Below are 56389 nucleotides of genomic sequence, written 5' to 3' on the forward strand. Positions count from 1 at the left end.
AGCATCCGCGGTCTCGCCCGGCTCCGCGTCGCCGCCCACGCTGGCGCCGGCCCGGGCCTCGCCCAGCGCCCGGTGCAGGCTGGAGAACAGGAAGTCGTGGACCATGCGCCCGTCGCGGAAGCGCACCTCGTGCTTGGTCGGGTGCACGTTGACGTCGACCACCGTCGGGTCGACCTCGAGATACAGCACGAACACCGGATGGCGGCCGTGGAACAGCACGTCGCGGTAGGCCTGGCGGATGGCGTGGGCCACCAACCGGTCGCGCACCACCCGGCCGTTGACGAAGAAGTACTGCTGGTCGGCCTGGGCCCGGGAATGGGTCGGCAGCCCGACCCAGCCCCACAGGCGCAACCCGCCGGTCTCGAGGTCCAGGTGCAGGGCGTTCTCCAGGAAGCCCTTGCCGAGCAGCGCCTGAAGGCGCCGCTCGTGGCCCACCAGGTCGCCGCCGGGGCGCAGCTGGTGGAGGGTCTTCTGGTTGTGGCGCAGCACCCAGCCGACATCGAGCCGCGACAGCGCCTGGCGGCGGAAGGCCTCCTCGACGTGGCCGAACTCGGTCTTCTCGGTGCGCAGGAACTTGCGCCGCGCCGGGGTGTTGAAGAACAGGTCGCGCACCGTCACCGAGGTGCCGCGCGGATGCGGCGAGGGCGTGACCCGCGGCTCCATGCGCCGGCCCTCGACCACCACCCGCCAGCCGCCGGTGGGATCGTCCTGGGTATTGGAGACCAGTTCGAGCCGCGACACCGAGCTGATCGAGGCCAGCGCCTCGCCACGGAAGCCGAGGCTGGCCACGCCCTCGAGGTCCTCGAGGGAGGCGATCTTGCTGGTGGCATGGCGCGACAGCGCCAGCGGCAGGTCGTCCTCGTCGATGCCGCCGCCGTCGTCGCGCACCCGGATCAGCCGGGCGCCGCCGGACTCCAGCTCCACCTCGACGCGGCTCGCGCCGGCGTCGATGGCGTTCTCGACCAGCTCCTTGACCACCGAGGACGGACGCTCGACCACCTCGCCGGCGGCGATCTGGTTGGCCAGCCGGGGATCGAGGATCCGGATATGTGAGTTATCGCTCATAACGCTCCCGTGACCCGCTCACGAACGGGGAATCCGCAGCACCTGCCCGACGCGGATCACGTCGCCGTTCAGGGCGTTGGCCTGGCGCAGCTGCGCCACCGGCACGCCATGGCGGGCGGCGATCTCGGAGAGGGTATCGCCGGGCTGGATGCGATATTCGTTGCCGCCGGTGTCGCGCCCCTGGTCGCGCTGCCAGGCCAGCAGGCTGGCCGGCGGCGGATTGCGCTGGAAGTGCGCCCGGACGCCGCCGAACACCGCGTCCATCATCCGCTCCTGATAGCCCGACTGCTGCAGCCGGCGCTCCTCGTCGGGGTTGGAGATGAAACCGGTCTCGACCAGCAGCGAGGGAATGTCCGGCGACTTGAGCACCACGAAGCCGGCCTGCTCCACCCGCGGCTTGTGCAGATCGTTGATCCGGCCCAGCCGGTCGAGCACCTGTCCGCCGATGGTCAGCGAATCGTTCAGGGTCGCGGTCATGGTCAGGTCGAGCAGCACGCCGCGCAGCACCTCGTCCTTGTCGTCGAGCGACAGGTTGCCGTCGACGCCGCCGATCAGGTCGGAGCGGTTCTCGCTGGCCGCCAGCCACTGGGCGGTCTCGGAGGTCGCTCCGCTCTGGGACAGCGCGAACACCGAGCTGCCGTGGGGCCGCGGGCTGCGGAAGGCGTCGGCGTGGATCGAGACGAAGAAGTCGGCCTTCTGCTCGCGGGCGATGCGGGTGCGCTGGCGCAGGCCGACGTAGTAGTCGTCGTCGCGGATCAGCACCGCCTTGAAGCCCTCGGCGTCGTTGACCTTGCGCGCCAGCCGCCGGGCCATCTCCAGCACCACGTCCTTCTCGCGGGTGCCCGAGGGGCCGATCGCGCCGGGATCCTCGCCACCGTGGCCGGCATCCACGGCGATGATGATGTCGCGCTTGGGATGCGGCTGGGCGGGCTCCCGGGGCGGGGTCGTCGCGGCGGCATCGCGGCCCTGCACCTGGGCCTGGGTCTGGGCGCGGTCGGCGGCGATCTCCTGATCGCGGATCATCGCCTCGATGGGATCGATCGGGTCCTCCACGGCGCTCTCGCCGGGATACTCGAGATCGACCACCAGGCGGTGACCGTACTGTTCGTTGGGCGCCAGGCTGAAGTGGCGCGGCTCGACCTCGCGGTTGAGCTCCAGCACCACGCGCAGGTCATCGCCGTCGCGCACGCCGGTGCGCACGTCGCGGATGGCGCTGCCGTCCAGGTCGAGCCGCTCGACGTCGGCGGCCAGGCGGGTGTCCGAGAGGTCGATCACCAGCCGGCGCGGATCGTCGAGGCTGAAGACGTTCGCCTCGGCCGCGGACGACAGGTCGAACACCAGCCGGGCATGGTCGGGGGCCGCCCACAGGCGCAGGTTGTCGACGCTGGCCGCGAGGGCCGCGGACGGCATCAGCGCCGCCAGCGCCAACAGGCCGCCGAGCAGGCGGCGGGACACGGTGCCCTGGCTCATGAGACGCGGTCGCCTTCCGGGCCCTTCGCCCCGGGCTGCGCTGCCTCGGACTGCTCTGCTGCAGACAAAGAGACATCGGCGGCGAGGCGCTCGAGCAGCGCGCGGCCGTGGTCGCTGCCGGCGACCAGCGTCGCCCGGCGGCCCTCGCCGTCCAGGCTCAGCGTCACCGTCAGGTCCGGCGTCGGCAGCCAGCCCTCGCCGCGGGCCGGCCACTCGATCACGCACAGCGCGTCGTCGGCCAGCAGGTCGCGGCCGCCGATGAACTCGAGCTCCTCGGGATCGCCCAGGCGATAGAGGTCGAAGTGGTTCACGCGCACCGTCTCGAGCTCGTAGGGCTCGACCAGGGTGTAGGTGGGGCTCTTGACCGCGCCGCGATGCCCGTAGGCGCGCAGGATGCCGCGGGTCAGGGTCGTCTTGCCCGCGCCCAGCTCGCCCTCGAGAAAGAGCAGGCCGTGGCCGCCGAGGGCCCGGCCGAGGGATTCGCCGAAGGCCACCTGGCGGTCTTCGTCATCGAGTCGCAGCTGCATCGTCATTCGCCCATCGTCGGGTTGACCAGAATTCGCGCACAGGATGCCAGATCGCCGGCTAGCAGGCCACGCTGGCCGCCCGCCGCCGCGGCCTCGTCGGCGGCCAGGGCGTGCACCATCACGCCGACCCGGGCGGCGGTCTCGCCATCGAGCCCCTGGGCCAGCAGCGCGCCGAGGATGCCGGACAGGGCATCGCCCATGCCGCCGCTGGCCATGCCCGGATTGCCGTAGGGGCACACGGCGAGCCCCGAGGGCCCCGCGATCAGGCTGCCGGTGCCCTTGAGCACCACCGTGCCGCCGTAGCGGCGCTGCAGCTCGGCGGCCGCCGCCGGGCGGTCGGCCTCCACCTCGGCCGCGCTCGTGCCGAGCAGGCGGCCGGCCTCGCCGGGATGCGGCGTCAGCAGCCAGTCGTCCCGGGAAAGGCCGACGAAGCGGCTCGCCAGCAGGTTGAGGGCGTCGGCGTCGACCACCAGCGGCCGGGCGGCGTCGAGGGCGGCCTGCAGCATCGCCTGGCCCCAGCTGCCCTGCCCCAGCCCGGGGCCGACCACCAGCACATCGGCCTGCGACGGCAGCTCGCCGAGATCGGCGGCGCCGCGCACGCCGTGGACCATCACCTCGGGGCGACGCACCAGGCTCGCGGTGACATGCTCCGGCGCGGTGGCCAGGCTGACCTTGCCGGCCCCCAGCCGGGCGGCATGCTCGGCGGCCAGCAGCGCCGCGCCGCCGAAGCCCGGCGCCCCGCCGAGCACCAACGCATGGCCGGCGTCACCCTTGTGGGCGTCCCGCGGGCGCGGCGGCAGCGCCGCGGCGATGGCGTCGCGGTGCAGCAGCTCGGCCGCCGGCAGCATGTCGGCCGCGGCCGAGCCGGGGGCGTCGAGCCCGCGGAAGATCACCTCCCCGGTCAGCGCCGGGGCGCGGCCGGTGTGCAGCCCCAGCTTGTCGCCGATGAAGGTAACCGTACGCGTGGCCTTCACCGCCACGCCCAGCTCGGCGCCGGTGTCGGCGTGCACGCCGGAGGGAATGTCGATGGCCAGCACCGGCCGCTCGGCCGCGTTGATCGCGGCGATGGCCTCGCGGAAGTCGCCGCGCACCTCGCCGGCAAGCCCGGTGCCGAGCAGCGCATCCACCACCACCTCGCCGGCAAGCGTGAGCCCCGGCCGCCAGGGCTCGAGCCCCACGCCCGCCGCGGTGGCCATGTCGGCGGCCTGGCGGGCGTCGCCCGTCAGCGCCTCCACCGGCTTGAGCGCCACGCGCTGCACGGCCCAGCCCTCGGCGGCGGCCAGCGCCGCCAGCACGTGGCCGTCGCCGCCGTTGTTGCCGGCGCCGCACAGCACGCTGAGCGAGCGGGCCTCTGGCCAGGCCTCGCGCAGCACCTGAAAGGCCGCCGCCGCGGCGCGCTGCATCAGCGCGAAGCCCGCGATGCCGGCGGCGATGGTACGACGGTCCAGCTCGCGGACCTGCTCGGCGCGATACAGCGCCCGGCCGGATGCTTCGGACGATGCCGTCATTCCCTGTCTCCCTTCGAGGCGATGCTTTACCATTGACGTTCCACGAAGTGTGTCCTGTCTCCCGCCGCTCGCCAAGCGTCGCGGCGCCTTTCCGAACGGTGTTTCCTCAATCATGACCCAGCCGTCTCCCGCGGGCGACGCCCCCGATCGTCTCACTCAGCAGACCGACTTGGCTCAGCAGACCGACTTGGCCGAGCTGGCCGAGCGCATCAAGACCTGGGGCCGCGAACTCGGTTTCCAGCAGGTGGGCATCGCCGACGTCGACCTGTCCGAGGACGAGGCGCGCCTGCAGCGCTGGCTCGACGCCGGCCATCACGGCGAGATGGGCTTCATGGCCAAGCACGGCACCAAGCGCACCCGCCCCGAGGAGCTCGAGCCCGGCACGGTGCGGGTGATCAGCGTGCGCCTGGACTACCTGCCGCCGGAGGTGGAAACCACCAGGATGCTGGCGCGGCCTGAGAAGGCCTACGTCTCCCGCTACGCGGTCGGGCGCGACTACCACAAGCTGATGCGCAAGCGCCTGGCGAGCCTGGCCAAGCAGATCCAGGCCGAGATCGGCCCCTTCGGCTATCGCGCCTTCGTCGATTCCGCCCCGGTGATGGAGCGCGGCCTGGCGCGCAAGGCCGGGCTCGGCTGGTTCGGCAAGAACGCCATGTTGCTGAATCCCAAGGCCGGCTCGCTGTTCTTCCTCGGCGAGCTCTACACCGACCTGCCGCTGCCGGTGGACGAGCCCTTCGAGGCCGAGCACTGCGGCAGCTGCAGCGCCTGCCGCACGGCCTGCCCCACCGACGCCATCGTCGAGGACAAGGTGGTCGACGCGCGGCGCTGCATCTCCTACCACACCATCGAGCTGCACGGCGCCATTCCCGAGGAATTCCGCGCCGCCATGGGCAACCGGGTGTTCGGCTGCGACGACTGCCAGCTGGTGTGCCCCTTCACCCGCTTCACCCGGGCCAGCAGCGAGGCCGACTTCGCGCCGCGCCACGACCTGGACCGCGCCGATCTGGTCGCGCTGTTCGCCTGGGGCGAGGAGGAGTTCCTGGACAGGACCGCCGGCAGCCCGATCCGCCGGATCGGCTACGAGCGCTGGCTGCGCAACCTGGCGGTGGGGCTCGGCAACGCGCCCTGGAGCGAGACGGTGGAGGCCGCGCTGCGCGCCCGGCTGGCGTATCCCTCGGACCTGGTCCGCGAGCACGTGCGCTGGGCGCTGGCGCGGCAGCAGCAGAAGAAGCGGAACACGATCGCCGTCGAGGCCTAGGCCCCGACGACGAACCGCTTACTCTTCCTCATCGCCGTCCTCGTCCTCGAGGCGCAGGAAGGTCTGGCGATAGTGCGACAGCTCGGCGATCGATTCCTTGATGTCGTCCATCGCCAGGTGGACGTTGCGCTTGCTGAAGCCGACCAGCGCGCCCGGATTCCAGCGCTTGGCCAGCTCCTTGACGGTCGAGACGTCCAGGTTGCGATAGTGGAAGAAGGCCAGCAGCTCTGGCATCTCGCGCTCGAGGAAGCGGCGGTCCTGGTGGATGCTGTTGCCGCACATCGGCGAGCTGCCCGGCGCCACGTGCTCGCGCAGGAACGCCAGCGTCTCCTGCTCGGCCTTGGCGGTATCGACGGTGCTGGCCTTGACCCGCGAGACCAGCCCCGAGGCGCCGTGGGTCTTCTGGTTCCAGTCGTCCATGCCCTCGAGCAGGGCATCCGGCTGATGGACGGCGATCACCGGCCCCTCGGCGACCACGTTGAGCTCGGCGTCGGTGACCAGGGTGGCCACCTCGATGATGCGTTCGCGGTTCGGGTCGAGCCCGGTCATTTCCAGGTCGATCCACACCAGGCGCCGGGTGCGCGGATCCTGGGCATCTTGGTTCGCGGCCATGGGACGTTCCTTGATCGTGCGGCCGGCGACAGCCGGCCCCGTTGATGAGTACAATGCCGCCATTGTACCGACCTTCGGGCCCTCATGAGCAAACGCAAGTTGACCCGCCAGCAGCGCTGGCGCATCGAGAAGATCCAGGCCGAACGCGCCAAGCGCGCCGAGAAGCGCGGCCAGCAGGATGCCGACAAGCTCGACGCCGGCGAATACGGCGCCGAACAGCCCGGGCGGGTGATCGCCCACTTCGGCCGCACCCTGGACGTGCGCCCGGAGGGCGACGGCGACCCGGTGCGCTGCCACCTGCGCGCCAACCTAGAGGGGCTGGTCACCGGTGACCGGGTGATCTGGCGCGCCGGCGAGGACGGCAGCGGCGTGGTGGTGGCCCGCGGCGAGCGCGCAAGCGTGCTCGAGCGCCCCGACCCCCGGGGCCAGCTCAAGCCGGTGGCGGCCAACATCGACCAGATCCTGATCGTGTTCGCCGTGGAGCCCGAGCCCCACGCCAACCTCATCGACCGCTACCTGGTGGCCGCCGAGGCCACCGGGATCGCGCCGGTGCTGGTGCTCAACAAGGCCGACCTGCTACCCGAGGACGGCGGCGAGCTCGGCGCGCTGCTGGAACGCTACGCGGCGCTGGGCTATCCGGTGGTGACCACCACTACCGCCCGCGACGGCGGCCTGGACGCCCTCCATCGGCGGCTGGCCGGGCGTACCTCGGTGTTCGTCGGCCAGAGCGGGGTCGGCAAGTCCTCGCTCATCGACCGCCTGCTGCCGTTTGATTCGCTGCGCATCGGCGCGCTGTCGGAGGACTCGCGCAAGGGTCGCCACACCACCACCACCGCCCGGCTCTACCGCTTCGCCCCGGGCGAGCGGGACGCCGACGGGGCCGGCGAGTTGATCGACTCTCCCGGCATCCGCGAGTTCGGCCTGATCCACCTGGACGAGGCTCAGGTCGCCGAGGGCTTCATCGAGTTCCGCGAGCACCTCGGTCGCTGCCGCTTCCGCGACTGCCGCCACCGCAAGGAGCCGGGCTGCGCGCTGCTGGCTGCCGTCGAGAGCGGCGAGATTCACGCCGACCGCTTTGCCAGCTACCGCCGTATCGTCGATAGTCTCGAAGAGAGCTGAAAGAACAACGGCATGCCCGAGCCGGGCTGATTCAGGCCAGGACGTCTAGGCCAGAACGATCAAGGAGAGCCCCATGAGTTCAGAAGACAACCTGCTGCCGCTGATCGTCGAGCCCGAGCGGCTCGAGGCGCAGCTGGACGCCCCTTCGCTGCTGATCATCGACGTGCCGCTGAAGGCCGAGAGCCATGAGCAGGGCCACGTGCCCGGCGCCGTCTATCTGGACCCCAAGCGGCTGCTGCGCGGCGAGGGTGACGTGCCCAACGAGGCGCCGGACGCCGAGGCGCTGTCGGCGCTGTTCTCGTCGCTGGGGCTGACCCGGGACACCCACGTGGTGGCCTACGACGACGAGGGCGGCGGCTGGGCCGGCCGGCTGCTGTGGACCCTGGAGCTGATCGGCCACACCCGCTACTCCTACCTCAACGGCGGCATCCACGCCTGGCGCGCCGCCGGACTGCCGACCTCCACCGAGACCAGCGCCCCCGCGCCGAGCGACTATCGGGCCGAGATCCTCCGCCCCGAGGTGGCCATCGACCGCGTCGAGCTGACCGAGCGCCTAGGCGAGAAGGGCTTCGCGATCTGGGATGCCCGCACCCGCGCCGAATACGACGGCGAGAAGGGCGACAACAAGCGCCTCGGCCACATCCCCGGCGCGGTGAACCTGGACTGGCTCGAGGCCATGGACAAGGCGCGCGACCTGCGCATCCGCGACTACGCGGAGCTCATCACCGAGCTCGAGACGCTGGGCCTGACGCCGGACATGGAAGTGGTCACTCACTGCCAGACCCACCACCGCAGCGGCCTCACCTGGCTGGTGGGCAAGGCGCTCGGCTTCGAGAAGATGCGCGCCTACCCCGGCTCCTGGAAGGAATGGGGCAACCGCGACGACACGCCGATCGAGAAATAAACGGCAAGACGCGGCGGCGCCGCTTGAAGCAGGCCGCCTGAGGAAGGAAGACCGGCGCGTCGCGCCTTGAAGAGGGAAGGCTGCCCCGTCGCTGCCTTGCTTCTTCGCTCCTTCCTCTGATCACTCATGCAACCGACCGGAACGTTCCCTTCGTGACCCCAGCCAAGCTGTTCGCCCTGATCCAGTATCCCCTGCCCCACCACCTGCTCTCGCGGCTGATCGGCCGGCTCGCCGACTGCCGGGTGTCCTGGGTCAAGGACCTCGCCATTCGCGCCTTTATCCGCCAGTTCAAGGTGGACATGGGCGAGGCCCACCAGCCGGACCCGAGCGCCTATCCGAGCTTCAACGCGTTCTTCACCCGGCCGCTGAAGGACGGCGCCCGCCCCATCGGCGAGGGGCTGGTCTCGCCGGCCGACGGCACCCTCTCGCAGTTCGGGCGCCTCGAGCACGGCCGGCTGATCCAGGCCAAGGGCCACCACTTCACCGCCGCCGACCTGCTGGGCGGCGACCTGGAAGCCGCCGGGCGCTATCGCGACGGCAGCTTCGCCACCGTCTATCTCTCGCCCAGCGACTACCATCGCGTGCATATGCCGGTGGCCGGCACGCTCCGGGAGATGGTCTACGTGCCGGGCCGGCTGTTCTCGGTCAACGCCGCCACCACCCACCACGTGCCCAACCTCTTCGCCCGCAACGAGCGCCTGGTGTGCCACTTCGACACCGAGCACGGCCCCATGGCGCTGGTGCTGGTCGGCGCCATGATCGTCGCGGCCATCGAGACGGTGTGGGCCGGGCAGATCACGCCCCTGCCCCGCGGCGGCGTTCAGCGCATCCGCTTCGACATCCCGGTGCATCTCGAGAAGGGCGAGGAGATGGGCCGCTTCCAGCTCGGCTCCACCGTGGTGATGACCTTCGCCGAGCCGGTCGATTTCAACGGCCTGGACGCGGAACAGACGGTCAGGATGGGCCAGCGACTCGGCGACGTCGGCTGACACCTAGCCCCCGGCTATCGGGTTCACCCTCGAGCCACCAAAGAACAGGGCCCACTCGGATGAGTGGGCCCTGTCGTGTCCGGCCGATCATGTCACGTCACGATCGCCAGCGGCTCAGCTCGAGCGCTCCAGCGTGATCTCGACCGGCGAGCGCATGGCCTTCCTCGGCTTGCCCAGGATTTGAACGCCCATGGCGACGATGAAGATCCCCGCGAAGACCGGCGTCGGGATCTTGCCGAAGAAGTGCAGCACCAGGGTGGCCAGGATGATCGGCACCGTCACCAGCACGATACGAGAATACTTCTTCGCCGCCTCTTCCATCTGGCGAAAATGGCCGGACAGCGTCTCGCGTGACGCCCCCGCCACGAGGTCGTCGGCCCCGCACTTGGGCACTCGGCCGTCTCGTTGCGCAGCAGGCGCAGCGCATGGCGATGCCGCAGGCCGACCCGTTCCTGGCATGCCGGGCAGACATAGGTGGCGACCTTGCTCCCCGAATCCTTCATGATGCGCTTTTCAAGAAATGAATGTGGGCGCCATTGTAACGGCCTTCCGGCATCGATCGTGCAGATCTCGACGTCAGGCCATGCCGCTCAAGCTCGAGGCGTGGCGAAGGCCATCACCTCGGCCACGCTCGCCCTGCCCTGCGCCAGCTGGAACAGGCGATCGAGCCCCAGGGCCACGCCGCTGCCCGCCGGCATGCCGGCCTCCAGCGCGGCCAGCAGGCGCTCGTCGACGTCGACCTCGTCCAGGCCGGCGGCGCGGCGGGCGGCGTTGTCCTCCTCGAAGCGGGCGCGCTGCTCCGCGGCGTCGGTGAGCTCGTCGTAGCCGTTGGCGAGCTCGAGGCCGTGCCGGTAGACCTCGAAGCGCGAGGCGACCCACTCGCCGTCTTCCGGGTCTTGGTGGCGCCTGGCCAGCGCCGCCTGGCTGGCCGGATAGTCCACCACCACGTCGATGCCGTCGCGGCCCAGGTGCGGCTCGATGGACAGGCTGATCAACAGGTCGAGGCAGTCGTCGCGCGAGGCCGTGGCCATGTCGAGCCCGCCGGTCTCGGCGGCCCGGCGGCGCAGGGCATCGAGCGGTTCGCGAAAGGGATCGAGCCCGAGGTGTTCGCGAAACAGCTCGCGGTAGCGGCGGCGGCGCAGCGGGCCGGGATCGAACGGGAGCACCCGGCGGATCAGGGCATCGGTCTCGGCGATCAGGCCGTCCAGGTCGAGGCCCGGGCGGTACCACTCCAGCATGCTGAACTCGAGGTTGTGGCGCCCGCCCACCTCGCCGTCGCGGAAGCTGCGGGCGATCTGGAAGATCGCTCCGCTGCCGGCGGCCAGCAGCCGCTTCATGTGGAATTCCGGCGAGGTCTGCAGCCACAGCCGCTCGCGGCCGGCCGGCGTCACCGCCTCGCAGCACAGCGAGGCCAGGTGCACGTCGGTGCTGCCGCCATGGCCGAGCACCGGCGTCTCGACCTCCCACACCCCGCGCTCGGCGAAGAAGGCCCGCACCTCGGCCATCAGCCGCGCGCGCTCGCGCAGCGTCGCGATCTCGGCCGTGGGCCGCCAATCAATGGTCATCGATCTTTCTCCACAAACGACAAAGGCCACGACATAGCGTGGCCTTTGTAGAACACCTTGTTACTTGAGTGATCCACCGGCAACGCGGCTTTCCCGAGGGCAGGCCTTTGCGGAGGCGCTGTGCCCCCTCCCTGGGCGCTACCGATGCCATCCATGGCATAGGATCTCCGCGCCGGCCTGCCCTCGGCGCCGCTCAGTGCATCACTTCAGGCGTCAGGCGCGGGAGACATACTCACCGGAGCGCGTATCGACCTTCAGCACTTCGCCCTGGTTGATGAACAGCGGCACGCGCACCACGGCGCCGGAGGACAGGGTCGCCGGCTTGGAGCCGCCCTGGGCGGTGTCACCCTTGAGGCCGGGGTCGGTCTCGGTGACCTCGAGCTCGATGAAGTTCGGCGGGGTCACGGCGATGGCGTTGTCGTTCCACAGGGTCACGGTGTAGACCACCTGCTCCTTGAGCCACTTGTCGGTCTCGCCCAGCGCCTTCTTCTCGACGGCGTACTGTTCGAAGGAGCCGTCGGTCTTCATGAAGTGCCACATGTCGCCGTCGGTGTAGACGTACTCCATGTCCAGCTCGAGCACGTCGGCGCCTTCCAGGGACTCGCCGGACTTGAAGGTGCGTTCCCAGACGCGGCCGGTCATCAGGTTGCGCAGCTTGACGCGGTTGAAGGCCTGGCCCTTGCCCGGCTTGACGTAGTCGTTCTCGAGGATGGCGCAGGGGTCGCCATCCAGCATGACCTTCAGACCGCCCTTGAATTCGTTGGTAGAATAGTTCGCCATGATGATCGTTCCATATTCCAGCGCGTCGGTGGCCGAAGCCGCGGACGCGAGCAAGCAAATGACAGTGGCCGAGGGGCAAGCCCTCGGCCGCCTCGAAGTGTGCCCCGCATGATAACCCGAAGCCCGATTCCTTTGCAGTGCCGGCCCGCCACGCCGGCGCCCGGCGCCTGGCAGGCGCAGCTGGCCGGCGCGATCCGCGACCCGCACGCCCTGTGCCGCCGCCTGGGCCTCGCCCCCGAGTGGGTGTCCGGCGCCGAGGCCGGCCATGCGCTGTTCGAGGTGCGAGTGCCGGAGGCCTACCTCGCCCGCATCCGACCCGGCGATCCGAGCGACCCGCTGCTGCGCCAGGTGCTGCCGCTCGGCGAGGAGGCCGAGGCCGCGCCCGGTTTCGTCGCCGACCCGCTCGAGGAGGCCGACCATACCCAGAAGCGCGGGCTGATCCACAAGTACGCCGGCCGGGTGCTGTTGATCGCGAGCCCCGCCTGCGCGGTGAACTGCCGCTACTGCTTCCGCCGCCACTTCCCGTATGAAGAGAACGCGCCCTCGCGGGCCCAGTGGGAGGAGACGCTGTCCTACCTGCGCGACGATGCCTCCATCGTTGAGGCGATTCTCTCCGGCGGCGACCCGCTGGCGGCCAGCGACCGCCAGCTTTCCTGGCTGGTCGAACGGCTGGCGGCCATCCCGCACCTCCGGCGGCTGCGGATCCACACCCGGCTGCCGGTGGTGATCCCCGACCGCATCGACGGCGCCCTGCTCGACTGGCTCGGCGGCACGCGGCTGCAGAAGGTCATGGTGCTGCACATCAACCACGCCCGGGAAATCGACGAGGCGGTGGTCGAGGCCTGCCGACGGCTGCAGGCCGCGGGCGTGACCCTGCTCAACCAGAGCGTGCTGCTGCGAGGGGTCAACGACGACGTCGCGTCGCTGGCCGAGCTCTCCGAGCGGCTGTTCGAGGCCGGCATCCTGCCCTACTACCTGCACGTGCTGGACCCGGTGGCCGGCGCCGCCCACTTCGACGTGAGCGACGAGGCGGCCCGGGCGCTGGTCGCCGAGCTGCGCCGGCACCTGCCCGGCTTTCTGATGCCGACGCTGGTGCGCGAGGTGCCCGGCGAGGCCAGCAAGACGCCGCTGTAGGCGGCCAAGCGGCCAAAACATACACCTATCCCCGCACAAGCGAACCCCGAAGGTCGTGGCCTTCGGGGTTCGCTTGTCGCTAGGCGCTAATCACTCGGCGCTTGGCGCTCGGTACCGTTAGGCCAGCGTTTCGGCGGTCACGTTGGCCGCCGGCTCCTCGGTGGAGTGCTTGCGGTTGATCGCGCTCAGCACGCCCTTGATCGAGGCGCTGGTGATGCTCTCGTCGGTGCCGACGCCGAACACCGCCTCGCCGTTGACGCGCACCTCCACGTAGGCGATCGCCTCGGCGTCGGCGCCCTGGCCGCGGGAGTGCTCGTGATAGTCGATGATCTCGACGTCATGGCCCTCGCCGGCCAGCGCCTTGATGAAGGCCGCCAGCGGCCCGTTGCCCTGGCTCTGGATGACGCGACGCTCGCCGCCTTCCTCGACGGTGGCCTCGAGGGTCACGGTGGGGCTGTCCGGCTCGGAGGACATGCGGTGGCTGATCAGGGCGAAGGGCTCGCGCTGCTCGAGGTACTCGTCGACGAAGGCCTGGTAGATCATCTCGGAGGTGATCTCCTTACCCAGCCGGTCGGCCACTTCCTGCACCACCTGGCTGAACTCGATCGACAGGCGGCGCGGCAGCTCGATGCCGTGCTCCTGCTCGAGCAGGTAGGAGACGCCACCCTTGCCGGACTGGCTGTTGACGCGGATCACCGCCTCGTAGCTGCGGCCCACGTCGAGCGGGTCGATCGGCAGGTAGGGTACCGCCCAGACGGCCTCCGGGTTCTCGCGGCGCTCGGCCATGCCCTTCTTGATGGCGTCCTGGTGGGAGCCGGAGAAGGCGGTGAACACCAGGTCGCCGACGTAGGGATGGCGCGGGTGCACCGGCAGCTGGTTGCAATACTCCACTTCGCGCATGATCGGCGTGATGTTGGAGAAGTCGAGGCCCGGGTGCACGCCCTGGGTGTAGAGGTTCATGGCCAGGGTGACGAGGTCGACGTTGCCGGTACGCTCGCCGTTGCCGAACAGGCAGCCCTCGACGCGGTCGGCGCCGGCCATCACCGTCAGCTCGGCGGCGGCCACGCCGGTGCCGCGGTCGTTGTGCGGGTGCACGCTGACGATCAGGTGATCGCGATGGGCGACGTGGCGGCAGAACCACTCCACCTGGTCGGCGTAGTTGTTGGGCGTGGCGCACTCCACGGTGGCCGGCAGGTTGACGATCATCGGCTTCTCGACGCTGCCGCCATAGGTGGCCTCCACGGCATCGACGATCTCCACCGCGAAGTCCATCTCGGTGGTCGAGAAAAGCTCCGGCGAGTACTGGAAGGTCCAGTGGGTCTCCGGGGCCGCCGCCATGTGCTCGCGGATGCGGGTGGTGGCGTCCACCGCGATCTGGATGCACTCGGGCTTGCTGACGTTGAACACCACGCGGCGGAACACCGGATCGGTGGCGTTGTAGACGTGAACGATGGCGTTCTTGGCGCCCTTGAGCGCCTCGAAGGTGCGGTCGATCAGGTGCGGGCGCGCCTGGGTGAGCACCTGGATGGTGACGTCGTCCGGCACCTTGTCCTCTTCGATCAGCGAGCGCACGAAGTCGAAGTCGGTCTGGGAGGCCGAGGGGAAGCCCACCTCGATCTGCTTGAAGCCGATCTTCACCAGCAGGTCGAAGAAGCGCTGCTTGCGCTCCTGGTCCATGGGATCGATCAGCGCCTGGTTACCGTCACGCAGGTCGACGGCGCACCACTGGGGCGGCGTCTCGATGCGCTGGCTCGGCCACTGGCGGTCGGGCAGGTCGACGGCCACGAAGGGGCGGTACTTGGCGGAGGGGTTATCGAGCATCATGGCGGCGTTCTCCCGGGCGTTTATCGGATTCAGAAACGGCGACGCCCCGCCTGCCGGGGGGCAGACGGGGCGTCGTCGAGGTGTTCGCTCATGACCATCGCGACCCCACGGACCGGTCGGGCGGCGCGTACGACACAGACAGGGGCAATGTTCATGGGAATGACAGTAGCGGTGCGGGACATGTGACAACCTCGAATTCGACCTGGACAAAAGGGCGATGCAGGCGGCATCACCCGGCGCGCTCAGCGGCGGGCTAGTAGTCGTAGGTCGAGGACGAGGCTGTACGATGTCATGTTCATGGCCCCTAGAAAATCAGCCTGGGGGTCGCTTGTCAAGCTCGCGCGCCTCGCCGGCCTGCAGCAGGCCCTCCATGCGGGTCAGCTGGTCGCGCATCTGGTGCACGTCGGCGCGCAGGGCCTGGAGCTCCGCCGTCTCGCCCTCGCCGTTCTCCAGCGCCATCTCGGCGCTCTCCTTCTGCATCACGTCGAGCACGATGCCGATCATCATGTTGAGGAAGATGAAGGCGGTCAGGAAGATGAACGTCAGGTAGTACAGCCAGCTCCAGGCATGCAGCTCCTGGGTGGCGTACATCACGTCGGTCCAGTCCTCGAAGGTGGCGATGCGGAACAGCGTCAGCATGGCCGTGGCGATGTTGCCCCACAGGAAATCGTCGACCTCGGCGAACAGGAAACTGCCGATGGCGGCGTAGATGTAGAAGATGATGAACATCAGCAGCGCCACGTAGCCCATGCGCGGGATCGACTTGACCAGCGCCGCCAGCAGCACCCGCAGCTCGGGGATCATCGACACCAGGCGCAGCACCCGGAAGATGCGCAGCAGCCGCGCCAGCAGCACCATCTCCGACTCGTCGAGCGGGATCAGGCTGGCGGTGACGATCAGGAAGTCGAAGACGTTCCAGCCCTTCCTGAAGAAGTCCCGCAGCCGCCGCTCGGCGCCCATGCGGATCAGGATCTCCACCAGGAAGAACACCGTCACCGCCGTGTCCAGCGCCAGCAGCCAGTGCTGGATGTGGCTGGACTGCTCGTAGGTCTTGGCGCCGATCAGCAGCGCCGAGACGATGATGATGGCGATCACCAGCGTCTCGAACACCTTGTTGGCGCGCAGCCGCTCGAAGCGGTCGCGCCAGGTCAGCAGATCAGCGCTCACCGCGTCCTTCCTCCAGGTCGCCTTGGCGATAGCCGATCAGGTAGAGCACCGCGTCCAGCCCCAGGGTCGAGAGCGAGTGCCGGGCCTGCTGGCGCACCAGCGGCTTGGCCCGGAAGGCGATGCCGAGGCCGGCCGCGGCCAGCATCTTCAGGTCGTTGGCGCCGTCGCCCACGGCGATGGTCTGCTCCATGGACAGCCCCTCGCGCTCGGCGATCCGGTACAGCAGCTCGGCCTTGCGGTCGGCGTCGACGATCGGCTCGCGCACCTCGCCGGTAACCTTGCCGTCCTCGATCACCAGCTCGTTGGCGTGGACCTCATCGAAGCCGAGGCGCTCCTGCAGGTAGTGGGCGAAGTAGGTGAAGCCGCCGGACAGGATCGCGGTGCGATAGCCGAGCCGCTTGAGCTGGCGCATCAGCCGCTCCAGGCCGTCCATCAGCGGCAGTTCCTCGGCGATCTCGGCCAGCACCGACTCGTCGAGGCCGCGGAGCTTCGCCATGCGCTCACGGAAGCTCTGCTGGAAGTCCAGCTCGCCGCGCATGGCCCGCTCGGTGACCTCGGCCACCTCGTCATAGACGCCGTGACGGCGCGCCAGCTCGTCGATCACCTCGGCCTGGATCAGGGTCGAATCCATGTCGAAGCACACCAGGCGACGGTGGCGGCGCCAGATGGAGTCCTCCTGCAGGGCGATGTCGACGCCGTGGGCCGCGCCCAGCGCCAGCGCCTTCTCGCGCAGGGCCTCGAGGTCGACGTTGTCGCCGCGCAGCCAGCACTCCACGCAGGCGCCCTGGATGGCGTCATGCTCGCCGGGCACGCCGCCGTCCAGCGGCTCGCGGCCGGAGAGCCGGTGGATCAGCTCCACCGTCAGGCCCTGCTCGGCGGTCAGCGCGCCGACCTCGGCCAGGATGCCGGCCGGCAGGTGCGGCGCCAGCAGGGTCAGGATCAGCCGCGGCTGGCTGGCCTGCACGCTCCAGCGGTGATAGTCCTCGGCGCCGATCTGGATCGCCTGGACATCGAGCCCCAGCCGGTCGCCGGCGGCGGACAGCGCGCCCTCCAGGTCGCTGTCGTGGTCGAGCCCCACCAGGGCCTCCAGCGACACGATGCCGAAGGTCACGCTCTGGTTGATGTCCAGCAGCCGCGCGCCGCTCTGGGCCAGGGCACGGCCCAGGCCGGCCAGCTGGCCGGCCTGGGCGGCGCCGGTGGCGCGGATCAGGAGTCGTCTCGTCATGTCATCCTCGATGCTTGTGCAGCCGGTCGGCCGGGCGAGCCTCGCTGCCTTCGAGGCCGAAGGCGCGGGCTCGCCCCACCGCCCTATTTCTTTTCTTCTGTCTCGAGCCGGTCGACCTTCTGCAGGCCCCGGGGCAGCTTGCTGCCGCGCCGGCCACGCTCGCCTCGATAGTAGTCGAGATCGTCGGCCTTGAGCGTCAGCTTGCGCTTGCCGGCATGCACCACCAGCGCCTCGCCGGGCGCCAGCAGCGTCAGGTCGCGCAGGAACTCCTCGCGCCGCGCGGCCCGGGCGCCGGGGATGTCGAGCATCTTGTTGCCCTTGCCCTTGGCCAGCTCCGGCAGCTGCTCGAGCGGGAACACCAGCAGCCGCCCCTCGTTGGAGACCGCCGCCACGCTGACGCCCTCGCCCTCCGGAATCGACCGCGGCGCGATCACGTTGCAGCCCTGGGGCACGCTGAGCACCGCCTTGCCGGCCTTGTTCTTGCCGGTCAGCCCCTCGAGGCGGGCGACGAAGCCGTAGCCGCCGTCGGTGGCCAGCAGGTAGCGGGTGGTCGGCGGCGCCAGCAGCACCCCGGCCATGTGGGCGCCGGCGGCCACGTTGACCCGGCCGGTGACCGGCTCGCCCTGGCTGCGCGCGCTGGGCAGGTTGTGGGCGGTCAGCGTGTAGGCGCGGCCGGTGTCGTCGAGCAGCACCAGCGGCTGGTTGGTCTTGCCGCGGGCGGCCAGGTGGAAGCGGTCGCCGGCCTTGTAGGAGAGCCCCTCGGGGTCGATCTCGTGGCCCTTGGCGGCGCGGATCCAGCCCTTCTCGGAGAGCACCACCGTGATCGGGTCGGCGCCGAGCAGCTCGACCTCGGACAACGCCTTGGCCTCCTCGCGCTCGACCAGCGGCGAGCGACGCGCGTCGCCGTAGTCGGTGGCGGCCTGGCGCAGCTCCTCCTCGATCAGGTCGGTGAGCGCGGCCTCGGAGCCGAGCAGCTCCTCCAGGCGGGCGCGCTCGGCCTCGAGGTCGTCCTGCTCGCCGCGGATCTTCATCTCCTCGAGCTTGGCCAGGTGGCGCAGGCGCAGCTCGAGGATCGCCTCGGCCTGGCGCTCGCTGAACCCGAAGGCCTCGATCAGCGCGGCCTTGGGCTCGTCCTCCTCGCGGATGATGCGGATCACCTCGTCGATGTTGAGGTAGGCCGTGAGCAGGCCCTCGAGGATATGCAGGCGGTCCTGGACCTTGCCCAGCCGATGCTCGAGGCGCCGGCGCACGGTGCTGCGGCGGAAGCGCAGCCACTCGCCGAGCAGGTCCGGCAGCGGCATGACCCGCGGCCGGCCGTCGAGGCCGATCACGTTCATGTTGACGCGCACGTTCTTCTCGAGGTCGGTGGTGGCGAACAGGTGCGCCATCAGCGCCTCGATATCGACCCGGTTGGAGCGCGGCTCGATGACCAGCCGGGTGGGCTCCTCGTGGGTCGACTCGTCGCGCAGGTCGGCCACCATGGGCAGCTTCTTGGCCTGCATCTGGGCGGCGATCTGCTCGAGCACCTTGGCGCCGCTGACCTGGTAGGGCAGCGCGGAGATCACCACGCTGCCCTCCTCCAGGCCGTAGCGGGCACGCATCTTCACCGAACCGCGGCCGCTCTCGTAGATCTTGCGCAGCTCGCGATGCGGGGTGATGACCTCGGCGGCGGTGGGGAAGTCCGGCCCCGGCAGGCGCTCCATCAGGTCGACGGTGGTGGCCTCGGGGTGGCGCAGCAGGTGGCAGGTGGCCTCGACCACCTCGCCCACGTTGTGCGGCGGGATGTCGGTGGCCATGCCCACGGCGATGCCGGTGCCGCCGTTGAGCAGCACGTGGGGCAGCCGCGAGGGCAGCACCACCGGCTCCTGCATGGTGCCGTCGAAGTTGGCGGTCCAGTCCACGGTGCCCTGCCCCAGCTCGCTGAGCAGCGTCTCGCTGAACTTGGACAGCCGCGCCTCGGTGTAGCGCATGGCGGCGAAGGACTTGGGATCGTCGGGGCTGCCCCAGTTGCCCTGGCCGTCCACCAGCGGATAGCGATAGCTGAACGGCTGCGCCATCAGCACCATGGCCTCGTAGCAGGCGCTGTCGCCGTGGGGGTGGAACTTGCCGAGCACGTCGCCGACGGTACGCGCCGACTTCTTGTACTTGGCGTTGGCGTTCAGCGACAGCTCGCGCATGGCGTAGACGATGCGCCGCTGGACCGGCTTCATGCCGTCGCCGATGTGCGGCAACGCCCGGTCGAGGATGACGTACATCGAGTAGTCGAGGTACGCCTTCTCGGTGTACTCGCGGAGGGACAGGCGCTCGACGTCGCCCTCCGCCACCTGGATATCCATGGTCATGGCAATTCGACCCTATTCACGATCGTGGAATCGTACTGAAAACGTATCGGCACCGGTGGCCGCTTATCGCGGCTGTGCTGTCGCCAGGCCCTCGCGAGGACGCGGAAAACCCGCCCCTGGGCGCTCCCTTTTTCCTCCCTGAAAAAGGAGCCTCGCTCAGACCTGCCTCAGCGCCGCTCTCCTTGGCGCTTGTCGCTTGTCGCTCGGCGGCTAGACGTCTATGTCGGCGAGGTTGCCGTAATCCTCAAGCCAGCTCTTGCGGTCGGAGGCGCGCTTGCGGGCCAGCAGCATGTCCATCATCTCGAGGGTGCCGTCGCCCTCCTCGCGGGTCAGCTGCACCAGGCGGCGGGTATCGGCGGCCATGGTGGTCTCGCGCAGCTGCAGCGGGCTCATCTCGCCGAGGCCCTTGAAGCGCTGCACGTTGGGCGTGCCGCGCTTGCCCTCCAGGCGCTTCAAGATCGCCGCCTTCTCGCTCTCGTCCAGGGCGTAGAAGACCTCCTTGCCCAGGTCGATGCGGTACAGCGGCGGCATGGCCACGAAGACGTGGCCGGCGTCGACCAGCGCCGGGAAGTGGCGCACGAACAGCGCGCACAGCAGCGTGGCGATGTGCAGGCCGTCGGAGTCGGCGTCGGCGAGGATGCAGATCTTGTGATAGCGCAGCTTGCCGAGGTCGTCGCTGCCCGGGTCCATGCCGATCGCCACGGCGATGTCGTGGACCTCCTGGGAGCCGTAGATGTCGTGGGCCTCCACCTCCCAGGTGTTCAGGATCTTGCCGCGCAGCGGCAGGATGGCCTGGGTGTCGCGGTCGCGGGCCTGCTTGGCGCTGCCGCCGGCCGAGTCGCCCTCGACCAGAAACAGCTCGCTGGCCGCCGGGTCCTGCCCCGAGCAGTCGGCCAGCTTGCCGGGCAGCGCGGGGCCCGAGGTGACCTTCTTGCGCGCCACCTTCTTGGCGCTCTTCTGGCGCCGCTGGGCGGCGCTGATGACCAGCTCGGCCAGCGCCTCGGCCTGGTCGACGTGGTGGTTGAGCCACAGCGAGAAGGCGTCCTTGACCACCCCGGAGACGAAGCCGGCCACCGCGCGGGACGACAGCCGCTCCTTGGTCTGGCCGGCGAACTGCGGGTCGAGCATCTTCACCGAGAGCACGAAGGAGACCCGCTCCCACAGGTCCTCGGCGGTCAGCTTGACGCCGCGCGGCAACAGGCTGCGGTAGTCGCAGAACTCTCGCAGCGCCTCGAGCAGCCCGGCGCGCAGGCCGTTGACGTGGGTGCCGCCCTGGGGCGTGGGGATCAGGTTGACGTAGCTCTCGAGCAGCGGCTCGCCGCCCTCCGGCAGCCACTGCACGGCCCAGTCGACGCCGTGCTCCTCGTCGGCGAAGTGGCCGACGAAGGGCGAGGCCGGCAGCACCTCATAGCCGTCGGTGGCCTGGGCCAGGTAGTCGCGCAGGCCGTCCTCGAACTGCCACACGCTCTGGGTGCCGTCGGCCTCGGTCAGCGAGACCTCGAGCCCCGGGCACAGCACCGCCTTGGCGCGCAGCAGGTGCTTGAGCCGCGACAGCGACAGCCGTGGCGAGTCGAAGTAGCTGGCCTCCGGCCAGAAGCGCAGGATGGTGCCGGTGGCGCGCTTGGCGGCGCTGCCGATCACCTCCAGCGGCGAGGCCAGCTCGCCGTGCTCGAAGGCCATGCCGTGGCGCTCCCCGCCCTTGATCACCTCGACCTCGAGGCGCTTGGACAGCGCGTTGACCACCGAGACGCCGACCCCGTGCAGGCCGCCCGAGAAGCGGTAGCTCGAGTTGGAGAACTTCCCGCCGGCGTGGAGCTTGGTCATGATCAGCTCGATGCCGGAGACGCCGTGCTCCGGGTGGATGTCGATGGGCATGCCGCGCCCGTCGTCGCTGACCTCGACGCCGCCGTCCTCGAACAGCCGCACGCCGATCTTGCCGGCGTGGCCGGCCAGCGCCTCGTCGACGCTGTTGTCGATGACCTCCTGCACCAGATGGTTGGGGCGCGCGGTGTCGGTGTACATGCCGGGGCGCTTGCGCACCGGTTCGAGCCCGGCGAGCACCTCGATCGAGCTGGCACTGTATTGGGTCATGGCGTCGTCTGTGTCCTATGCATGTTCGAATCCGCGCGCTCAGCCGCGGGGCGCCACCCGCCCGGCTTCCAGGGCATGGCCGCCCTGGGCGAAGATCGCCGGCAGGTAGTCGGCCAGCGTCGAGAAGCCGTGATCGCCGCCGGGCTCGAGGATCGTCCGGGCGCCGCGATAGAGCGCGAAGGCGTCGCGGGCGTCCAGGGTCTCGTCGGCGGTGCCCAGCAGCAGCAGGTAGCGTGCCGGCGTGACCCGCTCGGGCGCCAGCGTCTCCAGCGCCTGCCGATGGGCGATGCCCACCGTGAAGCGCTGGCCGTGGTAGGGATTGACGAAGACCTCGCCGATCCAGGCCTCGACCAGCCGCGCCGGCGCCACCGCCGGGTTGATCAGCGCCGCCGGCAGGTCGTGGCGCTCGGCGAGCACGGTGGCCAGGAAGCCCCCCATCGAGCTGCCGACCACCAACGGGCGGTCGCCCAGCTCACCGAGCCGGGCCTCGGCCTCTTCCAGGGCCCGCTCGGGGCGGTGAGGCAGGTCCGGCGCGGCGCAAGGCAATCCTAGCGCCTCGCAGGCCTCGCGCATCAGCGCCGCCTTGGGCGAGGCGGCGCCGCTGTTGAAGCCGTGCAGGTAGAGCACGCCGCTGGCCGGCACGCGCGGCAGAGCGGCGCTCAGCATACCCGAACCCCTGTATAAATGGCCAGCCCGACACGAGGAACGGGCGCCATGACGCTCACGCGTCCGCCTGGGGCTCGGCCGCCCATACCGCCTCGATCAGCCCGCGGGTGGAGTCGTCCATGCCCTCGAGGCCGGCCTCGTGCTGCAGGATGCGCTGGGTCTCGCCGGCCATGGTCTTGCCCAGTTCCACGCCCCACTGGTCGAAGGGATTGATGTCCCAGATCGTCGCCTGCACGAACACCTTGTGCTCGTAGAGCGCCACCAGCGCGCCCAGGGTCTGGGGCGTGAGGCGATCCAGCAGCAGGGTGCTGGAGGGCTGGTTGCCGCGATAGCGGCGGTGGCCCGGGCGCGGGCCGTCCTCGTCGTCGGCCACGGCGGCGTCGCCGAGCATCAGCGCCCGGGACTGGGCGAAGCAGTTGGCGAGCGTCAGCCGGTGCTGGCCCATCAGGTGGTCGCGGGTGGCCGGGTCCGGCACGTCGTCGTAGCGCACCTTGGGCGCGATGAAGTCGCACTCCACGGCCTGGGTGCCCTGGTGCAGCAGCTGATAGAAGGCGTGCTGGGCGTTGGGCCCGAGCTGGCCCCACAGCACCGGGCAAGTGGAGTAGCTCACGCTCTCGCCGTCGTGGGTCACCGACTTGCCGTTGGACTCCATCTCCAGCTGCTCGAGGTAGGCGGCGAAATACTCGAGCCGGCCGTCGTAGGGCAGGATGGAATGGGCGCGGATGTCGAGGAAGTTGACGTTCCAGATGCCGGCCAGCGCCAGCAGCACCGGCAGGTTGTCGGCAAGCTCCGCCTCGCGGAAGTGGCGGTCCATCTCGTGGGCGCCGGCCAGCAGGCCGCGGAAGTGCTCCATGCCGACCACCAGCGCGATGGGCAGGCCGATGGCGCCCCACAGCGAGTAGCGCCCGCCGACCCACTCCCAGAACTCCAGCTGGTGATCGTCGGCGATGCCCCACTCGCTCATCTTCTCGGGGCTGGCCGAGACGCCGATGAAGTGCTGGCGCATCAGCAGCGCCTCGTCGACGCCCTCCTGGCCGCTGCCCAGTAGCCGCGCCTTGAGCCAGTCTCGCGCGGTGCGCGCGTTGGACAGGGTGTCGATGGTGGTGAAGGACTTCGACGACAGCACGAACAGCGTGGTCTCGGGATTCAGCCGCGCCAGATAGTCGGCCAGCTGGGAGCCGTCCATGGTCGAGGCGAAGTGCACATCGATGCGCTGCTCGACGTCGGGACGATAGTCGGCCAGGGCATGGGTGACCATCAGCGGCCCCAGATCGGAGCCGCCGACCCCGAGGTTGACCACGTCGCGGATCGGCTTGCCGGTGGCGCCGCGCCACTGGCCGTTGTGGAAGCGCTCGACCATGGCCTCCATGCGATCCAGGGTGGCGTGGACCGAGGCGACCAGGTCCTGGCCCTCGACCTCGAGGCGGGCATCGGCGGGCAGGCGCAGCGCGGTGTGCAGCGCCGGGCGGTCCTCGCTGCGGTTGACGCGCTCGCCGGCCAGCAGGCCGCGGATCGCCTCGGGCACGTCGGCCTCGCGGGCCAGGTCGAGCAGCAGCTCGAGGGTCTGGTCGGTCCAGCGCTGCTTGGAGAGGTCGAGGGTCAGCCCCGCGGCGCTGCGGCCGAAGGTCTCGTAGCGGCTCGGCTGCTCGACGAAAAGATCGCGCAGGTGCCGGCGCCCCATGCCGGCGGCATGCTCGGCGAGGGCACACCAGGCCCTCTGCTGATCGATGGGGGTATGGCTCATGGAATTTCTCCTGGACATCCTGTCGTGTAGCCGACAACAGGGGAGTAGAATGTCGGGCTTCCAGCCCATGAATCCCTGCGATATGAGTGACGCATCTTACCGTGACGCCATCTTTTCCACACCCCTGGACCGGGTGGCGCGCTTTTCGTTCGACGAGCGGGTGGTCTCCTGCTTCCCCGACATGATCCGGCGTTCGGTGCCGGGCTATGGCCAGATACTGGCCATGCTCGGCCCGCTGGCCCGGCGCCACCTGCGCCACGGCGGCCACGTCTATGACCTGGGCTGCTCGCTGGGCGCCTCCGGGCTCGCCCTGGCCGGCCAGCTGCCGCCGGCGGCCTTCCGCTATACCGGGGTCGACCTGTCCCCGGCCATGGTCGAGCGCGCCCGCGAGACGCTTTCCACCGAGAGCCCGGACCACGACCTGACGGTGATCGAGGGCGACATCCGCGCCCTCGACTACGCACCGTCGGGGATGATCCTGCTCAACTTCACCCTGCAGTTCCTGGCGCCGGAGGATCGCGACGCCGTGATCGCGAGGCTCTATGAGGCCCTGGAGCCCGGCGGCGTGCTGGTGCTCTCCGAGAAGATCAAGGCCGCCGACGAGCAGGAGAACGCCTGGCTGGTGGAGCGCTACCACGACTTCAAGCGCGCCAACGGCTACAGCGACCTGGAGATCAGCCAGAAGCGCACCGCGCTGGAGAACGTGCTGGTGCCGGACACCCTGGACGCGCACAAGGAGCGGCTGGCCCGCGCCGGCTTCTCGCGCTCGCTGGTGTGGTTCCAGTACCTGAACTTCGCCTCGCTGATCGCCTTCAAGGAAGACTGACGTGCCGATTCCCGACGCCCATCGCCCGCTCTATCGGGCCTTCCTCGACCAGGGGCTCGATACCTGGCTGGCCCGGCTGCCCGAGCAGCTGGCCCGCGGCCTCGACCGCTCGCGCTTCGGCGACCTGCCGGCCTGGGAGAAGGCGGTGGCCAAGCTGCCGCCGCTGCCGGAGGGCCGCGAGGTGCGCCTCGATGCCGACCACGTCACGGTGGACGCCGAGCTGGACGCCTCGCGCCGCCGCCAGAGCGAGAGCCTGCTGCGCGTGCTGGCGCCGTGGCGCAAGGGGCCGTACAGGCTCGGCGGGGTGACCATCGACACCGAATGGCGCTCCGACTGGAAATGGCAGCGGGTGGCGCCGCACCTGGCGCCGCTGGCCGGCCGGCGGGTGCTCGACGTAGGCGGCGGCAACGGCTATCACGCCTGGCGCATGGCCGGCGACGGCGCCGACTTCGTGCTGGTGATCGACCCCTCGCCGCGCTTCTACTGGCAGTTCCAGGCGGTGCGCCACTTCGTCGGCGACGCCGACGGCGGCGCGGTGCACTTCCTGCCGGTGGGCATCGAGGACGTGCCGGAGGAGCTGGCCTTCTTCGACACCGTGTTCTCGATGGGCGTGCTCTACCACCGCCCCTCGCCGCTGGAGCACCTGGCCCAGCTCAAGGCCGCGCTGCGCCCCGGCGGCGAGCTGGTGCTGGAGACCCTGGTGGTCGAGGGCGACGCCACCACGGTGCTGCTGCCGGGCGAGCGCTACGCCGCCATGCCCAACGTCTACTTCCTGCCCTCCTCCGCCGCGCTGTGCGGCTGGCTCGAGCGCGCCGGCTTCGACAACGTGCGGGTGGTCGACGAGGCCGACACCTCGCTCGACGAGCAGCGCGCCACCGAGTGGATGACCTTCCAGTCACTGGCCGACTTCCTCGACCCCGACGATCCGACCCGGACCCGCGAGGGTCATCCCGCGCCGCGCCGCGCGGTGCTGGTCGCCAACCGGCCACGCTGATACCGCTTTCCGCTGCCCCGGCGGTCATTCTTCAGCCTTGGCCGGGGTCTGACCCCATAAAGCCCTCGGAAACAACGAGGCCCCGCCGCTTGCGCGACAGGGCCTCGTGCTACCCGCAGGGCGGATCAGGGCATCAGCGGCCGAGCAGCTGGCTGATGTCCTTGGCCTCCCAGTGCGGGAAGTACTTGCGCACCAGGGCGTTGAGCTCGACCTCGAAGCCGGCCCAGTCGACCTCGCCCGCGGCCACGCCGCCGGCCTCGGCCGCGCCGCGGATCATGCCCGCGCCCACGGTGATGTTGGACAGCCGGTCGATGACGATGAAGCTGCCGGTACCCGGGCTGCGGTCGTAGCTGTCGATCGGCACTTCGCCGGTCAGCGCCACGCGGCAGCGGGCGATGGCGTTGAGCTCCAGGCGCTCGGCCTGATGCTGCTCCAGGGTGTTGACGTCGACCTGGTAGTGGATGGTGTCGACGCTGCCCGCCACCGAACGGCCGGCGAGGCGGATGTCGACCTGGCGGCCCGGCTCGAGGGCCTGCTCGCTCATCCACACGATGTCGGCGTCGAAGGCCGCGGCCTCGGTCACCTCGGCATCGGCGGCCACGATCCAGTCGCCGCGGGAGATGTCGATCTCGTCCTCGAGGGTCACGGTGATCGCCTGCCCCGGGTAGGCGTCGTCCAGATCGCCGTCGAAGGTGACGATGCGCTCGACCGAGGAGGTCTTGCCGGACGGCAGCACCTTGACCGCCTGGCCGGGGCGCAGCACGCCCGCTTCCAGGGTGCCGGCGTAGCCGCGGAAGTCCAGGTTCGGGCGGTTCACGTACTGCACCGGCAGGCGCAGGTCGGTGAGGTTGTGATCGGCGCGGACCTCGACGCTCTCGAGCAGCTCGAGCAGCGCCGGGCCGTCGTACCACTCCATGGTCTCGCTCTTGTTGACGACGTTGTCGCCCTTGAGCGCGGACAGCGGCACGAAGCGGATGTCGTCGGCGCCCAGCTGCTCGGCGAAGGCGCGGTACTCGGCGACGATCTCGTCGAAGCGCGCCTGGCTGTACTCGACCAGGTCCATCTTGTTGACCGCGATCACCAGGTGGCGGATGCCCACCAGGTCGGCGATGAAGCTGTGGCGCTTGGTCTGGGTCTGCACGCCGTAGCGGGCGTCGATCAGGATCACCGCCAGGCCGGCGGTGGACGCCCCGGTGGCCATGTTTCGGGTGTACTGCTCGTGGCCCGGGGTGTCGGCGATGATGAACTTGCGCTTGTCGGTGGAGAAGAAGCGATAGGCCACGTCGATGGTGATGCCCTGCTCCCGCTCGGACTGCAGGCCGTCGACCAGCAGCGCCAGATCCACCTCTTCACCGGTGGTGCCGCTCTTCTTCGACGCCTGGGTGATAGCCGCCAGCTGATCGTCGAAGATCATCTTGGAGTCGTGCAGCAGCCGGCCGATCAGGGTCGACTTGCCGTCGTCGACGCTGCCGCAGGTGATGAAGCGCAGCAGGTCCTTGTTCTCGTGCTCGTGCAGGTACTGCTCGATGTTGTCGGCGATGAGTTCGGACTGATGTGACATGTTTAGAAATACCCCTCGCGCTTCTTCTTCTCCATCGAGCCGGCCTGGTCGTGGTCGATGGCACGGCCGCTGCGCTCGCTGGTGCGGGTCAGCAGCATCTCTTGGATGATCTCGGGCAGCGTGGTGGCGGTGGATTCCACCGCGCCGGTCAGCGGGTAGCAGCCGAGCGTGCGGAAACGCACCCACTTCTCTTCCGGCACCTCGCCCTCCTCGAGCGGCAGGCGGTCGTCGTCGACCATGATCTGCATGCCGTCGCGCTCGACCACCGGACGCGGCGCGGAGAAGTACAGCGGCACGATGTCGATGTTTTCGAGATAGATGTACTGCCAGATGTCCAGCTCGGTCCAGTTGGAGAGCGGGAAGGCGCGGATCGACTCGCCCTTGTTGATGCGAGCGTTGTACAGGTTCCACAGCTCGGGGCGCTGGTTCTTCGGGTCCCAGCGGTGGTGCTTGTCGCGGAAGGAGAACACCCGCTCCTTGGCGCGGCTGGCCTCTTCGTCGCGGCGCGCGCCGCCGAAGGCGGCATCGAAGCCGTACTTGTCCAGCGCCTGCTTGAGCGACTGGGTCTTCATCACGTCGGTGTAGCCGCTGGAGCCGTGATCGAAGGGGTTGATGCCCGCCTCGACGCCTTCCTCGTTGATGTGCTCGATCAGCTCCATGCCGGATTCCGCGGCCATGCGGTCGCGGAACTCGATCATCTCGCGGAACTTCCAGGTGGTGTTGACGTGCATCAGCGGGAACGGCGGCGGCCCGGGATAGAAGGCCTTGCGCGCCAGGTGCAGCATCACCGAGGAGTCCTTGCCGATGGAGTAGAGCATCACCGGGTTGGCGAACTCGGCGGCCACCTCGCGGATGATGTGGATGGACTCGGCTTCCAGCTGCTGCAGATGCGTCAGCCGCCGCGGCGTCAGGCCCGCAGCGGCACTGCTGCCCTCGGCCGTGACGGCACTATCGCGTGTCGGTGCATGAAGACTGTTCATGGCCCGGCTACCTCGCATGACGTGGGCGGAAAAAGGATCATGCGCCAGAGGGTACCCCGAGGGCGATAATAACGTAAAAGAATTAATATCTATCTTTTTAGACACAAAAGCGCTATCGCCAATCGGGCTCGACGACCGCTCAGAGTTCGACGCGCTCCACCCAGGTCGCGAACGCGCCGCGACTTAGGTCGACGACCCGGAAGCCGGGGCGCGAGGCCTCGTCGACGGCGAAGTCCTCGGCACCGGGCAGGAACTGATCGCTGGTCGAGGGACAGCCGTAGACGGGGACGCCGCCGGCGGCCTCCGGGCCGCGGCCGGCGAAGGCCTGATGGATATGTCCGCAGAGCACCGCCTCGACGTGCGCGTGGTCGGCCACGACGTCCCAGAAGGCCGCGGCGTCGGTCAGGCCGAGCGCGTCCATCCAGGCGGAGCCCACCGCCACCGGCGGATGGTGCATGAGCACGAGCGTCGGCCGGTCGTCCTCGGCGAGCCGGGCGGCGAAGGCCGCCAGCCGCGCCTCGCCGAGTTCGCCGGCCTCCTGGCCGATGCGCTGGGTGTCGAGCAGCAGCAGGCGGCGCGCGTCCAGGTCCACGGCATCGAGGAAGGGCCGGCAGTCGGCCATCAGCCCGGGGTCGTCGTGGTTGCCGGGCAGCCAGAACCAGGGGCAGTCGAGCGGCGCCAGCAGGCGCTCGGCCTCGGCGTAGGAGGCGGCGGTGCGGTCCTCGCTGATGTCGCCGGTCAGCAGCACCATGTCGGGCCGCAGGCCGGCGGCGGCGGCCACCACGCGTTCGAGCTGGCGATGCGGCAGGCCGGTGCGGCAGCGGGCGGCAGGATCGGCGTGCAGGTGGCAGTCGGTGATCTGGATCAGTCGCATCGGGCCGGGGCATCCTCGATGACGGCCCTGTGGCGGGGCCTGGGTGTTTCCGGGGTCATGCGGCGCTTCACGGCAGTTCGGGCAGGTCCATGGAATGGCCGTGGGCCAGGCCGTGATCGAGCCATTCGCCGAGGAAGCGGTTGAGCTGCAGCTTCTCGTCGGGCTGGTGCATGCGCGCGTTGGGATAGCGATAGCGGCCGTCGAAGTGGCGCTGGCGCTGGAAGTCGTTGACCTCGGCCATGCGCACGTCGTGATAGAGGTGCACGCGCATGCGCGGCGCCTCGAGCACGCCGTCGAGCACCCCGCGCTGGGACACCCGCACGATGCTGGTGTAGGGCGCTCGCTCGAGGAGCTCCAGGCACAGCGCGCCGACGCGGCGCCCATGGCTGACCAGCTCCACCTCGCGAGTCTCGCCGACCTCCATGTCGCCCAGCAGACGGGTCAGCCGCACGTAGTTGGCGGTGCACTCGCCCTGCAGGGTCTTCAGGTCAGTCACATAGGCGTTTCTCGACACGCTACCTCCTCGCTCGCAATGAGGCCCGCTCCGCCGCCAGCCAGTGGAAGGCGATCAGGCACATGGCATTGTCGAGTCTTCCGGCCAGCATGAGTTCCCAGGCCCGGGGGAAGGGCATCACGTGCACGCGGATGTCCTCGTGCTCCTCGTCGAGGCCGTGAATGCCGCCCAGGCCCTGGCTGTCGATCAGCCCGCAGAACAGCGTGACCCGCTCGTCGCAGGCCCCCGGGCTGGGGTAGTAGGTATGCAGCTCGATCAGCTCGCCCACCGGGCAGCCGGCCTCTTCCTCGGCCTCGCGGCGGGCGACGTCGGCGCGGCTCTCGCCGTGCTCGACCAACCCCGCCACGACTTCCAGCTTCCAGGGCGAGGCCGGATCGTCCAGGGCGCCGGCGCGGAACTGCTCCACCAGCGCCACGGCGTCCCGTTCCACATCGTAGAGCAGCACGCCCACGGCGTCATGCCGGCGATGCACCTCGCGCGTGACCGGCGCGCTCCAGCCGCCCTCGAACAGGCGGTGGCGCAGGTGCATCTCCTCGAGGCGGAAGAAGCCCTGATGCAGGCAGCGCCGCTCGATCATCTCCACGTCGCCGGCATCGAAGGGCGCGGCATCGAGCGCATCGGCGGCGTGCTGTGGATCCTGTTCCGACATGAACTCTCCGGTGATCGCGAAAGCGCCCATTATCCCGGTGCGACGGAATCCTGCCAAGCTCGCCGCTCGCCTCGCCCTTCATGCCGATAGGCGCCCGCCTACTCCTCGAGTCGAGCGACCATGGCCCTGGCCTCGTCGCGCAGCGCCGCATCGGAGGCCTCGCGCCCCTGGCGAGCCACCCCTTCGGCCGCCCGCCGGGCATGCGCCAGCGCCTCGGCGTCCCGCCCCTCGTCCTCGAGGAAGGCGGCGTAGTAGAGGTGGACGTCGATGCCGTCGGGGCGGATGGCCTCGGCGCGGCGGAACATGCGCTCGGCGGTCTCCTCGTCGCCGAAGGCCACCGGCCAGCCCGGGGCACGATCATAGAGCGCCCCCAGGGTCACGTAGGCCGAGCCCTGGAGCCCTCGAGGGGCCCGCTCGAGGGCCGATTCCAGCACCCGGCGCGCCTCCTTGGCCGCCCCCAGGGCGTCGAGGCCACCGCTCTCCCGGGCCAGGGAGGCCAGGATGATGCCGCGCCAGACGCTCGCCTCCGTGCTCTCGGGGTGAGACTCGGCCAGCGTCTTCGCCTCCGCGGCGAGGGACGCGAGGGCATCGACGCGACGCGCCTCCGGCATCGCGGTGGTGGTGTGCTCCCAGCGGCTGCGCAGCGAGAACAGCTCGTCCTGCGGGGCCTGGGCCTGAGCTTGGGCCTGGAACAGCGGGGCGAACACGAGCCCCATTCCGAGAACGAGAGTCGGCAGGCGGCGTGTGGACATGGCGCTTTCCTCATGCGTTGTGATTGTGGTTGTCCGGATGACGCCATGAAAATGTAACGAACGTTTGAATCAATCGCCAATCTAGCCTCGACTGCCTCCTCGCCTCACAATGGAAGCCTTTGCTTCGCATCCCACAGGAGGGCGCCGACGATGAAAGGCCGCAACATGACCCGCTGGCGCGATCCCGCCAAGGACCCGCGCCAGGAACCCAAGAGCAACCTGATCACCGCCGAGGGCGCCGATCGCCTGCGCGGCATCCTCGACCACCTGTCGCGGGTCAAGCGCCCCGCCCTCTCGACCAAGGTCGGCGAGGCCGCCGCCCTGGGCGATCGCAGCGAGAACGCCGACTACACCTACAACAAGAAGGAGCTGAACCGGGTGATCGCCCGGATCCGCTACCTGACCAAGCGCCTCGACGAACTGCAGGTGGTGGACCGGCTGCCCGAGGACACCGACCGGGTATTCTTCGGCGCCTTCGTGACCCTGGAAGACGAACACGGCGAGGAGATGCGCCTGCGCATCGTCGGCCACGACGAGACCGACACCGGCAAGCACTGGATCAGCGTCGACGCGCCGCTGGCCAAGGCCCTGCTCGGGCGCCCGCTGGACGACGAGGTGACGGTGGCCGCACCGGGCGGCGAGACCACCTATATCATCACCGAGATCGACTATCGCCGGCCCTGAGCGGCCTCCCTCCCGCGTCACCGGTGAGCGATGTCGCGGCGATACGCGCGATGGCGACAGCAACAAAACCTTTGATATCAGTCACCTGAACGAAGAATGAACGACAGACCGTCGCCGGGGGCCAACGCTTACGGTCACCACGGGACCATGCAGGCTCGCCACGTGCCGGCACAGATCGAGCCAAGTGACTGTTATGGCGGGAAATATCATACCGATGGCATGGCGCTGGCTTGAGAGAAGGCAGACGAGCCCATCGGCTCGTGGTACGCCAAGCACGCATCCCAGGAGGAATCCCATGAAGACGCTGCTGAAGACGACCCTGCTTCCCCTCGCCCTGCTCGGCGCCGGTGCCGCCATCGCCAACCCGCCGTCCTTCGACCGGCTGGACCTCAACGGCGACGATATCCTGAGCGCCGAGGAGGCCCTCGTCGTGGACGGCATCGACCTCGAGAGCGCCGACACCAACGGCGACGGCTCCCTCAGCCGCGAAGAGTTCGAGGCCGCGCGTCAGACGCTGCCCGGCGGCGCCGAGGGCGGCATGAGCGGTTCCGGCGAGATGGGCGGCTCGGCCGGCATGGGCACCGGCGGCATGGGCGGTTCCGGCAACATGTCCGGCTCGGGTGACATGAGCGGTGCCGGGAACATGAGCGGCACCGGCGAGATGGGGGGCTCCACGGACATGAACAGCCACGGCGGCCAGACCACCGCCCAGTAAGCCCTCACCCGGCCATCGGGCCCGCTCGACCCAGGCCCGCCGGGGACGCCCGGCGGGCCTGGGTCGCATCGTTCGTGAGCGCGTCGCTCATGACGTTCGCCCGGCCTGGACGCGGGCCGAATAGACTCGGAAACGTCGATCGTCGGCCAGCACCTCGAAGCCGCCGAAGGCCCGCTCCAGCAGCTCGGGATACGGCAGGAAGGCGTTGGCCACCAGCACCAGCCGCCCGCCCGGGCGCAGGTGCTTCGGCGCCTCGGTGATCAGCCGCCCCGCGGGGCCGTAGTCGATGGCCCGCTCCTGATGGAAGGGCGGGTTACTGACGATGGCATCGAAGCGTCGGGCGCCGAGGCCGTCGAAGACATCGCCGGCCAGCACCTCGCCGTCGAGGCCATTGGCGGCCAGGGTGCGCCGGGTGGCCTCGACGGCGAAGCCGTTGACGTCGACGGCGGTCACGCCATGGCCGCGGTGCGCCAGCCAGGCGGCGAGGATGCCGTCGCCGCAACCCAGGTCCAGCACTTCCCCCGTCGCCGGCAACGCCTCGGGCAGCCGCTCGAGCAGCAACCGGGTGCCGTCGTCCAGCTTGCCGTGACCGAACACGCCCGGATGGCTGGCCAGGGTCAGGCGTTCGCGGCCGAGCTCCGCCTCGAACGAGGTCCAGGCCGCGTCGGGGTCGAGGGCGACACGGTCGAGGCTCGAGGCGAACAGGGTGCAGCGCCGCGCGCTGTCGACCTTGCGGCACCCGAGGCCCAGCGCCGCCAGCACCTTGAGCACCCGCTTGATGCCGCCCTGATTCTCGCCCACCACCTGCAGCGGCGTGCCTGCCGGCAGCCGCGCGCACAGCCACAGCAGCCACCATTCGCCCAGGGCGTGGGCCTTGGGCCAGAACAGCACCACGCCGGGCGGCGCCGGGGTATCGTCGTCGAAGGGCGAGAGCGCCGGCCGGCCGCGCCGGCGCCAGGCCGTCAGCACCGCCTGGTCGGCGGCCAGCAGCACGCCCTCGCCGCCCTCCAGCCAGGCATCGCGGGGCGGCGCCACCCACAGCCAGCCGCGATAGTCGGCGTCCTGGCGCTGCAGCAGCTGGCAGACGGGGGTCTCGGCATTCATCGCACGGGCTCCTCGGGGCGAATCAGGGTGTAGAGCAGGTAGCGGCCCAGCCGCCAGTGGGGATCGACGCGGCAGTACTGCCACTCCAGCGCCAGCAGATCGCGGCGCTCGGCCTCGGTCTGGGGCGGCTGGCGAAGGTAGTCATGGAAGACGCGCACGCCGGCCGTGGCGCGCACCTCGAGCCCCATCTCGGCGGCCCAGGCCACGACCTGATCATGGGTCAGCGGCGAGATCGGCGTCAGGCGCTTGCGCTGGCCCTTGCCCTCCAGCCGGTCGGCCAGGGCCTTCTCGAGGTTGCCCTTGAACACGTTGGACAGCCTGAGCGCATCGCGATTGAAGACCATCAGCGACAGCTGGCCGCCGGGGGCCAGCAGCCCGGCCAGGGTAGCCAGCGCCGCCCGCGGATCGCCCAGCCATTCGAGCACCGCGTGGCAGGTGATCAATGGCCAGGGGCCGGGAGCCGCCTCGGGCAGCGACTGCAGCGGTGCCTCCATGAAACACACCGGATGGTCGGCCAGCGCCTGCCGGGCGCGCTCGCGCATCTCGTCGGCGGGCTCGCACAGGGTGACGGCATGGCCGCGCTCGACGAGCCAGCCGGCCAGTTGACCGAGTCCGCCGCCGACCTCAAGCGCCGGCTGGCCGTGCAGGTCGAGCATCTCGGGCAGCAGGCGGTCGAGCAGCGCCAGGCGCAGCTCGCCGCGCAGGCCCCCGTAGAGGCTGGCGGCGAACTTGTCGGCCAGGCCATCGAAGTGGCGGTCTCCCGCCGGGGAAAGAAAGGAGGACGGCTCGGGCATGCCACTTCATCCGCATCGGTGATGACGGCATTCTACCCGGGAAGGCGCCGCCACGGCACCGCCGTGACGGGTTTATCTTGCCAGCTCAGGCGCTTATACTAGCGCTCGTTTCGCCCCTATAGCTCAGCTGGATAGAGCGTCCCCCTCCTAAGGGGAAGGTCTCAGGTTCGAATCCTGATGGGGGCGCCACGCCCTTCCCCCCTGCCTTATCTCTCGATGCCCCGCTATCGACAGGACGCCTGTCCTGCTCGCGGGTGAAGCCGCGCGTTTATCGGCAGCCACGTCGATGGTCCCGACCGCCGACGCCGCAGCGCCGACGGCCGGCAAGGCGACTCAGCCCTCGCTGCCCAGACGGTCGTGGCCGTTGTCGAGGAACGGATAGTCGGTATAGCCCTCGGCCCCGCCGCCATAGAAGGTCTCCGGATTCGGCTCGTTCCAGGCCGCCCCGGTGCGGATGCGCTCGACCAGATCGGGGTTGGAGATATAGGGCCGACCGATGGCCACGGCATCGGCGATGCCCGCCTCGATCAGGCGCTCGGCACGCTCGGCGTCGTAGTGGCCGCAGAAGATCAGGCTGCCGGCGAAGCGCTCGCGCATGCTGCGGCGGAAGTCGTCGGTGAACTGGATCTCGCCGCCGGCCCAGTCGGGCTCGTTGAGATGCAGGTAGGCGATGCCGCGCGCGGACAGCTGCTCGGCCAGATAGTGCGCCATGGCCTCGGACTCGTCATCGGTGAGGCCGAACAGCTCGATGAAGGGCGTCAGCCGCACGCCGACACGCTGCGGCCCGACCTCCTCGGCGACGGCATCGATGACCTCCAGCGGGAAGCGCGCCCGGTTCTCGAGCGAGCCGCCGTAGCGGTCGGTGCGATGGTTGGTGCCGGTGGCCAGGAACTGGTTGAGCAGGTAGGCGTTGGCCGCATGCACCTCGACCATATCGAAGCCGGCGCGATCGGCGCGCTTGGCCGCCTGGCGATAGTCCTCGACGATGCCCGGCAGCTCGTCGGTCTCGAGCGCACGGGGCTTGCTGGTGGGATGGCGGCCGGCGCTGCCGTCCGGGAACTCGACGAAGCACTGCGCGCCTTCCGCGTCCATCGCGCTGGGCGCCACCGGGGCCTGACCGTCCGGCTGCACCCATTCATGAGAGACGCGGCCGACGTGCCACAGCTGCAGCGCGATGCGCCCGCCCTTGGCGTGGACCGCCTGGACGACGCCCTTCCAGCCGGCCTCCTGCTCGTCGGTCCAGATGCCCGGCGTATAGACGTAGCCGCGCGCGGTGGGCGAGATGTTGGTCGCCTCGCTGATGATCATGCCGGCACCGGCCCGCTGGCCATAGTAGGCCTGCTGCGCCTCGCCGGGCACGCTGTCCGGCGTGCGGGCGCGGGTCAACGGCGCCATGAGAATTCGGTTGGGCAGCGTCAGTTCGCCGAGGCGAAACGGGGTCAACAGGGTATCGACGGACATGTCGCGTCTCCTTGCACAGCATCGGTTGAGCGGCATCGCGACGCCGGGAGCCTACGGACACCCCTTGGCGCGCGTCGCGATTTGCCAGGGATATGGAGACGACGAGCCGATCGCACAACCCCTTCACACGCTTATTTTTACTTCAGCAACGAACCGTCATCCGATGCCTCATGGCAGACCACGGCGCGGTTGCGACCTGCTCGCTTGGCACGATAGCTGGCGGCATCGGCGCGTTCGATCACGGCGGCGATGCGCTGGTCGCCCTCGCGCAAGCTGGTCAGTCCCAGGCTCAGCGTGACCCGATACGTTCGGCCTTCGTGTTGAACGTCGACGCGTCCCACGGCATCGACCAGGGCCCGGGCGATCTTCTCGGCGTGCTGCGGCGTACAGCTGGGCAGCAGCACCGCGAACTCGTCGCCGCCCTGGCGCGCCACGTGATCGCTGCCGCGCACCTCCCGGTCGATCACCCGGGCAATACGCCTCAGCATCTCGTCGCCGAGGGCATGCCCCCCCTCGTCGTTGATCGGCTTGAAATGATCCAGATCGAACAGGATCAGCGAGGACGGCGTGCCCGTCTTGCGCCAGTCGACCAGCGCCTCCTCGAGGCGGCGCTCGAAGCCGCGACGATTGAGCAGCCCCGTCAGCGGATCGTGTTCGGCCTCCCACTGGCGCATCGCCTCCTCCTCGCGCCGCGCGGTGATGTCCTTCACCGTGCCGACGAAGCCCAGCGCCTCGCCCCCGTCGGCCACCGGCCCCGCATGCACCTCGAGCCACAGCAGCTCACCGCCCTGCCGGCAATAGCGGAACTGCTGCTTGAGGCCCTCGCCACTCGCCATGTGATACCGCCAGAGCTCCAGCAGGGTATCCCGGTCATCGGGATGAACGTATGCCGCCCATTCCCTCCTGGCGTCATCGACCCGCGAGAAGCCGGTCAGCTCGATCAACACCGGATTCATGTACGTCATGTTGCCCGCCGTGTCGGTCACGAACATGCCGACGGGCGAGCTGGCCAGCACCGCGTCGAGGAAGGCCTGTCGCTGCTGCAGGCTGATCAGCGCCTGACTGCGCTCCACCTCGACGCGGTTGAACGTGTCCGCCACCTGCTGAAGCTCGTGCATCCGGGTCTTCAGCGTCACCCGCTTGCGCAGCCCACGGCCGACCTGCTCGATCTGCCGCTCGAGGCGCATGAGCGGCCTAAGCGTCAGCCACAGCACCCAGCCGATCATCGGCAGCAGCAGGCAGGCGACCGGCAGGAACCACCACCCCAGGCGCTGCAACCAGCCCGCCAGCGGCGCCATGACCTGATCGCGGGGCAGCGTCACGCTGACGATCCAGTTGGCCGGCCAGATCTGGCGATAGGCCCGGTAGCCGATGCCGTGATCGGGCAAGGGCTCACGCACCTCGCCCTCCCAGCCGAGCAGGGCCAGGGCCCGCGCGTCGCTCCGCTCGTCCTCCGGCACCGTGCGCAGCACCTGATCGTCCTCCGGGTGATAGAGATAGGTGCCGCCAACGCTCATCACGCTGGCATAGCCCTGGTCGCCCAGTCTCAGGCGATCCAGGCGCCGGAAGAGGCGATCGCCGTTCAGATGGATGGCACCCCCGACCACCCCCATGAAGCGCCCCTGCACATCCAGCCGCGGCACCGTGAACATGACCATCGGGATTTCGCTCATGAACGATACGAAGGGTTCGCTGACGTAGGGCTGACGGAAATCGCGCACCTGCCGGAAGTAGTCGCGGTATGACAGGTCGACGCCCTGCGTGCCTGTCATTTCCGGCCATACCGCCATCACGCGGCCGTCGGCTCCCATGACGACGAGCCGATCGAACCACTCCAGCAGGGCAGCGTTGCGATGGAGTTGATCCTGGACGGTGGCCGCGCCATGTCCGTCATCGAGCTCGGCGCCCAGACGCTCCAGGGCACCGAGGCGCGACTGCGCCTGGTTCGTCAGGTCGTCGGCGATCAGCCGTGCCTCATAGCGCAGATGCGTGTTGTTGGAGGACTCCAGCAAGTCATCGCCGGTTCGCCAGCCGAACAGGAGCAGCAGGGCCATCACCACGATCCAGGTAGCCACCAACCCCAGCATCAGGCGCCCCTTCAGCGACTGGGCGTGACGCCGGTAGGACGAGAATGGATACGGCACGAATCATCTCCATATGACGGGCCACTGCCACTCTATCAGACCACGCGGAGTTTTCTGACCTCCCCTTTTGTCGACGCCTTGGGGCACCGATCCTCCTGCACCCGCTGTTGGCCGGCGACGCCGTAAGAAAGGCGGGAAGGCAGGCGGAACAACCGGGGCGAGACAGCATCGACAGGCCCGATGCGGAAAAGGCCTGGCGACCCGCCTCGGTTCGGCGCTCGGCGGGTATCGGCACTATCAGGCTCGAACACCCTGTAAGGAAGGCGATGGCGGTGACACTAATCAGGCAAGACCCGGCGACGGGTCCGGTGCCCTACTCCACGAACCTAGAGGTGTCCCATGAACATCAAGATGATGATCGCAGGCTTCCTGACCATGCTGATGATGGGCGGCGCCGCCCACGCCATGGATTCCGAGGTGCTTCAGGAGAAGATGAACGAGATCAACCAGCGGGCCGATGAAGCCGCCGCCGAGGATCGCGTCGAGGCGCTGGAGCAGCAGGTGAAGGAGCTCCAGGAGCTGATCCACATGATGATGGAGGAGGAGACGGACAGCTGACGCACCGGCCGACAGTGAACGGGGCGCCGAGCGGCGCCCCTCTGTTCGACGCTCAGCGCTTCTCGACGCGAAGCTCGTAGTTGTTGACGCCTTCACGCGCGTTACCGAATTTCTGACCCTGCACCCGGATGCGATAGCGTCCCGGGGCCAGCTCGGTGGTCATGTCCACGTCACCGTCGAAGCCCTGACCGGCGCCCTCGGCCACCACGCTGCCCGAGGCGTCGAGCACTTCCAGCTCGATCCGGTAGGTGTCCTCGTAGCCGGTGGGGAAGGTCGAGGTGGTGATGGCGATGCTGCCCTGCTCGGCCACGTTGAAGGTCAGCACCTCGCCGCGGGCACGGATCTTCACGTCGGTCACGATGGTCTCGAAGCCGGCGCGCTGCGCAGGCTCGGCCTCCGGGGCCTGACGGGTGTCGCTTGCCGCCGAGTCGACGCTGCCGGAAGCGGCACCGGCCGCGGCAGAGCCGGCCGCCGAATCGCCGGACGTCGCCGCCTGAGAGGCCGCGGCTCCGCCACCGAGGGTCGCCACGGCATCGCCACCGCGCACGAAGACGGAATCGCCGCCCTGGCGGTTCTGGCCGGTGAAGAAGATGCCCTCGCCGTCATTGACGCTGTCCTCGATGACGCGCCCCTGGTCGTCCAGCCCGGCCACATGCACGGAAAAGCCATCGCCGGCCTTGCCGCGCGTGCCGAAGCGCCGCCCCTCCACACGCAGCACATAGTCGCCCGGCGCCAGCTGCTGGCGCATCTCCAGACCGCCGTTCTGGCCCAGCGCCTCGCTGCGGGCGATCACCTCACCGCGCTCGTTCTCGAGCACCGCGGCGATGCGATAGTCATCGGAGTAGCCGGACGTTACCCGACTGGTGAATCGGTAACGCCCCGCCTCGTCCACCGTGAAGGCATGCTCGTTGACGCCACCGAACTTGAAGCTGCGGCTGTGCGCATCGGTCTGGGCATTGAAGAAGCCCGTCAGGTCCATGCCCTTGCCTTCCTCGCGGAAGCGCTCTTCCATCTCGCTGGCCAGCACCGGGGCGGCGGAGAGCGTCACGCCCAGTGCCAGCAGGCTCGCGGTCACGATCGGCCGTTTCATAACACCTCGCTTGCTCGCTTGTTGCCCTCAATAAAAAAGCCGATCCCGGGGGATCGGCTTTCGATATCAACCCTGCAGCAGGATACCCCTGCCGGCGGGATTAGAACAGGTAGGTGATACCCACGCCAACGCCGTCGTCTTCATCGTTCTCCTTGTCCAGCCACTGAGCCTCGGCCCAGGTGTACATGGCATCGGAGATGTTGTAGGTGGCACCGATGATGACTTCGTCGCGATCGTCGTCAGAAGCATCCGAATCGACGTTCTGATAGGCGCCGTAGACGTCGCCCATGCCGTAGCCATAGCGAGCACCCAGAGCGGCGAATTCAATATCGTCATTCTCGAAGTCGGAATCGAACTTCTCGTACTTGGCGGCCAGACGCAGGCTGTCGATGGTGTACTGAGCGGTCACACCGTAGCGGTCGCCAAACTCATCACGAGCTTCGGAATCATCATCCTGAACAATCTGACCGGAATCTTGGTCGATGGAGTAAGAACCGGTGTATTCACCAGCAGTACTCTCATAAGTGTCGAGATTGTCGTAGACGGCGGCAATGGAGAAGGCGCCGACCGCGTACTTGACACCACCGAAGAAGGAGGCGTCACCGGAATCGGTAACGTTCTCGGACTCGGCGCTGCCTTTGAACTGGGTACCCACGGCGAACTGCAGGCCGCTGAAGACGGGAGAGGTGTAGGTGACCTTGTCGGTCTCTTCGGCACCGCCGACGTAGGTATCGGAAACGTCGAAGCCTTCGTTGTTGGTGATCGGGTCCTGGACCCAGTCATCAATCAGGGAATCGTAGGAACCGATCCGGACGTCACCGAAGTTGCCCTTCAGGCCGACATAGGCGGTGTCACCGGAATCATCGTTGTCGATGTCGGTTTTCATCTCGTCGGCTTTGATGTCGTCGAACTCGAGCTTCAGGTAGCCGACCAGGCCGTCGTAGATGACGTGCTCGGCGGCGAAGCCGAAGGTGGTACCGTTGTCGGTAAGCTCATCCTGGCCGTCGCCGTTTTCATCCTTAAGATCGTAGTAGGCCAGCTGGATGTTGCCGTAGATGTCGAGCTTGGTGCCGTCCTGGTTGTAGACGGTGGCGGCCTGGGCGCCGGAGGCGGCCATGGCACCGGCGATGGCAGTCGCTAACAGTGTCTTTTTCATTGCGATAATCCTTTTGACTAGCTTGCTGTTTCGATCGATGTCCGCGCGCTCTTTTCGAGTCTTTGCGGCGGGTTTGCCGGTCTTGTTGCCGGTTCTCGTTGGTGCTCGGTCCCTCACGGGGAGCGGCAGCAGCGAGCCTGACCACGGCGAAACCTTGTTATAGTCCAATGCTCGCAGAAGGAACTCTATACCGGGATTTACGGGAGCGCAACAAGAAAAAAACACTGTTTTCCTTCGTTACATCACCCGATCGCCGCCCGTTCCCACCACGATCGCGGCCAAGGCGCCTCATGACGCCCCACCGCCGCCACCTTCGTCAGACCAGACATGACGTCGGTGCATCACGCCACGATTCAACCTGTCCTAAAACAGTGTTCGGTAGCGATGAGCGAACTCATCATGCCGCGGCGATATGACGGTTTCAAGTCAGACAAACGACGGAATGCCCCGCCAGCGTCAACGCTGGCGGGGATGAGTTCAACGCGCGTTGTGGCGGGCCATCAGCTCACCGAGCTTGCGATGAAGCCGATCGTCGGCGGGCTCGTCCGGAGCAGAAGGCTCCACGGCGGCGGCTCGGGAAGGGGAAGGCGTCGCGGGATCGGACGCTTGGGCGTCGCCCGTCGAGGCAGGGGATGAAGCAGGATCGTTGCGCGACTTGTGCGGCTTCTTGCGGGGCCTGGCCGGCTTGCGCTGACGCTCGGCCTGGAGCTTCTCCAGCTTCCTGTGGGCATGATCGGCGGCACCGCGATCGACGCTGCCGGCAGGCGCACCCTCGAGGTCGATGCGCTCGGCGCCCTCGCGCACCGACTTGAGATAGCGCGGCAGGTTCACGTAGCAGGCCAGCGCACGGCGCACCAGCTTCTCGGGCCAGGGCTCGAGGGCGCTGAGGTCCTCGTGAATACCGACCTTGAGCGGCCGGGTATGGCCCTTGAAGAAGGCATCGCCGTAGCGCTGATACCACTGCGCCAGCAGCGCCTGGGGCGATGGCGTCTCCTGCTCGGCAGGCTCACCGGCCGACGGCGCAGGGGCCGCATGCTGCTCATCGGCCTCCTCCGCCTTGTCGGCGGCGGGCGTCGCGGCACGATGATGATTCATCAGGGCGGAGAGCCCCCTGGCCTGACGATGCGGCGTCTCGGAAGGTTCCGCCCCCTTCTCGTCGAGCCGAGCCTGAAGCCGCCGGCCGTGAGCCTCGAGCTCGCGGCTCTGCTCGTCGAGCTCGCGATTTTCCTCGGCCAGCTCCAGCCTCGCCTCCTCGGACTCGACCAGCATCGCCTCGACCGCCTTGAGACGGCCTTCCAGCTCATCGCGCTGCGTCTGGGCCGCCTCGGCTCTCGCCTGCAGCTCGGCGTTGCGCGCCTCCAGGGCCTGACGGCCCTGCTCCAGCTCGGCCAGCCGGGTCTGCAGGGCCTGATGCTGCACCCGATCCTCGGCGCGCGCCTCGAGCAGTGCGTCGAGGCGAGATTCCAGGGCCGTCAGCAGACGACGGGGGCGTTCATCGATCAACTCCGGATCCTCCATGCATGCCCGGGGGAAGACAACATCCTTCGCGCGATCGACCCGCAGGCCGGCGGCGCCAGTCGTCAGTCTGTGTCACTCCGGGGAGTCTGGCAAACCCCGGCGCTGGTATTGCACGAAGTCATAGGCCGGCTGCCCCTCGGCGGGCTGCCCCGGCACGCGCTGGCGCTCTTCCCACTCGGCCGCGTCCAGCTCGGGGAAGCGGGCATCGCCCTCCACCTCGACGCCCACCTCGGTCAGGTAGAGCCGGCTCGCCTTCGGCAGCGCCTGGGCGTAGATCTGGCCGCCGCCCATCACCATGATCTCGTCGACGCCGTCGATGGTGGCCTGCCGGTCGGCCAGCGCCAGCGCCGCATCCAGGTCGTGGCAGACACGCACGCCCTCGGGCTGGAAGGCGGGATCGCGGGTGACGACGATGTTGAGCCGCCCGGGCAGCGGCCGGCCGATGGACTCGAACGTCTTGCGGCCCATGACCAGCGGCTTGGCCTGGGTCATGCGCTTGAAGAACTTCAGGTCCTCGGGCAGGTACCAGGGCAGCTGGTTGTCCACGCCGATGACGCGGTTCGCGGACAGCGCGGCGATCATCGCCACCGGGACGAGCGTATCGTCGTTCATACGGCCACCTCTGCCTTGATGTGGGGATGCGGATCGTAGTCCTCGATGGCGATGTGCTCGAAGCGGAAGTCGAACAGATCGGTCACGCTCGGATCGAGCACCAGTCGCGGCGCCGGGCGCGGGTCACGCGACAGCTGCTCCCGGGCCTGGTCGAGGTGATTCAGGTAGAGGTGGGCGTCGCCCAGAGTATGCACGAAGTCGCCGGGCTCGAGGCCCGCCACCTGGGCGATCATCTGCGTCAGCAGCGCGTAGCTGGCGATGTTGAAGGGCACGCCGAGGAAGATGTCGGCGCTGCGCTGGTATAGCTGGCAGGAGAGCCTGCCGTCGGCCACGTAGAACTGGAACAGGCAGTGGCACGGCGGCAGCGCCATCTCGTCGACCAGCGCCGGGTTCCAGGCCGAGACGATCAGCCGCCGCGAGCGCGGGTTGGTCCGCAGCTGCTCGAGCAGGTGGGCGATCTGATCGACGTGGCCGCCGCGCGGGTCCGGCCAGCTGCGCCACTGGTAGCCATAGACCGGGCCCAGTTCGCCGTTCTCGTCGGCCCACTCGTCCCAGATGCGCACCCCGTTGTCCTTGAGGTAGGCGATGTTGGTGTCGCCGGCCAGGAACCACAAGAGCTCGTGGATGATCGAGCGCAGGTGCAGCTTCTTGGTGGTGACGAGCGGGAAGCCGCGGGACAGATCGAAGCGCATCTGGTGGCCGAACAGCGAGCGGGTGCCGACGCCGGTGCGGTCGTCACGCTCCACGCCGTGATCGAGCACGGCGCGCATCAGGTCCAGATAGGGCTGTTCGAGGGCGGGAAGGGCGTTGGCGGTCACGGGCATGGTCGACGGCTGAAAATGGGCCACACATTCTACATGCCCGGGCGGTGGCCGCCCATAGCGGCCACCGCCCCGCTGTGGTCACGACTCGGCGTCGACCCTGGCATCCACCGGCCGGCCGCGAGACCAGGCCATCAGTGCCGCCCCGGCGATGATCATCGGCAGCGACAGCAGCATGCCCATGGTCAGCCAGTCGAAGGCGATGAAGCCGAGCTGCGGGTCCGGGCGGCGCACGAACTCCACGCCGAAGCGGAACACGCCGTAGAGGGTCAGGAACAGCCCCGAGACCAGGCCGCGACGCCGCGGCGTGGCCGAGACCCACCACAGCACCGCGAACAGCACCGCCCCCTCCAGCACCGCCTCATACAGCGACGACGGATGACGCGGCTCCGGCCCCTGACCGGGGAACACCAGCCCCCAGGGCAGATCGGTGACCCGGCCCGGCAGCTCGTGGTTGATGAAGTTGCCGATGCGCCCCGCGCCCAGGCCGATCGGCACCAGCGGCGCGACGAAGTCGGTGAGGGTGAAGAACGCCAGTTGCTTCTTGCGGGCGAAGTAGAGCGAGGCCAGCAGCACGCCGATCAGGCCGCCATGGAAGCTCATGCCGCCGTCCCAGACGCGCAGGATCCACAGCGGGTCGGCCAGCCACTGGTCGAGGCCGTAGAACAGCGCATAGCCCAGCCGCCCACCGAGCACCACGCCCAGCGCGGCACAGAAGATCAGGTCGCCCACGTCGTCGCCGTTCAGGCCGATGCGAGGCGCGCGGCGGCGCCCCAGCCACCAGGCGGCGAGGAAGCCGATGACGTACATCAGGCCGTACCAGTGAACCTGGAGCGGCCCGAGCGAGATGGCCACGGGATCGATATCGGGGTAGCGCAGCATGAAATCCTCGAACGATGCGGGGAAGGAAGGACGATCAGGAGACCGGCCGCGGCGGCGCCGCGGCCGCGATCATAGCAGGAACTTGAGGCCGACCAGCACCAGCAGGCCGGCGAAGGCCAGGCGCAGCAGGCGCGCGGGCAGGCGATGCGCCAGCTTCACGCCGACCCGGGCGAAGGGCACGCTGGCGATCACGATGCCGAGAAGGGCCGGCAGCATCACGTAGCCCATGGCCCCCGCGGGCAGCTCGGGCTGACCCCAGCCGACCACGATGAAGGTCGCCGCCCCGAAGGCGGCGATCGGCAGGCCACAGGCCGAGGAGGTGCCGACGGCGCGGGTCATGGGGGCGCCGCAGCGGGTCAGCCAGGGCACGCTCAGGGTGCCGCCGCCGATGCCGAACAGCGCCGAGACGCCGCCGATCACCACCCCGGCCAGCGCCATCGCGCCGCGGCCGGGCTGCAGCTGCCCGGGGCGCGGGCCGCGTCCCAGCGCCATCTTGGCGGCCACCGCCATCAGGAAGACGCCGAACAGCGTGCCCAGGGCGCCGCCGGACAGGCTGCCGGCGACGAACACCCCGGCGATCGCGCCCAGCACCAGCCCCGGCAGCAGCGCCAGGAACCAGCCGCGGTGGACGCTGCCGCGCCGATAGTGCCCCCAGGCCGACGAAGACCCGGTCACCACGATGGTCGACAGCGAGGTGCCCACGGCCAGATGCATGATCACCTCGGGCGCCACGCCCTGCAGCTCGAAGGCGAACACCAGCGCCGGCACGATGACCAGCCCGCCGCCGATGCCGAACAGCCCCGCCAGGGTGCCGGCCAGGCCACCCAGCAGCACATAGCCCGCCCAGATCAGCAGCGCACTCATGCCTCCTCCTCCCGCGCCAGCCGCCCGGGCAGCCAGTGATCGACCCGATCCAGCAGGTCCTGGGGTCGATAGGGCTTGGCCAGGTAGTCGTCCATGCCGGCCTCGCGGAAACGCTGCCGGTCCGCCTCGCCGGCGTTGGCGGTCAGCGCCACCAGCACGCTGCGTGCGCCGTCGCCCCGCTCGGCCTCGCGGGCCCGCCAGGCGCGACAGGTCGCAACGCCGTCCATGTCGGCCATGTAGATATCCAGGAACACCAGGTCGAAGGGCGCCGCTTCGAGGTTGTCGAGCGCCTCACGGCCGCTGGTGGCGGTGACCACGTCCAGCCCCTGCCCCTCCAGCACCTTGCGCGCCAGCATCAGGTTGACCGGGCCGTCATCGACGACCAACACCCGGGCGGGCGCCGGCGGTGGCGGCATCGGCGCCCCCGCCTCGCGGGGGTCGGGGTCGCCGAGGTTCTCGAGCAGCACCGCGGTCTCCGACAGTCGCTCGCGCAGCCCCTCCAGGGCCTCTCGCTCCGCCTCATCGTCGGCGCGCTGGAAGCGCTCCCCCTTCAGCACCTCCGACACGGAGGCCATCAGCGGGTTGAGCATCTGCTGAAGATGGCTGAGATAGCCGGACTTGAGCCGCGATTCCTGCTGGGCGCGCACGCGCCCGGTCTCGAGCCGGGCCAGGCGCCCCTGCTGGGCCTGCAGGTCATCGCTGAGCCGGCGCTCCACGCCGCGCACGGCCTCGAGCTCGGCCTGCCAGCGCTCGATCAGGGCATCGCAGCCTTCGGCCACGCTCTCGAGGCGTCGATGCAGCGGCAGGTCGGGGTCGGCGACACGCCCGGCGCCGACGGCATCGTCGCCGCCACCGACCGTCAAGCGCTCACCGATCCTGGCGAAGGCCGCATCGACCCTCGCTTCCTCACCGCGCAGGCGCTGGCGCAGCAGCATCAGGAAGGCCGTCACGTTGAGGCCACTGCCGACCAGCAGCACCAGCAGCCACCAGAAGGTATCGCCCCAGGGGGCCGGCGAGAGGACCAGCCAGCGGCCGCTCAGGCCGACCGCCAGCCACAGCCCCACCATCACCACCTGCAGCGTCAGCAGCGGCCATAGTATGGGGGTGACCAGGCAGTACCAGGCCCGCTCCTTGTCTGTCTCGACACTCATCGTCATCCCTGTACCGCGTCGATTGTCGTCAGCAGAGTGTACGATGCCGAACGGGCCCTGTCATGACGGGGCTTTCCGCACGCCGGCCTCCGGGTTAGGCTAGCGGCCATGTGCCTGATCGCCCTCGCCCACCATCCCGATGCCTCCGTCGCGCTGCGCCTGGTGGCCAATCGTGACGAGTTCCACGCCCGCCCGACCGCGCCGCTGGCCGCCTGGGACGACGCTCCTGGCATCGTCGGCGGCCGCGACCTCGAGGCCGGCGGCGGCTGGCTCGCCGTGCACCGGCGCGGCCGCTTCGCCGCGGTGACCAACGTGCGCGATCCCTTCCTCGACGCGCCCGACGACGCCCCCAGCCGGGGCGACCTGGTGCGCTCGGCGCTCGAGTGCGATGACCTCGAGGGCTGGCTGGCCGCGCTCGCCGACGGCGGCGCCCGGCGCTACGCCGGCTTCAACCTGCTGGCCGGCGACGGCCGGCGACTGTGGTATCTGCACCGGGGGCGCGACAAGGTGCGGCTCGAACGCCTGACCACCGGCCTGCATGGCCTCTCCAACGCCGAGCGGGACACCCCCTGGCCGAAGCTGGTGGCCGCCCGCCGCGGACTCGAACACAGCCTGGAAGATGGCCGCTGGCCGGAAGATGCGCTGACGCCTCTCGCCGACTCGCGCGAGGCCGAGGAGGCGCGGCTGCCGGACACCGGCGTGGGGCAGGAACTCGAACGCCGCCTCTCGGCGGCGTTCATCGTCGGCCCGGACTATGGCACCCGGGCCACCAGCTGGCTGGAGTGGCGCGCCGACGGTCGGCTGACCCTCGGTGAGCGACGCTTCGGCCCCGGCGGCGTCGCGCTCGGCGACACGCAAATGACGCTCGACACGCCACCGCTGTCCGAGGTCTGCAGAGGCTGAGGCCGGCGTCAGGCGTCCTTGGGCGGCAGCAGGTGAGCGAGTTGCCACTCGTTCATGCGCGCTTCCAGGCAGCGCCGTACGCCCAGCGGCGAGGCCTCGGCCAGCACTTCCTCGACCAGCGCCTGCGCCGACGTCTGACTGACGCGGCGGATGGCGGCGCGCACCTTGGGCAGGCTCGGCGCGTTCATCGACAGGGCATCGAAGCCCATGCCCATCAGCAGCAGGGCACCGGCCGGGTCCGCGGCCAGCTCGCCGCACACCGAGATCGGCACCTCCAGCACCGACGCCTCCCGCGCCAGTCGCGCCATGGCCGACAGCACCGCCGGATGGCAGGCATCGTAGAGCTCCGCCACCCGTGGATTGTTGCGATCCACCGCCAGCAGGTACTGGGTCAGGTCGTTGCTGCCCACCGAGAAGAAGTCCACCCGCTCGGCCAGCGCATCGAGCTGATAGAGGGTCGCCGGCACCTCCAGCATCGCCCCGACCCGCGGCCTGGCCACCTGGACGCCGTCCTCGCCGAGCTCGCGAATGGCCCGGTCCAGCAGCTTCAACGCATCGTCGACCTCGTCGACATTGGTGATCATCGGCAGCAGGATCTGCAGGTTGTCGAGACCCTGGGAGGCGCGGAGCATGGCCCGCAGCTGGACCATCAGCACCTCGGGGTGATCGAGGGTGACACGGATGCCGCGCCAGCCGAGGAAGGGGTTGGCCTCCTCGATGGGAAAGTACGGCAGGTCCTTGTCGCCGCCGATGTCCAGGGTGCGCATCACCACCGGCAGCGGCGCGAAGCCCTCGAGCTGCTCGCGGTAGAGTTTGGTCTGCTCCTGCTCGCCGGGGAAGCGCTCGGTGATCATGAACGGCACTTCGGTGCGATACAGCCCCACCCCGGCGATGCGCGACTTGAGCGACGCCATGGCATCCACCGCCAGGCCGGTATTGACCAGCAGCGGCACGTCGTGACCGTCCGGGGTGCGACTGGGCAGGTCCTGCTCGTTCTCTAGCAGCTCGGAGAGCGCCCGCTCCTCCTCGATCAGCCCCTCGTAGTGGCTCTCGATATCGGGGCTCGGGCGCACGAACAGCCGCCCGCGGTGCCCATCGAGCACCAGCCGGGCGCCGTTGAGCCGCGGCAGCGGCAGATCGACCATGCCCAGCACGGTGGGAATGCCCATGGCGCGCGCCACGATCGCCACGTGGGCGGTGCTGGAGCCGCGCACCGAGACGATGCCCGCCAGCTTGTCCCGCGGCACCTCGCCGAGCATGGCCACGCTGATCTCGTCGCTGACCAGCACGGTGCGCTCGGGGTACACATCGGGCGTCGCGGAGGTGTTTTCCTGAAGGTGGGCCAGCACCCGACGCCCCAGGTCGCGCACGTCGGCCGCGCGCTCGCGCAGATAGTCGTCGTTCACTCGCTCCAGGTACTGCACATGGCGACGCACCACGTCGGCCAGCGCCCCGGGGGCCCACTGCCCCTCGCGGATGCGCTTGACCACCTCCTGGAACAGCGCCTCCTCGCCCAGCATCTGCTGATAGACGTCGAACAGCGCCAGCTCCTGGGCGGAGATGCGATTGGCCAGGCGCTCGCCCGCCGCACGGATCTCGTCACGGACCCGGCCGATCGCCTCCTTGAGGCGCGCGATCTCGTATTCCTCGTCGGTGGGGATGAGGTCGGGCACGCTGTCGAGATCGGCCGGCGGCGCGATCACCACCGCCTCGCCGATGGCCATGCCCGGCGAAGCGGCGACCCCGGTGAAGGTGGCCTGACCGCCGGGCAGCGACGGCCGGGTCAGGCTGCCGGTGGCCAGCGCATGGGCCAGTACCCCGGCCAGCTGGGCGGCCATGGTGACCAGGAAGGCCTCGTCGGCCTCGTCGAAGCGGCGCTTGTCGGACTGCTGCACCACCAGCACGCCGAGCATGCGGCGCTGGTGGATGATCGGCACGCCGAGGAAGCTGGAATAGCGTTCCTCGCCGGTGGTCTCGAAATAGCGGAAAAAGGGATGGGCGCGGGCATCTTCCAGGTTGAGGGGCTCCTCCCGCTGGGCCACCAGCCCGACCAGCCCCTCCCCGATCGGCAGGCTCACGTGGCCCACGGCCTGGGTCCGCAGGCCGATGGTCTCCATCAGCACCAGGCGGTCGAGCTGGGTATCGAAGAGGTAGAAGGAGCATACGTCGGTGCGCATGGCCTTGCGGATGCGCCGCACCATGGTCGACAGGGCGGCCTCCAGATTGCGAGCCCCGTTGACCTCCAGGATGATGCGGCGCAGCACCTCGAGCATCGGCGTCTTGCTGTCCATTGTCGTTATGCCTCGCTGAGGGTATTGCCGGGGCCGTCCCCGGCGCGTGTCGTGGCGTCAGCCATGCCCCAGGGCGAGGCGCTGGGCGCGCGGCGACAGCTCGCGCAGCGCGCGCCGATAGACCTCGCGCTTGAAGGGCACCACCTGGCCCAGCGGATACCAGTAGCTGACCCAGCGCCAGCCATCGAATTCCGGCTTGGCCGCACCGCCATCCATGCTGATACGGGTCTCGCCACAGCGGATCCTGAGCAGGAACCACTTCTGCTTCTGGCCGATGCATACCGGCCGGGAACGGGTTCTCACCATGCGGCGCGGTAGGCGGTAGCGCAACCAGCCTCGAGTACAGGCAAGCACCTCGACGTCGTCGGCGGTCAGGCCGACCTCCTCGTAAAGTTCGCGAAACAGTGCCTGTTGGGGTGTTTCGTTCGCCTTGATGCCTCCCTGGGGAAACTGCCAGGCGTTCTGCCCTACGCGACGCGCCCATAGCAGTTGCCCTGCGTCGTTGGCGAGGATGATGCCAACGTTGGGGCGAAAGCCATCTGCGTCGATCACGGACTTCACCTTATGAATCCAGTCTTCACTGCATTCTTCCACAAGGCCGTGAAACGTATCAATACGCCAATGGGGCCACGCTCGTAGGGGACCGGCGCTTCTGCCATAATCGCCAGCTCGACGTGCCCCCGACAACGATGCGACCCGACCGACAAGAGGAAAGCCGTGAGCCTCGCCATCTTCGACCTGGACAACACCCTGCTCTCCATCGACAGCGACCACGCCTGGGGAGAATTCCTGCTCGAGCAGGGCGCCGTGGACCCGGTAGCCTACAAGGAAGCCAACGACCGCTTCATGGCCGACTACGAGGCCGGCACCCTGGACATGGGCGAATTCCTGGCGGTGGCGCTCAAGCCGCTGGCCGAGAACTCCCCGGCGCAGCTGGCGGCGTGGCATCAGCAGTTCATGGCCAGCAAGATCGAGCCGCACATCCTGCCCCGCGGCGAGGAGCTGATCGCGCGCCACCGGGCCAGCGGCGACACCCTGCTGATCGTCACCGCCACCAACCGCTTCATCACCGGCCCGATCGCCGAGCGCCTGGGCGTCGACGACCTGATCGCCGTGGAGCCGGAAATGGTCGACGGCCGCTACACCGGCCGCGTCAGCGGCGTGCCCAGCTTCCGCGAAGGCAAGGTGACACGCCTGGAGCAGTGGCTCGAGCAGCGCGAGCTCTCGCTGCACGGCGCCTGGTTCTACAGCGACTCCCACAACGACCTGCCGCTGCTGGAGCTCGTCGACCACCCGGTGGCCGTGGATCCGGACGCCTCGCTGCGCGAGGCCGCCGAGCGGCGCGACTGGCGGATCATCAGCCTGCGCGACTGAGCCGGCCCGGCGTCGCCGGAAACCGCAGGCGGCAAGGCGACGGCGTGAAACGGCTGGAAGCAAAAGAAAACCCGAAGGCCATGGCCTCGGGTTTTCTTGTCACTCGGCGCTTGTCGCTCGGCGCTCAGCCCAGCAGGTGCTCCACTGCGGCGCGCTCTTCGCGCAGCTCGTTCTCGGTGGCGGTCATGCGCTCGCGGCTGAAGTCGTCGACCGCCAGGTCCTGCACTATCTCGTACTTGCCGTCCTTGCAGACCACCGGGTAGGAATACATGATGCCCGGCTCGATGCCGTAGCTGCCGTCGGCCGGGATGCCCATGCTGACGATGCCGTCGCTGCCCAGCGCCCAGTCACGCATGTGGTCGATGGCCGCGGACGCCGCGGACGCCGCGGAGGAAGCACCGCGGGCCTTGATGATGGCCGCGCCGCGCTGCTGCACGGTGGGGATGAAGTCGTTCTCGTACCAGTCGCGCTCGACCAGTTCGAGGGCCGGCTTGCCATCGACCTTGCAGTGGGCCAGGTCCGGATACTGGGTGGCGCTGTGGTTGCCCCACACGATCATCGAATCGACGTCGGTGCTGTGCTTGCCGGTCTTCTGGGCCAGCTGGGTCAGGGCGCGGTTGTGGTCCAGACGCATCATCGCGGTGAACTGGCCGGCATCGAGGTCCGGCGCGTTGCAGGACGCGATCAGGGCGTTGGTGTTGGCCGGGTTGCCCACCACCAGCACGCGCACGTCGCGGCTGGCGACGTCGTTCAGGGCCTTGCCCTGGGCGGAGAAGATCGCGGCGTTGGCTTCCAGCAGGTCCTTGCGCTCCATGCCCGGACCGCGCGGACGGGCGCCGACCAGCAGGGCGAAATCGGCATCCTTGAAGGCGACGTTGGGGTCGTCGGAGGCGACGATGTCCTGCACCAGCGGGAAGGCGCAGTCGTTGAGCTCCATCACCACACCGTTGAGCGCATCCATGGCCGGCGTGATCTCGAGCAGCTGCAGGATGACCGGCTGGTCCTTGCCGAGCATGTCGCCGGAGGCGATGCGGAACGCCAGGGAGTAGCTGATCTGGCCGGCAGCGCCGGTAATGGCAATACGGACGGGGTCTTTCATCGTGGCTCCTTCGGTTGTCGCCGTGAGGATCGGCCGGGGCGCCTGGGCGGCCCGGCCAGGATCAAAACCGAGGGAAATGGTATGCCTGCGCTGCACAAAACTCAATTCGACGTGCGACGCACGCGCAGCAGGCAGGCATCAGGCGCCGCTGGACGCCCTCGCTTCGGGGGCATGGGCGGCGTGGAGCCGTGCGATCAGGCGGTCTTCCAGCGAGAAGCGCTCACCCAGGCCCTTGGACAGGCGGTCCAGCCAGGCCGGCAGCCGCGTCAGGTAGTGCTGACAGCGCACCGGCGTGGCGTAGTCCTCGTCGAAGGCCAGCACCAGCTCGGTGGACATCTCGAGGCGTTCGAGCAGGCGCTCGGCGAGGTCGAGGGCGCCGCCGTCCTCGAAGGCCTCGGCCTCGGCCTTGAGCTGGGGGTAGATCTCGAAGTGCCCGGCGCTGATGTAGTCCATCAGCAGCTCGCTGAAGGCATCGATGCGCGGCTTGGTGACCTCCTCCGGGTCGGCATCACAGGCCGCCTTGAGCTCGTCGAAGTTCGCCAGCAGCGTGCGCCGCTCGCCAAGCCAGCGATCGATCAACCTGTGAACGCCCCCCCAGCGCTCCTGCGCGCTCTTGCAGTCTTCCAGCATGGTGCTTCCCTCGCTCGATGGAACCGACCGCGGACACCCAACCGCCCGGTCTGGAGACTCAGAGTCCTCCCTGGGGCGGGCGCTGTCAATCCTGCTTCGCCTCCTCCGACCAACGATAGCCATGATGGGAATGCAGGGCCCGCCACATCAGGCCCAGCGGCGCCAGCGCCAGCACCACGAAGCCGATCAGCGTCCAGCCCGGCAGCGACAGTCCGAGGAAGCGCGCGCTGATCTCGGCGCACTCGCCGGAGGCGCTGAGCACCATGGTCACTACCTGCTGCAGCGGCAGCACTTCCATCATGTAGTCGAGGCCGGGGCCGCAGGTCGGCACCTGGTCGGCGGGCAGCGACTGCAGCCACAAGTGGCGGCCGGCCAGGCCGATGCCGGTGCCCACCGCCAGCAGCGAGAGCAGCCCGTAGAGCGCCGCCCCGAGCCGGCCCTTGGGATCGTGCAGCGCCGCCACGGCGAACACCACGCCGGCCGAGATCACCGCCACCCGCTGGAAGATGCACAGCGGACAGGGCTCGAGCCCGCCGATATGCTCCAGCCCCAGGGCCACCGCCATCATCAGCACGCAGAAGGCCAGGCCGGCCAGGCTCCAGCAGCGCACGCGCGCCTCGCGCAGCGTCTCGATCATGTCCGTTCTCCCGAACGCAGCGGGCTGAAGGCGCGCGACTCCCGCGCCCGGGCGAAGTAGTCGGCCAGGAAGTCGGCGAAGGACTCGACGTCGGCGGCCTCGATGTCGCCCTGCTGGTGATGGGAGGTCTCCACCAGCTGGTCGAACAGCGCCCCGCGGGCGCGCTCGATGGGCTCCTCGCGCAGGCGCTCGCCCTGCTCGCCGGCCAGCGCCAGGATCGCCTCGACGAACTCCTCGCCGCTGCTCTCCAGGCGTTCGAGCAGGCGGCCGGACGGCGTCAGCGACGGATCCTCGAGCCGCGGCGCCAGCGCCGCCAGGGCGTCGGCGTGGGGCGTGCCCTGCTCGAGGCGATCCAGCAGCGCGGCGATCTCGCCGAGCCCCTCGAAGATCTCGCCGCCCCAGTCGGCAATCGAGCGCTTGGCGCCGTGGTGGTCGAGGCGCAGCTCCGGGTCGCGCCCGCGGGACACCACCAGGCGACGGTTGAAGTCCAGGTGCTCGCACTCCTCGTCGGAGATCCAGGGGCTGTCGGTGAGCAGGCACCACAGCAGGAAGACGTCGATGAAGCGGCTCTGGTGGGCGTCGATGCCCAGCGGGTCGAAAGGATTGAGGTCCAGGCAGCGCACCTCGATGTACTCCACGCCGCGAGCCTCCAGCGCCTGACTGGGCGTCTCGTCGTGACGCGCCACTCGCTTGGGCCGAATGTCGCTGTAGTACTCGTTCTCGATCTGCAGGATGTTGGCGTTGAGCTGGTACCACTCGTCGTCCACCCGCACGCCGCGGGCCTCGTAGTCGGGCCAGGGCGTGAAGATGGCGTGGCGCAGGGTGTTGACGTAGTTCGACAGCGAGTTGAAGCAGATCTTGAGCTGCTCCTGCACCTTGTTCTGGTAGCCCAGGTCGGACATGCGCAGGCTGGTCGCATGGCGCGAGACCAGCGTCTCGTCGCCGTGGGCCTCGAGCCCCTCCGGCACCCGGCCGTCGGGCAGGAAGCTGCGGTCGACCGCCGGCGAGGCGCCGAACAGGTACAGCAGCAGCCAGCTGTGGCGGCGGAAGTTGCGGATCAGCGCGAAATAGCGCGCCGAGCGATAGTCCTGCATCGCCGTCTCGCCCTCGCCGTCCAGCTCGCGCAGCAGGGTGAACAGGTCGTCGGGTAGCGAGACGTTGTAGTGCACCCCGGCGATCGCCTGCATGATCCGCCCGTAGCGCACGTCCAGGCCACGGCGATAGACGTGCTTCATGCGCCCCACGTTGGAGTCGCCGTAGTCGGCGATCGGCACGCTGTCGTTGCCGTCGAGCCGGGCCGGCATGCTGGCCGGCCAGATCCGCTCCTCGTCCAGCTGGCGATAGCTGAAGCGGTGCAGGTCGGCGAGGAAATCCAGGGCGTCTTCCGGGCGGCTGTAGACCGGCGTGATGTACTCCAGCAGCGCCTCGGAGTAGTCGGTGGTGATGTGCGGATGGGTGAGCTTGGAGCCCAGCGCCCGGGGATGCGGGCTCTGGGCGATGCGCCCCGCGGCGTCGACGCGCAGCCCTTCCTTCTCGATGCCGCGGCGCAGACGACCGAAACGCCCCTGGTCGGCCAGCCGGCCGAGGCGCTCGATGTGGGGGGAAAGCGGTTCGGACAAGGTGATCACCCCGTGTCGGGGACGCCGGTGCCGGCGTCCCGGTGGACGTTTCGGGCGCCTCGGCACCCGCAAAGACCTCAGATTATGGTGCCGAAACTCGGCGATTCAAGGTAAGCCGGCTAATCGACCGCCCGGCCTACTTATCCTTCCTGGCCTTGAGCATCGCCGCGCCCAGAGCACCGAGCTGGCCGTCGTTCTGGCCGCCACCCTGCTGCCCCTTGCCGCCCTGCCCCTGGCCGCGACCGCCGCCGCCCTTGCGCGGGGCCTTGCGGCCCTGGCGCTCGCCGCCACGCCTGGTCGGCTGGCCGTCCTCGCCGGGCTGGTCGTCGAGGCGCATGGAGAGCCCGACGCGGGCGCGCTCGAGATCCACGCTCATCACCTTGACCTTGACGATGTCGCCGGCCTTGACCACCGAGCGCGGGTCCTCGACGAAGGTGTCGGACAGCGCCGAGATGTGCACCAGGCCGTCCTGATGCACGCCGATGTCGACGAAGGCGCCGAAGTGGGTGACGTTGGTGACGCTGCCCTCGAGCACCATGCCGGGCTCCAGGTCCCTGAGCGTCTCGACGCCCTCGCGGAACTCGGCCGCCTTGAACTCGGGGCGCGGGTCGCGGCCCGGCTTGTCGAGCTCCTTGAGGATATCGCTGACGGTGGGCACGCCGAAGCGCTCGTCGGCGAAGTCGGCGGGCTTCAAGGCCTTGAGGGTGGCGCTGTCGCCGATCAGCCCGCCCAGCTCGCGCCGGCTCCGTTGGGCGATGCGCTCGACCAGCGGATAGGCCTCGGGGTGCACGGCGCTGGCGTCCAGCGGATTGTCGCCGCCCATGATGCGCAGGAAGCCGGCGCACTGCTCGAAGGTCTTGGGCCCCAGGCGGCTGACGTCGAGCAGCTGCTTGCGGCTGGCGAAGGCGCCCTCGGCGTCGCGGCGGGCGACGATGTTCTCGGCCAGCCCCGCATTGAGGCCGGCGACCCGCGACAGCAGCGCGCTGGAGGCGGTATTCAGATCGACGCCCACGGCGTTGACGCAGTCCTCGATCACCGCCTCCAGGCTGCGCGAGAGCTGCACCTGGGAGACGTCGTGCTGGTACTGGCCGACGCCGATCGACTTCGGCTCGATCTTGACCAGCTCGGCCAGCGGATCCTGC

At 69.3% G+C, this 56389-nt stretch carries 52 protein-coding genes and 1 tRNA gene (1 of these 53 cut by a window edge); 13 read left to right on the top strand and 40 right to left on the bottom strand.

Translation table 11 applies throughout. The features are described 5' to 3' along the window. The 4 genes from mutL to UYS_RS0213780 form a co-directional block, all read right to left on the bottom strand. On the bottom strand, window positions 1-1065 hold a 1065-nt coding region (gene mutL, locus UYS_RS0213765), incomplete at its 3' end, for a DNA mismatch repair endonuclease MutL (protein WP_016856097.1). A gap of 18 nt (window positions 1066-1083) precedes the next feature. After that, window positions 1084-2535 (bottom strand): N-acetylmuramoyl-L-alanine amidase, encoded by a 1452-nt coding sequence (locus tag UYS_RS0213770; protein WP_016856098.1) that lies wholly within the window; start codon window positions 2533-2535, stop codon window positions 1084-1086. Then, a complete protein-coding gene (gene tsaE, locus UYS_RS0213775; RefSeq protein ID WP_040478534.1) occupies window positions 2532-3062 on the bottom strand; it encodes a tRNA (adenosine(37)-N6)-threonylcarbamoyltransferase complex ATPase subunit type 1 TsaE in 531 nt (176 codons plus the stop codon). The genes UYS_RS0213770 and tsaE overlap by 4 nt, the downstream gene beginning before the upstream one ends. A 2-nt stretch (window positions 3063-3064) precedes the next feature. Next, entirely contained in the window at window positions 3065-4570 is a 1506-nt protein-coding gene (locus tag UYS_RS0213780) for a bifunctional ADP-dependent NAD(P)H-hydrate dehydratase/NAD(P)H-hydrate epimerase (RefSeq protein WP_016856100.1), read from the bottom strand. Between the two features lie 112 nt (window positions 4571-4682). Here UYS_RS0213780 and queG point away from each other — a divergent pair, with 112 nt between their 5' ends. Next, window positions 4683-5828: a tRNA epoxyqueuosine(34) reductase QueG gene (gene queG, locus UYS_RS0213785; RefSeq protein WP_016856101.1), complete on the top strand. Its 1146-nt coding sequence runs from the start codon at window positions 4683-4685 to the stop codon at window positions 5826-5828. Window positions 5829-5846: 18 nt separating this feature from the next. Here the strand turns inward: queG and orn are convergent, their stop codons facing one another. Then, window positions 5847-6440 (bottom strand): oligoribonuclease, encoded by a 594-nt coding sequence (gene orn / locus UYS_RS0213790; RefSeq protein ID WP_016856102.1) that lies wholly within the window; start codon window positions 6438-6440, stop codon window positions 5847-5849. Window positions 6441-6524: 84 nt separating this feature from the next. On the opposite strand from orn, the gene rsgA reads away from it, so the two are divergent. The 3 genes from rsgA (at window position 6525) to asd (ending at window position 9452) form a co-directional block, all read left to right on the top strand. After that, window positions 6525-7559, top strand: coding sequence for a small ribosomal subunit biogenesis GTPase RsgA (rsgA, locus tag UYS_RS0213795; RefSeq protein WP_026068561.1), 1035 nt, complete (start codon window positions 6525-6527; stop codon window positions 7557-7559). A gap of 73 nt (window positions 7560-7632) precedes the next feature. After that, a complete protein-coding gene (locus UYS_RS0213800) occupies window positions 7633-8463 on the top strand; it encodes a sulfurtransferase (protein WP_016856104.1) in 831 nt (276 codons plus the stop codon). A gap of 152 nt (window positions 8464-8615) precedes the next feature. Further along, window positions 8616-9452: an archaetidylserine decarboxylase gene (asd, locus tag UYS_RS0213805; protein WP_016856105.1), complete on the top strand. Its 837-nt coding sequence runs from the start codon at window positions 8616-8618 to the stop codon at window positions 9450-9452. Between the two features lie 114 nt (window positions 9453-9566). On the opposite strand, the gene UYS_RS0213810 is transcribed toward asd, so the two are convergent. The 3 genes from UYS_RS0213810 to efp form a co-directional block, all read right to left on the bottom strand. After that, window positions 9567-9845 (bottom strand): hypothetical protein, encoded by a 279-nt coding sequence (locus UYS_RS0213810; protein ID WP_016856106.1) that lies wholly within the window; start codon window positions 9843-9845, stop codon window positions 9567-9569. Between the two features lie 197 nt (window positions 9846-10042). Further along, entirely contained in the window at window positions 10043-11017 is a 975-nt protein-coding gene (gene epmA, locus UYS_RS0213815; protein ID WP_016856107.1) for an EF-P lysine aminoacylase EpmA, read from the bottom strand. A gap of 213 nt (window positions 11018-11230) precedes the next feature. Continuing rightward, on the bottom strand, window positions 11231-11797 hold the full coding sequence (efp, locus tag UYS_RS0213820; RefSeq protein ID WP_016856108.1) for an elongation factor P: 567 nt from the start codon (window positions 11795-11797) through the stop codon (window positions 11231-11233). A gap of 108 nt (window positions 11798-11905) precedes the next feature. Between efp and epmB the strand changes: the two genes are divergently transcribed. Beyond that, the gene (epmB, locus tag UYS_RS0213825) at window positions 11906-12931 is read left to right on the top strand and encodes an EF-P beta-lysylation protein EpmB (RefSeq protein ID WP_040478525.1); all 1026 of its coding nucleotides are present in this window, start codon (window positions 11906-11908) and stop codon (window positions 12929-12931) included. A 117-nt stretch (window positions 12932-13048) separates the two neighbouring features. Here the strand turns inward: epmB and leuA are convergent, their stop codons facing one another. The 7 genes from leuA to pgi all read right to left on the bottom strand — a co-directional run bounded on the left by leuA (window position 13049) and on the right by pgi (window position 23990). Continuing rightward, on the bottom strand, window positions 13049-14755 hold the full coding sequence (leuA, locus tag UYS_RS0213830; RefSeq protein ID WP_016856110.1) for a 2-isopropylmalate synthase: 1707 nt from the start codon (window positions 14753-14755) through the stop codon (window positions 13049-13051). 312 nt (window positions 14756-15067) lie between these two features. Further along, entirely contained in the window at window positions 15068-15922 is an 855-nt protein-coding gene (locus UYS_RS0213835) for an ion transporter (RefSeq protein WP_016856111.1), read from the bottom strand. After that, window positions 15912-17147 carry a phosphoserine phosphatase SerB gene (gene serB, locus UYS_RS0213840; protein WP_016856112.1) on the bottom strand — a complete coding sequence of 412 codons (1236 nt, stop codon included), beginning with the start codon at window positions 17145-17147 and terminating at the stop codon, window positions 15912-15914. The genes UYS_RS0213835 and serB overlap by 11 nt, the downstream gene beginning before the upstream one ends. Window positions 17148-17230: 83 nt before the next feature. Further along, window positions 17231-19489, bottom strand: a complete 2259-nt coding sequence (gene parC, locus UYS_RS0213845; RefSeq protein ID WP_016856113.1) for a DNA topoisomerase IV subunit A — start codon at window positions 19487-19489, stop codon at window positions 17231-17233. A 210-nt stretch (window positions 19490-19699) separates the two neighbouring features. Beyond that, a complete protein-coding gene (gene parE / locus UYS_RS0213850; protein WP_016856114.1) occupies window positions 19700-21580 on the bottom strand; it encodes a DNA topoisomerase IV subunit B in 1881 nt (626 codons plus the stop codon). A 39-nt stretch (window positions 21581-21619) separates the two neighbouring features. Beyond that, on the bottom strand, window positions 21620-22246 hold the full coding sequence (locus tag UYS_RS0213855) for a YqiA/YcfP family alpha/beta fold hydrolase (RefSeq protein ID WP_016856115.1): 627 nt from the start codon (window positions 22244-22246) through the stop codon (window positions 21620-21622). Window positions 22247-22301: 55 nt separating this feature from the next. Next, window positions 22302-23990 carry a glucose-6-phosphate isomerase gene (pgi, locus tag UYS_RS0213860; protein ID WP_016856116.1) on the bottom strand — a complete coding sequence of 563 codons (1689 nt, stop codon included), beginning with the start codon at window positions 23988-23990 and terminating at the stop codon, window positions 22302-22304. 82 nt (window positions 23991-24072) lie between these two features. Here pgi and cmoA point away from each other — a divergent pair, with 82 nt between their 5' ends. After that, window positions 24073-24816, top strand: coding sequence for a carboxy-S-adenosyl-L-methionine synthase CmoA (cmoA, locus tag UYS_RS0213865; RefSeq protein WP_026068562.1), 744 nt, complete (start codon window positions 24073-24075; stop codon window positions 24814-24816). Window position 24817: 1 nt separating this feature from the next. Next, window positions 24818-25810, top strand: coding sequence for a tRNA 5-methoxyuridine(34)/uridine 5-oxyacetic acid(34) synthase CmoB (cmoB, locus tag UYS_RS0213870; RefSeq protein WP_016856118.1), 993 nt, complete (start codon window positions 24818-24820; stop codon window positions 25808-25810). 133 nt (window positions 25811-25943) lie between these two features. Here cmoB and cysN read toward each other — a convergent pair whose 3' ends face one another. The 6 genes from cysN to UYS_RS0213900 form a co-directional block, all read right to left on the bottom strand. After that, window positions 25944-27371, bottom strand: a complete 1428-nt coding sequence (gene cysN, locus UYS_RS0213875) for a sulfate adenylyltransferase subunit CysN (RefSeq protein ID WP_016856119.1) — start codon at window positions 27369-27371, stop codon at window positions 25944-25946. A gap of 2 nt (window positions 27372-27373) precedes the next feature. Beyond that, complete coding sequence (gene cysD / locus UYS_RS0213880; protein ID WP_016856120.1) at window positions 27374-28351, bottom strand: sulfate adenylyltransferase subunit CysD; 978 nt, start codon at window positions 28349-28351, stop codon at window positions 27374-27376. Window positions 28352-28490: 139 nt separating this feature from the next. Next, entirely contained in the window at window positions 28491-29225 is a 735-nt protein-coding gene (locus UYS_RS0213885; protein ID WP_016856121.1) for a metallophosphoesterase, read from the bottom strand. A 67-nt stretch (window positions 29226-29292) separates the two neighbouring features. Continuing rightward, a complete protein-coding gene (locus UYS_RS0213890) occupies window positions 29293-29739 on the bottom strand; it encodes a DUF1249 domain-containing protein (RefSeq protein ID WP_016856122.1) in 447 nt (148 codons plus the stop codon). A gap of 1 nt (window position 29740) precedes the next feature. Beyond that, window positions 29741-30388, bottom strand: coding sequence for an NUDIX domain-containing protein (locus tag UYS_RS0213895; RefSeq protein ID WP_152478310.1), 648 nt, complete (start codon window positions 30386-30388; stop codon window positions 29741-29743). 98 nt (window positions 30389-30486) lie between these two features. Continuing rightward, window positions 30487-31140: a hypothetical protein gene (locus UYS_RS0213900; RefSeq protein WP_016856124.1), complete on the bottom strand. Its 654-nt coding sequence runs from the start codon at window positions 31138-31140 to the stop codon at window positions 30487-30489. A gap of 150 nt (window positions 31141-31290) precedes the next feature. Here UYS_RS0213900 and greB point away from each other — a divergent pair, with 150 nt between their 5' ends. Then, window positions 31291-31824, top strand: a complete 534-nt coding sequence (greB, locus tag UYS_RS0213905) for a transcription elongation factor GreB (RefSeq protein ID WP_016856125.1) — start codon at window positions 31291-31293, stop codon at window positions 31822-31824. 295 nt (window positions 31825-32119) lie between these two features. Further along, window positions 32120-32539 carry an EF-hand domain-containing protein gene (locus UYS_RS17760; RefSeq protein WP_016856126.1) on the top strand — a complete coding sequence of 140 codons (420 nt, stop codon included), beginning with the start codon at window positions 32120-32122 and terminating at the stop codon, window positions 32537-32539. Window positions 32540-32626: 87 nt separating this feature from the next. Here UYS_RS17760 and UYS_RS0213915 read toward each other — a convergent pair whose 3' ends face one another. Together UYS_RS0213915 and UYS_RS0213920 are read right to left on the bottom strand one after the other, a co-directional pair. Beyond that, entirely contained in the window at window positions 32627-33643 is a 1017-nt protein-coding gene (locus UYS_RS0213915; RefSeq protein ID WP_016856127.1) for a class I SAM-dependent methyltransferase, read from the bottom strand. Further along, a complete protein-coding gene (locus UYS_RS0213920) occupies window positions 33640-34437 on the bottom strand; it encodes a methyltransferase domain-containing protein (protein WP_016856128.1) in 798 nt (265 codons plus the stop codon). Before UYS_RS0213920 ends, UYS_RS0213915 begins: the two co-directional genes overlap by 4 nt. Before the next feature lie 112 nt (window positions 34438-34549). Between UYS_RS0213920 and UYS_RS0213925 the strand changes: the two genes are divergently transcribed. Next, window positions 34550-34626, top strand: a tRNA-Arg gene (locus UYS_RS0213925). Window positions 34627-34770: 144 nt separating this feature from the next. Here the strand turns inward: UYS_RS0213925 and UYS_RS0213930 are convergent. Together UYS_RS0213930 and UYS_RS0213935 are read right to left on the bottom strand one after the other, a co-directional pair. Continuing rightward, complete coding sequence (locus UYS_RS0213930; protein WP_016856129.1) at window positions 34771-35898, bottom strand: alkene reductase; 1128 nt, start codon at window positions 35896-35898, stop codon at window positions 34771-34773. Window positions 35899-36035: 137 nt separating this feature from the next. Continuing rightward, entirely contained in the window at window positions 36036-38042 is a 2007-nt protein-coding gene (locus UYS_RS0213935; RefSeq protein ID WP_016856130.1) for a diguanylate cyclase, read from the bottom strand. Between the two features lie 339 nt (window positions 38043-38381). Here UYS_RS0213935 and UYS_RS0213940 point away from each other — a divergent pair, with 339 nt between their 5' ends. Further along, window positions 38382-38600 carry a hypothetical protein gene (locus UYS_RS0213940; protein ID WP_016856131.1) on the top strand — a complete coding sequence of 73 codons (219 nt, stop codon included), beginning with the start codon at window positions 38382-38384 and terminating at the stop codon, window positions 38598-38600. 52 nt (window positions 38601-38652) lie between these two features. Here UYS_RS0213940 and UYS_RS0213945 read toward each other — a convergent pair whose 3' ends face one another. The 8 genes from UYS_RS0213945 to UYS_RS0213980 all read right to left on the bottom strand — a co-directional run bounded on the left by UYS_RS0213945 (window position 38653) and on the right by UYS_RS0213980 (window position 46694). After that, window positions 38653-39690 carry a hypothetical protein gene (locus tag UYS_RS0213945; RefSeq protein WP_016856132.1) on the bottom strand — a complete coding sequence of 346 codons (1038 nt, stop codon included), beginning with the start codon at window positions 39688-39690 and terminating at the stop codon, window positions 38653-38655. A gap of 100 nt (window positions 39691-39790) precedes the next feature. Beyond that, window positions 39791-40846 carry a porin gene (locus UYS_RS0213950; RefSeq protein ID WP_026068565.1) on the bottom strand — a complete coding sequence of 352 codons (1056 nt, stop codon included), beginning with the start codon at window positions 40844-40846 and terminating at the stop codon, window positions 39791-39793. A gap of 477 nt (window positions 40847-41323) precedes the next feature. Further along, window positions 41324-42349, bottom strand: a complete 1026-nt coding sequence (locus tag UYS_RS17765) for a ProQ/FINO family protein (protein WP_237738470.1) — start codon at window positions 42347-42349, stop codon at window positions 41324-41326. Window positions 42350-42436: 87 nt separating this feature from the next. After that, window positions 42437-42976 (bottom strand): dihydrofolate reductase, encoded by a 540-nt coding sequence (locus UYS_RS0213960; protein ID WP_016856136.1) that lies wholly within the window; start codon window positions 42974-42976, stop codon window positions 42437-42439. Further along, window positions 42973-43800: a thymidylate synthase gene (locus UYS_RS0213965; protein WP_016856137.1), complete on the bottom strand. Its 828-nt coding sequence runs from the start codon at window positions 43798-43800 to the stop codon at window positions 42973-42975. Before UYS_RS0213965 ends, UYS_RS0213960 begins: the two co-directional genes overlap by 4 nt. 78 nt (window positions 43801-43878) lie before the next feature. Then, window positions 43879-44679 carry a prolipoprotein diacylglyceryl transferase gene (lgt, locus tag UYS_RS0213970; RefSeq protein ID WP_016856138.1) on the bottom strand — a complete coding sequence of 267 codons (801 nt, stop codon included), beginning with the start codon at window positions 44677-44679 and terminating at the stop codon, window positions 43879-43881. Between the two features lie 69 nt (window positions 44680-44748). Next, on the bottom strand, window positions 44749-45543 hold the full coding sequence (locus UYS_RS0213975; protein ID WP_016856139.1) for a sulfite exporter TauE/SafE family protein: 795 nt from the start codon (window positions 45541-45543) through the stop codon (window positions 44749-44751). After that, window positions 45540-46694 carry a response regulator gene (locus UYS_RS0213980; RefSeq protein WP_016856140.1) on the bottom strand — a complete coding sequence of 385 codons (1155 nt, stop codon included), beginning with the start codon at window positions 46692-46694 and terminating at the stop codon, window positions 45540-45542. The genes UYS_RS0213975 and UYS_RS0213980 overlap by 4 nt, the downstream gene beginning before the upstream one ends. A gap of 108 nt (window positions 46695-46802) precedes the next feature. Here UYS_RS0213980 and UYS_RS0213985 point away from each other — a divergent pair, with 108 nt between their 5' ends. Further along, entirely contained in the window at window positions 46803-47597 is a 795-nt protein-coding gene (locus UYS_RS0213985; protein WP_016856141.1) for an NRDE family protein, read from the top strand. An 8-nt stretch (window positions 47598-47605) separates the two neighbouring features. Here the strand turns inward: UYS_RS0213985 and ptsP are convergent, their stop codons facing one another. Next, window positions 47606-49870 (bottom strand): phosphoenolpyruvate--protein phosphotransferase, encoded by a 2265-nt coding sequence (ptsP, locus tag UYS_RS0213990; RefSeq protein WP_026068568.1) that lies wholly within the window; start codon window positions 49868-49870, stop codon window positions 47606-47608. Window positions 49871-49945: 75 nt separating this feature from the next. Beyond that, window positions 49946-50440, bottom strand: coding sequence for an RNA pyrophosphohydrolase (locus tag UYS_RS0213995; protein WP_040478547.1), 495 nt, complete (start codon window positions 50438-50440; stop codon window positions 49946-49948). Window positions 50441-50605: 165 nt separating this feature from the next. Here UYS_RS0213995 and UYS_RS0214005 point away from each other — a divergent pair, with 165 nt between their 5' ends. Further along, the gene (locus UYS_RS0214005) at window positions 50606-51262 is read left to right on the top strand and encodes a histidinol-phosphatase (RefSeq protein WP_016856145.1); all 657 of its coding nucleotides are present in this window, start codon (window positions 50606-50608) and stop codon (window positions 51260-51262) included. A 124-nt stretch (window positions 51263-51386) separates the two neighbouring features. On the opposite strand, the gene UYS_RS0214010 is transcribed toward UYS_RS0214005, so the two are convergent. The 5 genes from UYS_RS0214010 to UYS_RS0214030 form a co-directional block, all read right to left on the bottom strand. Next, window positions 51387-52361, bottom strand: a complete 975-nt coding sequence (locus UYS_RS0214010; protein ID WP_016856146.1) for a malate dehydrogenase — start codon at window positions 52359-52361, stop codon at window positions 51387-51389. Between the two features lie 138 nt (window positions 52362-52499). Then, complete coding sequence (rsd, locus tag UYS_RS0214015) at window positions 52500-52991, bottom strand: sigma D regulator (RefSeq protein WP_016856147.1); 492 nt, start codon at window positions 52989-52991, stop codon at window positions 52500-52502. An 85-nt stretch (window positions 52992-53076) separates the two neighbouring features. After that, the gene (locus UYS_RS0214020) at window positions 53077-53628 is read right to left on the bottom strand and encodes a disulfide bond formation protein B (RefSeq protein ID WP_016856148.1); all 552 of its coding nucleotides are present in this window, start codon (window positions 53626-53628) and stop codon (window positions 53077-53079) included. After that, window positions 53625-55256 carry a glutamate--cysteine ligase gene (gene gshA, locus UYS_RS0214025; protein WP_016856149.1) on the bottom strand — a complete coding sequence of 544 codons (1632 nt, stop codon included), beginning with the start codon at window positions 55254-55256 and terminating at the stop codon, window positions 53625-53627. The genes UYS_RS0214020 and gshA overlap by 4 nt, the downstream gene beginning before the upstream one ends. Before the next feature lie 127 nt (window positions 55257-55383). Further along, window positions 55384-56389, bottom strand: partial view of a Tex family protein gene (locus UYS_RS0214030; RefSeq protein ID WP_016856150.1) — the final stretch only. The gene runs 1367 nt beyond the window's last position; 1006 of the gene's 2373 nt are visible here — the last part of the coding sequence; its start codon lies beyond the right edge, outside the window; the stop codon is at window positions 55384-55386.

This window comes from Halomonas smyrnensis AAD6, from assembly GCF_000265245.1.
Classification (GTDB): domain Bacteria; phylum Pseudomonadota; class Gammaproteobacteria; order Pseudomonadales; family Halomonadaceae; genus Halomonas; species Halomonas smyrnensis.

Coding starts and splice junctions, on each gene's coding strand:
- leuA (WP_016856110.1), bottom strand. CDS start 14,755: ATGATGCTCGATAACCCCTCCGCCAAGTACCGCCCCTTCGTGGCCGTC.
- UYS_RS0213965 (WP_016856137.1), bottom strand. CDS start 43,800: ATGCCCGTGACCGCCAACGCCCTTCCCGCCCTCGAACAGCCCTATCTG.
- UYS_RS0213895 (WP_152478310.1), bottom strand. CDS start 30,388: ATGTCGGAACAGGATCCACAGCACGCCGCCGATGCGCTCGATGCCGCG.
- UYS_RS0213960 (WP_016856136.1), bottom strand. CDS start 42,976: ATGAACGACGATACGCTCGTCCCGGTGGCGATGATCGCCGCGCTGTCC.
- UYS_RS0213930 (WP_016856129.1), bottom strand. CDS start 35,898: ATGTCCGTCGATACCCTGTTGACCCCGTTTCGCCTCGGCGAACTGACG.
- UYS_RS0214020 (WP_016856148.1), bottom strand. CDS start 53,628: ATGATCGAGACGCTGCGCGAGGCGCGCGTGCGCTGCTGGAGCCTGGCC.
- UYS_RS0213950 (WP_026068565.1), bottom strand. CDS start 40,846: ATGAAAAAGACACTGTTAGCGACTGCCATCGCCGGTGCCATGGCCGCC.
- ptsP (WP_026068568.1), bottom strand. CDS start 49,870: ATGCTCGAGGTGCTGCGCCGCATCATCCTGGAGGTCAACGGGGCTCGC.
- UYS_RS0213940 (WP_016856131.1), top strand. CDS start 38,382: ATGAACATCAAGATGATGATCGCAGGCTTCCTGACCATGCTGATGATG.
- UYS_RS0213900 (WP_016856124.1), bottom strand. CDS start 31,140: ATGTCCACACGCCGCCTGCCGACTCTCGTTCTCGGAATGGGGCTCGTG.
- pgi (WP_016856116.1), bottom strand. CDS start 23,990: ATGAGCCATACCCCCATCGATCAGCAGAGGGCCTGGTGTGCCCTCGCC.
- UYS_RS0213945 (WP_016856132.1), bottom strand. CDS start 39,690: ATGAAACGGCCGATCGTGACCGCGAGCCTGCTGGCACTGGGCGTGACG.
- queG (WP_016856101.1), top strand. CDS start 4,683: ATGACCCAGCCGTCTCCCGCGGGCGACGCCCCCGATCGTCTCACTCAG.
- parC (WP_016856113.1), bottom strand. CDS start 19,489: ATGACCATGGATATCCAGGTGGCGGAGGGCGACGTCGAGCGCCTGTCC.
- epmA (WP_016856107.1), bottom strand. CDS start 11,017: ATGACCATTGATTGGCGGCCCACGGCCGAGATCGCGACGCTGCGCGAG.
- UYS_RS0213920 (WP_016856128.1), bottom strand. CDS start 34,437: ATGCCCGAGCCGTCCTCCTTTCTTTCCCCGGCGGGAGACCGCCACTTC.
- orn (WP_016856102.1), bottom strand. CDS start 6,440: ATGGCCGCGAACCAAGATGCCCAGGATCCGCGCACCCGGCGCCTGGTG.
- UYS_RS0213855 (WP_016856115.1), bottom strand. CDS start 22,246: ATGCTGAGCGCCGCTCTGCCGCGCGTGCCGGCCAGCGGCGTGCTCTAC.
- UYS_RS0214010 (WP_016856146.1), bottom strand. CDS start 52,361: ATGAAAGACCCCGTCCGTATTGCCATTACCGGCGCTGCCGGCCAGATC.
- UYS_RS0213770 (WP_016856098.1), bottom strand. CDS start 2,535: ATGAGCCAGGGCACCGTGTCCCGCCGCCTGCTCGGCGGCCTGTTGGCG.
- rsd (WP_016856147.1), bottom strand. CDS start 52,991: ATGCTGGAAGACTGCAAGAGCGCGCAGGAGCGCTGGGGGGGCGTTCAC.
- efp (WP_016856108.1), bottom strand. CDS start 11,797: ATGGCGAACTATTCTACCAACGAATTCAAGGGCGGTCTGAAGGTCATG.
- UYS_RS0213915 (WP_016856127.1), bottom strand. CDS start 33,643: ATGAATGCCGAGACCCCCGTCTGCCAGCTGCTGCAGCGCCAGGACGCC.
- serB (WP_016856112.1), bottom strand. CDS start 17,147: ATGACGAGACGACTCCTGATCCGCGCCACCGGCGCCGCCCAGGCCGGC.
- lgt (WP_016856138.1), bottom strand. CDS start 44,679: ATGCTGCGCTACCCCGATATCGATCCCGTGGCCATCTCGCTCGGGCCG.
- cysD (WP_016856120.1), bottom strand. CDS start 28,351: ATGAACAGTCTTCATGCACCGACACGCGATAGTGCCGTCACGGCCGAG.
- UYS_RS0213885 (WP_016856121.1), bottom strand. CDS start 29,225: ATGCGACTGATCCAGATCACCGACTGCCACCTGCACGCCGATCCTGCC.
- UYS_RS0213975 (WP_016856139.1), bottom strand. CDS start 45,543: ATGAGTGCGCTGCTGATCTGGGCGGGCTATGTGCTGCTGGGTGGCCTG.
- UYS_RS0213980 (WP_016856140.1), bottom strand. CDS start 46,694: ATGAGTGTCGAGACAGACAAGGAGCGGGCCTGGTACTGCCTGGTCACC.
- cmoA (WP_026068562.1), top strand. CDS start 24,073: ATGAGTGACGCATCTTACCGTGACGCCATCTTTTCCACACCCCTGGAC.
- UYS_RS0213985 (WP_016856141.1), top strand. CDS start 46,803: ATGTGCCTGATCGCCCTCGCCCACCATCCCGATGCCTCCGTCGCGCTG.
- UYS_RS17760 (WP_016856126.1), top strand. CDS start 32,120: ATGAAGACGCTGCTGAAGACGACCCTGCTTCCCCTCGCCCTGCTCGGC.
- cysN (WP_016856119.1), bottom strand. CDS start 27,371: ATGTCACATCAGTCCGAACTCATCGCCGACAACATCGAGCAGTACCTG.
- tsaE (WP_040478534.1), bottom strand. CDS start 3,062: ATGCAGCTGCGACTCGATGACGAAGACCGCCAGGTGGCCTTCGGCGAA.
- UYS_RS0213800 (WP_016856104.1), top strand. CDS start 7,633: ATGAGTTCAGAAGACAACCTGCTGCCGCTGATCGTCGAGCCCGAGCGG.
- greB (WP_016856125.1), top strand. CDS start 31,291: ATGAAAGGCCGCAACATGACCCGCTGGCGCGATCCCGCCAAGGACCCG.
- parE (WP_016856114.1), bottom strand. CDS start 21,580: ATGACCCAATACAGTGCCAGCTCGATCGAGGTGCTCGCCGGGCTCGAA.
- rsgA (WP_026068561.1), top strand. CDS start 6,525: ATGAGCAAACGCAAGTTGACCCGCCAGCAGCGCTGGCGCATCGAGAAG.
- epmB (WP_040478525.1), top strand. CDS start 11,906: ATGATAACCCGAAGCCCGATTCCTTTGCAGTGCCGGCCCGCCACGCCG.
- UYS_RS0213780 (WP_016856100.1), bottom strand. CDS start 4,570: ATGACGGCATCGTCCGAAGCATCCGGCCGGGCGCTGTATCGCGCCGAG.